Genomic DNA, 56927 nt, shown 5'->3' on the forward strand with positions numbered 1-56927 from the left:
GATCCGACTTCCTCGGTGCTTTCCAGGTTCCCGCTCTCGCGTTGCCCTTTCCGGCGATTCCCACTTTATCAGAAGTTTCAGGGCGGATTTACCGGCCTTCGTTTTCCGATTTATCGGGAGGTGCTTCCGCGGAAGCTGCGTTCCGTCGCGAAGCGGCTAGACGCTCACTGTCGCCCTACGGGGTGAGACCCCGTCTCCAGGCAACTGTTTGAATCTACCTCCCCACACGCGCCGTGTCAACGGTTCCTGCGGGGCGAAGAGGAGACTAGCAGCTCGGCGGCCCGCTGCGCACATCAGGCGGCCGTGGGCACGGTGGCGCTGCGCTCGGCCTTCTCCAGGTCCCCCGTTTCGCCGGCTCGTGCCGCCCGTCCGCCCACGACATAGACGTACGCCAGGAAGGCCAGCTCGGCGACGACGCCGATGGTGATGCGCGCCCACGTGGGCAGGCCCGACGGGGTGACGAAACCTTCGATGGCTCCCGAGACGAAGAGGACGAGGGCGAGGCCGATGGCCATGGCCAGGGCTGCCCTGCCTTCCTCGGCGAGGGCCGTGCGCCGGGTGCGGGGGCCCGGGTCGATGACGGTCCAGCCGAGGCGGAGGCCGGTCCCGGCGGCGACGAAGACGGCGGTGAGTTCCAGGAGGCCGTGCGGCAGGACGAGGCCCAGGAAGGTGTCGAGGCGGCCGGCGGAGGACATCAGCCCGAACCCGATACCGAGGTTGAGCATGTTCTGGAAGAGGATCCACAGGACCGGCAGCCCCAGGAAGACGCCCAGGATGAGGCAGAGGGCGGCGGCCCAGGCGTTGTTCGTCCACACCTGTGCGGCGAAGGACGTCGCCGGGTTGCTCGAGTAGTACGTCTCGTACTGACCGCCGGGACGGGTGAGCTCGCGCAGTTCGCTGGGGGCGGCGATGGACGCCTGCACGTCGGGGTGGGTGCCTATCCACCAGCCGAGCAGGGCCGCCACGGCCGTGGAGAGCAGTGCCGTGGGCACCCACCAGTGGCGCGACCGGTAGACGGCGGCCGGGAAGCTGTGGGCGAGGAAGTGCGTGACGTCCCGCCACGACGCTCGGCGCGTGCCGGTCACGGCGCTGCGCGCGCGTCCCACGAGTTGGCTGAGCCGGCCGGTCAGCTGCGGATCGGGAGCGGCCGACTGGATGAGGGAGAGATGGGTGGCGGTGCGCTGATAGAGGACGACGAGTTCGTCGGCCTCGGCGCCGGTGAGGCGGCGCCGGCGCCTGAGGAGGGCGTCGAGCCGGTCCCACTCCGCACGGTGGGCGGAGACGAAGACGTCGAGGTCCATCGGTGTGCCTGCTCCTCGGGTGTCCGTCGGCGGTCGGGTCATCAGCTTGGCAGACTGGCGGTGTTCGGGGCAGGCCAGGGAAGGGCGGCGGGCGTGAGTGAGCTGGTGACGGGCGAGGCGGTGGCGCTGGAAGTGCGCCCCGCGAGGCTGCCCAGCAGGGCGCTGGCCGTGTTGCTCGACCTGGCCGCCGCCGTGGCCGTGTACATCGGGGTGACGATCGGCCTCGTGGCGGCCACGGCCTCCTTGGACGAGGCGGCGCAGACGGCGATATCGATCGCCGTGTTCGTCCTGGTGCTGGTGGGCGGGCCGATCGTGGTCGAGACCCTGAGCCACGGGCGGTCGCTCGGCAAGATGGCGTGCGGGCTGCGGGTGGTGCGGGACGACGGGGGGCCGATCCGGTTCCGGCACGCCCTGGTGCGGGGCCTGATCGGGGTGATCGAGATTCTGATGACGCTCGGGGTCGTGGCCTGCATCGCCTCGCTGGTGTCGGCGCGTGGCAGGCGGCTCGGGGACGTGTTCGCGGGGACGCTGGTCGTGCGGGAGCGGGTGCCGGCCGGGCAGGCGGGCTTCGTGCCGCCGCCCCCGCCGTGGCTCGTCGGGCGTTTCACGGCCCTCGACCTGTCGGCGGTGCCCGACGGTCTGTGGCTCGCCGTGCGCCAGTACCTGACGCGGATGCGGCAGCTGGATCCCGCGGTCGGCTGGTCGATGGCGGAGCGGCTGGCCGGGGACCTGGCGGAACGCACCGGGACGCCGGTGCCGCCGGGGGTGCCGCCCGCGGCGTATCTGGCGGCGGTGCTCCAGGAGCGGCAGGCGCGCGAGGCACGTCGGGCGTTCGGGGACGGCGCTGCCGTGGGGGGCGGGCAGGTCGGTGCGGCCGGTCCGGCGGGTGCGGCGGCATTCCCCGCGCCGCCGGCGCAGCAGCCCGCCGCTCCTTCCGCGGTCGTGCCGCCGGAGCAACGGCCGTCCGTGCCGCCCTCAGCCCCGCCGCGGGCTCCGGGAGCCGCGCCCGCGGCGGACGGTCCCGCCGACCGGCCGTCGACGGGGTTCGTCCCGCCGGCGTAGGCGGCCGGGCGGCCGGGGGAGGGGGCGGTCAGCCGAAGGCCGACGGGGGTGACTCGAGGTCCTCCAGCTCGATGCCGGGGGCCGCGAGGACCACGTCGCCGGCGAGGTGCACGGCGTACTGCTCGCCCGTGTCCAGGGCCGTGACCTGGTATTCGTCGACGGTCAGGGGGCCGTTGTCAGTGGCGTGTGCTTCTCTCTTCACCAGTGCCCAGGACTGGTCCACGGTGCGCGGTGCGAGGACCGGGTCGGTGAGGGCGACCAGGCGTACGCGGGTGGCCGCGGAGGAGGGGGTGAGGCGGAGGAGGCGGGCGGTGGCGACGAGGAACGCGGGGGACGAGCCGGTGAAGGCGTGGGCGCGCGCGTTGCCTTCGGTGGCGTGGGCTCCGGTGGGGTCGGTGCGTACCCAGGTGACGCCGTCGAGGGCGGCGCCGCGGACCTGCCAGCTCGCGGCGTGCAGTTCGAGGCGGATGGGGCGGCCCAGTTCGTCGAGGGCGAGGTCGACCGAGCCCAGGTGATCGCCCGAGGGGGCGGTGAGCTGGGAGACGTAACGCCAGCCGGAGGGGCCGGGGGCGCAGTGGAAGTGTTCTTCCGCGAGGGGGGTGTGATCGTGCGGATCGTGGAGCGAATAACGGCCGCGGGGCATGGGGGTCCTGGGTCGTGACGGGCTGGGCCGGGTTGCCGGTCCGTCCATGGGGCAGGCCCCCGGCACGGGGGTGCGGGGGCCTGCCTCGATGGACCTGCTGCCGGGGAGCGCGTCCGTGCGCGGACGTGCTCCCCGCGCCGGGAGCGTCGGCTCAGTAGCGGTAGTGGTCCGACTTGTACGGACCCTCGACCTGGACGCCGATGTACTGCGCCTGCTCCGGGCGGAGCGTGGTCAGCTTGACGCCGAGCGCGTCGAGGTGGAGGCGGGCGACCTTCTCGTCGAGGTGCTTGGGCAGCACGTAGACGCCGGTCGGGTACTCGTCGGGCTTGGTGAACAGCTCGATCTGGGCCAGGGTCTGGTCCGCGAAGGAGTTGGACATCACGAACGACGGGTGGCCGGTCGCGTTGCCCAGGTTCAGCAGGCGGCCCTCGGAGAGGACGATGATCTTCTTGCCGTCGGGGAAGGTCCAGGTGTGGACCTGCGGCTTGATCTCGTCCTTGACGATGCCGGGGACCTTGGCGAGGCCGGCCATGTCGATCTCGTTGTCGAAGTGGCCGATGTTGCCCACGATGGCCTGGTGCTTCATCTTGGCCATGTCCGAGGCCATGATGATGTCCTTGTTGCCCGTCGTGGTGACGAAGATGTCGGCCTTGTCGACGACCTCGTCGAGGGTCGTGACCTGGTATCCGTCCATCGCCGCCTGCAGGGCGCAGATCGGGTCGATCTCGGTGATGATCACGCGGGCGCCCTGGCCGCGCAGGGACTCCGCGCAGCCCTTGCCCACGTCGCCGTAGCCGAACACGACGGCGGTCTTGCCGCCGATGAGGGTGTCGGTGGCGCGGTTGATGCCGTCGACGAGCGAGTGGCGGCAGCCGTACTTGTTGTCGAACTTCGACTTGGTGACCGCGTCGTTGACGTTGATCGCCGGGAACAGGAGGGTGCCGTCGCGCTGCATCTCGTACAGGCGGTGGACGCCGGTCGTGGTCTCCTCGGTGACCCCGCGGATCTCGGAGGAGAGCTGGGTCCACTTCTGCGGGTCCTCGCTCAGGGTGCGGTTGAGCAGTTCGAGGATGACCCGGTGCTCGTCGGACTCGGCGGTGTCGGGCGAGGGGGCCTTGCCGTCCTTCTCGTACTCGACGCCCTTGTGGACGAGGAGGGTGGCGTCACCACCGTCGTCGAGGATCATGTTGGGGCCGCCGGTGGGGCTGTCCGGCCAGGTCAGCGCCTGCTCGGTGCACCACCAGTACTCCTCGAGGGTCTCGCCCTTCCAGGCGAAGACCGGGACGCCCTGCGGGTTGTCGGGCGTGCCGTCGGGGCCGACGGCGATGGCGGCCGCGGCGTGGTCCTGGGTGGAGAAGATGTTGCAGGACGCCCAGCGGACGCGGGCGCCGAGGGCGACCAGGGTCTCGATGAGGACGGCGGTCTGCACGGTCATGTGCAGGGATCCCGTGACGCGGGCGCCGGCCAGCGGCTGGGCCTCCGCGTACTCCTTGCGGATCGCCATCAGGCCGGGCATCTCGTGCTCGGCGAGGGTGATCTCCTTGCGGCCGAACTCGGCCAGGGAGAGGTCGGCGACCTTGAAGTCCTGTCGGTTGTCGACAGTCGTCATTGCGAGCTGCTCCTCGGTGTGTGGGTCGAGGTGGGTACGGCTGGTCTGCGCGGCGGCGGACACAGGGGTGCCCGAAGAGGACACAGGCATGCCCGGTGCGCGCAGCGCAGTCCGTCGGAGGCCCTCTCTCCCTCGGCCGGTCCCCGGGGGACCGCCCGACCGCCATCAGCAGCGACGTCTGGCTCCGTCCCAAGCTACACCGCCCGGCCGGGCGGCCCCCAGTCCGGCCGCGTACACATCAGGCCGATCTGGGGGCCGCAGGGCCGGGCGCTCGGTGCGGGGACGGCCGGTGCGGCGCGTCCCCGTCCGCCTAGTGCGCGGTGTCCGGCTGGGCGGGACCGCCGGGGGTGGCCTGGGGGTCGGGGCCCTTGGCGGCTTCCGCCTCGCTGTAGATGTCGGGCTCCAGGTAGATCACGCGGGCGATCGGGACGGCCTCGCGGATGCGGGACTCGGCGGCGTCGATGGCGGTGGCGATCTGGGTGGCCGTGTCGTCGTGACGGACGGCGATCTTCGCCGCGACCAGCAGTTCCTCGGGGCCGATGTGCAGGGTGCGCATGTGGATGATGCGGGTGACGGTGTCGCCGTCGACGGCGGCGGCCTCGATCTTGCGGGTCTCCTCGGGGCCCGCGGCCTCACCGAGCAGCAGGGACTTGGTCTCCACGGCGAGGACCAGGGCGATCAGGATGAGCAGGACGCCGATGCAGAGGGTGCCGATGCCGTCCCAGACGCTCTCTCCGGTGGCCAGGGCCATGCCCACACCGCCGAGGGCGAGGATCAGACCGACGAGCGCGCCGAGGTCCTCCAGGAGGACGACCGGCAGCTCCGGGGCCTTGGAGTGGCGGACGAACTCCTTCCAGGAGCGGTTGCCGCGCAGGACGTTGGACTCCTTGATGGCGGTGCGGAAGGAGAAGCACTCCGCGATGATCGCGAAGACGAGGACGCCGACCGGCCAGTACCAGTGCGTCAGCTCGTGCGGGTGCTTGATCTTCTCGTAGCCCTCGTAGAGGGCGAACATGCCGCCGACCGAGAAGAGCACGATGGAGACGAGGAAGGCGTAGATGTAGCGCTCGCGGCCGTAGCCGAAGGGGTGTTGCGGGGTCGCCTGGCGCTGGGCCCGCTTGCCGCCGACGAGCAGCAGGCCCTGGTTGCCGGAGTCGGCGAGCGAGTGCACGGACTCGGCGAGCATCGACGACGAGCCGCTGAAGAGGAACGCCACGAACTTCGCTACCGCGATCGCGAGGTTGGCGGCGAGTGCCGCCACGATCGCCTTGGTGCCGCCTGACGCGCTCATGTGTTCGCGTTGTCCCTTCGTACGCCGTGTGGGGCGCCCGGGCGGGCGCGTTCCTACGCCGACCGGGGCTGGTCCGTCCTGTGACGGTGGGACATTGTTGCAGCCCGTCCCGGAGTCGGCGTGTCCGATCGTCGACAGGGACAGGTCAGGCGATGACCGTGGCCCTGAACAGCGTTCCGGTACCCGCCACTTCCGCCTTCTCACCCGCGGGGACGAACACGGACGTGCCGGGGGTCAGTTCGTGCTCGCCCGCCCGTACGGAGCCGGCGGTGCAGAGCAGGATCTGCGGGGTGGGGAGGGTGAGGTCGTGGACGGCGCCGGATGCGGGGAGGACGTAGCGGGAGAGGCGGAACTCGTCGATGGGGGTCTCGTAGACCTCCTCGCCGTCGGGGCCGGCCTCGGGGCGCAGGACTCCGGGGTCGCGGGACTCGAAGCGGACGATGCGCAGGAGTTCGGGGACGTCGACGTGCTTGGGGGTGAGGCCGCAGCGCAGGACGTTGTCGGAGTTGGCCATGATCTCGACGGCGAGGCCGTCGAGGTAGGCGTGCGGGACTCCGGCGCCGAGGAAGAGGGCCTCGCCGGGCTGGAGCCGGACGTGGTTGAGGAGCATCGCGGCGATGACGCCCGGGTCGCCCGGGTAGTGGTGGGCGATGCCGGCGTACGGGGCGTAGTCGCCGCCGAGGCGGTCGCAGGCGGCGGCGGTCTCGGCGACCGTGCGGGCCATCTCCTCGGGGTCGGCGGTGAGGACCGCGGTGAGGACCTCGCGCAGGGCCGCCTCCTCGGGCTGGGCGTGCAGCAGGTCCACGTACGGCTTGAGGGAGTCCACGCCGAGGCCGTCGAGGAGCGCGGCGGCGCGCAGCGGGTCGCGGAAGCCGCACAGGCCGTCGAACTCGGTGAGCGCGCAGACCAGTTCCGGCTTGTGGTTGGCGTCCCGGTAGTTGCGGTGCGGGGCGGTGACGGGGACTCCCCGGCGTTCCTCGTCCGCGTAGCCCGCCTGCGCCTGGGCCAGGTCGGGATGGACCTGGAGGGAGAGCGGCGATCCGGCGGCGAGCAGTTTGAGGAGGAAGGGCAGCCTGGGACCGAACCTGGCGACCGACTCCGGGCCGAGTTCCTTCTCCGGGGCGGCGTCGATGAGTTCGACGAGGGTGCCCCGGCCGGTGCGCGAGGGCGCGCCCGCGTGGGCGCCCATCCACATCTCCGCCTGCGGCTCGCCGGTGGGCTCGGTACCGAGCAGCCGCGGGATGGCGGTGGTGGAACCCCAGGCGTAGGGGCGGATGGTGTTGTCCAGGCGGTCCATGGCGTTCTCTGCGTTCCTTCTGCCGGTTCCGGTGCGTGACGTCAGGGTGTCCCGGGCATGATCAGGCCCGGGAGGCGAGCGCCAGGTAAACGGCGGCGAAATCCGTGACGGCGATCAGTTCCGCAAGGGTCTCCAGTTCACCGCCCGCATCCGGTTCCAGCTCGCTGATCGGCGTGTCGTGACTGAGGGCCAGTTCGCGGGCGGCGGGGGCGGCGGTGAGGCCGCCGGTGGGGCGGTCACGGAGCAGCACCACGCGGGCGTGCAGGGCGGGCGTCTCCTCGACTCGGTCGCGGAAGAAGTCGTCCGGGTCGGCGCTGGCGGCGAGCGGGCCGGCGAGCAGGGCGCTGTGCGCGGCGAGCGCCTCGGGCAGCTCGGCCACGACGGCGGGCGTGCCGGACAGTTCGGCGAGTGCGGCGGCGAAGCGGCGGCCGGCCGGGCCGGCCGAGACGCCCTCGGTCCAGACGACGGGCAGGCTGTCGGCGAGTTCCGCGGCCAGCGTCTTGGCGGGGTTGCTGTACGTCACGATGGCGGGGCCGCAGCGCTCGGCGATGCCGTCGAGACGGTCGGCGACCTTGGCCAGGGCCTCGGGCGGGGCCGAGAGCAGCCCGGTGCGGTCCAGGAGCGCGAGCAGGGGGGTCAGCAGCGCCCACAGGACGCCGGGGGCGACGGCCGCGAGGGGTTCGTCCTGGTCGTAGGGCGCGGTGGCCATGGGGACGAACAGGCCGTGGGACCCGGCCACCGCTTCGGCGAGGGGGGTACGGGCGGGGGCGACGGCGACGACGGTGCAGCCGCGGCGGTACGCCTGCTCGGAGAGCGCGGACAGGCCGGGTTCGGTGCCGTCCGGGGTGGCGATGAGGAGCAGGTCCACGGAGCCGGCCCAGCCGGGCAGTTCCCAGCGCAGGGCGCCCGCCGCGGGGGCGACGCCGGTGGGGGCGAGCCGGGTGACGGGGCTGCCGGCGCCGGCCAGGGTGCCGAGGAGGTCGGCGGCCTGGGTGGCGGCGGCGCCGGGGCCGGCGATGAGGACGGCGCGCGGGCGGCCGTCGGGTTTGAGGTCGTTGACGCCGGCCTCGGCGGCGTGCCGCGCGGCGGTGCGGACGCGGGCGCCGGCTTCGGCGGCGCCGCGGAGCAGGGCGCGGCGGTCGGCCTCGGCGAGGCCCTGCGGGGAGTCGAGCAGCGATTCGTCGAGCATGGGCGGCAGGCTCCGATCTCCGATCTGCGATCGGCGGGGCGGCGTCGGTGCGCGGTGTACCCGGTGCGCGGTGTGTGATTCGCGGGCGGTGGTGCGCGGGGCGCTCCGCGCGGTGTGGTGGTGCGCGGGGCGCTGTGGCGCGGGCGGGCTACGCGGGGCGGCGGGCCTCGTCGACGAGGAGGACGGGGATGCCGTCGCGGACCGGGTAGGCGAGGCCGCAGTCCTGGCCTGTGCAGGTCAGCTCGGTGTCCTGCTCCTTGAGGGGGGAGTGGCAGGCCGGGCAGGCGAGGATGTCCAGGAGGCCGGCTTCGAGGGGCATGGGGGTTCCTTCGTCGGGTGGATGTGCTGGTCAGGGTACCGCCGGTGGGGGGTGGGGCGGGCGGGGTCGGGGCTGGGCGGGGGGTGTGCGCGCAGCCCGGCGCGGGGGTGGGGTCAGGTTCTGATGAGGTGGAGGGCCTGGTCGCGGACGGTGGTGAGGGTGGCCTCGTCGCGGGCCTCGGCGTTGAGGCGGAGGAGCGGCTCGGTGTTGGAGGGGCGCACGTTGAACCACCAGTCGGCGGCGGTGACGGTGAGGCCGTCCAGGTCGTCCAGGGTGATGCCCTCGCGGCCCTCGTAGGCGGCCCTGATCGCGGCGAGGCGGGCGGCCTGGTCGTCGACGGTGGAGTTGATCTCGCCGGAGCCGACGTAGCGGTCGTACTGGGCGACCAGGGCGGACAGGGTGCCCTGCTGGCCCCCGAGGGCGGCGAGGACGTGCAGGGCGGCGAGCATGCCGGTGTCGGCGTTCCAGAAGTCGCGGAAGTAGTAGTGCGCGGAGTGCTCGCCGCCGAAGATGGCGCCGGTCCTGGCCATCTCGGCCTTGATGAAGGAGTGGCCCACGCGGGTGCGTTCGGGGGTGCCGCCGTTCTCCCGCACGACCTCGGGGACCGACCAGGACGTGATCAGGTTGTGGATGATCGTGCCCTTGCCGCCGTTGCGGGCCAGCTCGCGGGAGGCGACCAGGGCGGTGATCGCGGACGGGGAGACCGGTTCGCCCCGCTCGTCGACGACGAAGCAGCGGTCGGCGTCGCCGTCGAAGGCGAGGCCGAGGTCGGCGTCCTCCTCGCGGACGCGCTTGCGCAGGTCGACGAGGTTGGCCGGGTCGAGGGGGTTGGCCTCGTGGTTGGGGAAGGTGCCGTCGAGTTCGAAGTACATCGGGACGACGGTCAGGGGCAGGCCGGCGAGGACCGTCGGCACGGTGTGTCCGCCCATGCCGTTGCCCGCGTCGACGACGACCTTCAGGGGGCGGATCGTGGTCAGGTCGACGAGCGAGCGCAGGTGTGCGGCGTAGTCGTCGAGGGTGTCGCGCCGGGTGACCGTGCCCGGGGTGCCGGCGGTGGGCTCGGGGGCGCCGGAGTCGGTCCAGCGCTCGACGAGTGCGCGGATCTCCGCGAGGCCGGTGTCCTGGCCGACGGGGGCGGCTCCCGCGCGGCACAGCTTGATGCCGTTGTACCGGGCCGGGTTGTGCGAGGCGGTGAACATCGCGCCCGGCAGGTCCAGGGCGCCCGAGGCGTAGTAGAGCTGGTCGGTCGAGCACAGGCCGATCTCGGTCACGTCGACGCCGTGCGCGGCCGCCCCGCGCGCGAACGCGCCCGACAGTGCGGGGGACGAGGGCCGCATGTCGTGGCCGGTGACGATGGCCCGTGCGCCGGTCACCCGGGCGAAGGCGGCGCCGAAGAGTTCGGCGAGCGTCTCGTCCCACTGGTCGGGGACGACCCCGCGCACGTCGTACGCCTTCACGATCTGCGAGAGATCAGCAGCCACGGCCAGCCCTTCCGGAGGTCCTGTCGGTCACCACAAACTACCCGTACGGGCTTGGTGGCTCCGTCGCGGCCGTCGTGCCGGGGACGCCGCCGAAGCCGTCGGCGACGGCGAGGAGGCCGGGACGCGCCGGCGTGAGGGGTGCGGTGCCCCGTGCGGTCGCCGGTGCAGTCGGGCGCGGACGCGCTCCGGCCGGGTCAGTTGTCCGGCGAGCGCAGGACGCGCAGGTGGCCGCGGCGCGCGACCTCCATGGGGTCCGCCGTGCGGGAACCGCCGCCACCGCCCGCCGCGCGCTCCTGGGGGCGGGCCGCCTCGCGCACCGCGTTCGCCAGCGCCTCCAGGTCGTCGCCGCTGGGCTGGGCCGGGGCCGAACCGTCGAGCAGGCGGACGACCTCCCAGCCGCGCGGGGCGGTGAGGCGCTCGGAGTGCTCGGCGCACAGGTCGTAGCAGTGGGGTTCGGCGTAGGTGGCGAGCGGGCCGAGGACCGCGGTCGAGTCGGCGTAGACGTACGTCAGCGTCGCGACGGCGGGACGGCCGCAGGCGGTGCGCGAACAGCGACGTACAGGGCTCACGATGTTGGACGGTACCGCACTCTTGAGCGGGCCGCGACGACTCCCCACCGGGTCACTCCCCCGTGTCGCGGTGTGAAACGCCCCACATACCCCTTTGGCCACACCTTGCTGACCTGGGTGGACGCGGCGCCCCCCGCGGGTGGTCGGTTCTGGTTCCGGTCACCACTTGGCACAAATACCGTCAAACGGCTTGAGGTCATCGGTCTCGGAGAGATACGGAATCGAGCCCAACCTTGGCTGGAATGGTCATGTGGTGACATGGCGCGCGGCTCGGCCGGAAGGCGTGCGGGGGTCGGGCGGGGTGGCGACGCGACGACTACCCTTCGCTGTGATGGACAGCCCTGTGACCCCTCGTCCCACCGGCCCGGGGCCCCGACGCCGTGATCGCCACGGCCGGGGCATGCGCGGACCGGTCGCACCGCCCCAGGTGCCCCTCGCCGCCAGCCGCGCGGAGACGTTCGCGGATCTGGTGCAGGACTCGGTGGAGCGGCTCGAGCGGCGGTGGCCGCAGCTCGCCGACATCGATTTCCTGGTCCTCGACGTCCCCCGGGCGGCCGACTCGGGGACGGACGGCTGGAGCGACGAGGCGGTGCCGCTGGGCGGGTCCGTGACCGCGCGCGACGGTCGTCCGGCACGCGTGGTGGTCTACCGGCGGCCCGTGGAGATCCGCTCCAAGGGGCGCGACGAGCGGGCGGCCCTCGTCCACGAGGTCGTGGTCGAGCAGGTGGCTGACCTGCTGGGGCTGACGCCGGAGACGGTCGACCCCCGGTACGGGGAGGACTGACCGGTCCTCCCCGCCGCCGGCGCGCCGGTTACCGCTGAAGCACCGACAGGTCCTCGCCCGCCTCCGGGACGGCCACCGTCCCCCGGTCGTCCGGGAGCGGCTGGACGGTGAAGAACGCGCCGCTCTCCGCCGAGACGAGGGTGCGGGACGCGTAGACGGGCGTGTCCGACTCGGGTTCGAGCGTGAGGGCGTACGTGCCCTTCGCCCCGGCCGGTGCGGGCGCCTCGATCTTCTGCGTCGTGCCGGACTTGATCGTGTACGTCCTGGAGGCAGGCGTGCCGCCCTCGGTGCCCGCGGAGGCGGTCACCTTGACCTTGGCGGTGCCCCGGGGCGCGGTCACCGAGAGGGTGGTGCCCTTGGCGGTGTTGTCCACGGCCGTCGCGCGCGTGCCGACCGGTCGCGCGGCCGGGATGAACGCCGACTCCTGCTGGTCGCCCTTGCCGCGCAGCACCCGCACGGCCGCCACGACCGGCACCGAGCCGTCCGGCGCCGTCAGCACCAGGGAGCCCGCCTCGCCGCGGGTGATGTCGCCGAGGTCGACGGCCGTCGTCATGCCGCCCTTCACGTGCAGCGTCTCGTGGCCGGCCGGGGTGATCAGCCCGGAGGGGGAGGCCAGGCGCACCGTCAGGTCGGCGTCGGCGTCGCGCGGGGTGAAGGCGATCAGACGCACGGCGGTGGCGTCCTCGGGGATGCCGGGCAGGACCAGGCTGCCCGAGGGGTCGGCCGACGCGGGCAGCCAGTCGCCGCCCAGCTTGTCGTCCAGGGCCTGGACGGCGGCACCGACCCGGCCGCTGCGCACGACCACGTGCACGGTCACGTCGGTCTGCTTGTCCTCGGTGAGCGTGGACAGCAGCACCGGCTCGGCGGAGTGCGGCTTGACGGTGATGCCCTCCCCCACCGTGGTCTTCAGGGCGCCGTCCTTGCCGTAGAGCTCGATGTCCACCACCGCGGCAGAGTCGTCGGGGTTGGTCAGGTGGACGTAGTCGGTGCGGTCCTCGTCGGTGCTCGCGCCCGGGAACCAGAACTCGGTGTCGGCGGGCGTGCAGGTGACGCCCTGGAGTCCCCGGCCGGTGCCCGCGGCCACCTCGGTCGTCTGCTGCACGGTCCAGCCGGGCGCGAAGCGGCCCTCGGCCGTGCCGACGAGGGCGGGGGCCTCGCCCCCGGAGACACTCCCGGTGGCCGGTTCGCCGGGTTTCCCGGGCTTCAGCACGGGCTTGGCGCCGGCCTTCGGCTTCTCACCGGCCTCACCGTCGGTCTGCGACTCCTCGTCGGCCTCGGACCCCTCGTCCTTCGACTCCTGGTCCTTCGACTCCTCGTCGGCCTGCGGGTCGTCGTCGGCCCCGGCGCCGGTGGCCGGCTGGAGCTCGGCCCCGCCCTCCTTCTTCGCGCCCTCCGTGACCGGAGTGAACGACGTGTAGGTCGTCTCGGCCAGGTCGGAGGTGCTGGGCCGGGGGCACAGCAGACCGGTGCGTTCCACGGGGAGCCGGGCCGCCGCTCGGGCCGGCTCGTTCGCGGCCCCGGCGTCGGGCGAGGACAGCGCGGCGAAGCCGGTGACGGCGACGAGCGCGCTCGCGCCCGCGATCAGGGACAGGGTGGTGCGGTTCACTGCTGGCTCCCGTCGGGACGCTCACTGCCCGTGCCGTGCGGGTCGTACGGAGTGTCGTAGCCCTGTGGGTAGGTCTGGTCGTAGCCGTCCTGCTGGTACGCCTGGTCGTACTGCTGCTGGGTGCCGTACGCGTACGGGTCGTACGGCGCGGACTGCTGCTGGTACGGGTCCGGCTGGTACGGCCGGCCGTAGGCGTCGGTCCCGTACTGCTGCTGGTACGGGTCGGCCGGGTAGGCGCCGGTGTCGTGGCCCGCGTTCGGTTCCTGCGCCGCGTACCGGTCGTCGTAGTCGGGCTGCCGGGGTACGGGAGCCGGTGCCGGGGGCTGCTCCGGCGGGGCGGGGAATCCGTCGTCGGCCACCGCGCCCTCCGGAGCGGACTCCGCCTCCGCCTCCGCCTGGGCGCGCAGGCGCCGGGCCCGGCGGCCCTCGCCCGCCATGGCCTCGGCGGGCACCGGCTCCTCCTCGGGCAGATCGTCGTCGACGTCGCGACGCCGGCCCGGCAGGGCCATGACGACGAGGACGACGGCGAGCAGGCCCTGCGCCCACAGCCAGGCGGTGTGGGTGAACGGATCGTCGTAGGTGACGTCCAGCGTGCCGCCGGAGGCGGGGAGTTCAAAGCCCTGGGCCCAGCCGTCGACCGTGGTACGGGACAGCGGCTTGCCGTCGAGGGTGGCGGTCCAGCCGTCGGCGGCGGCGTCGGCCAGGCGCAGGACGCGGCCCTCCGCACCGCCCGGGATCCTGGTGTGGATCTCGACGGGACCGGCGGCGACGGGCACGGGCTCGCCGTCGCCGTCCTCGCCGGGGACGATGCTCGCGCGGGCGACCTGCCGGTCCACCCGCCACAGCGCGCCGCCCGCCTGCTGGCTGAGCCGGCTCAGCCCGGGCGTGGCGTCCAGGACGCGGGTGACCTCGCGCGGGGCTCCGGGGTGGACCAGGACGTAGCGGACGGCGAACGCGCCGAGCTCGTCGGCCTGGTCGGCGCCGGAGCCGGCGACGAGGTTGGCGACGACCTGGTCGAGGCGGGTGTTCTCGCCGTCCACGGCGGCGGTCTCGGCGTCGCCCATGCGGGCGCCGGAGCCGCGGACCAGGACGTAGCGGACCCGGTCGGCGGAGTCGCTGTCGAGGACGAGGGTGCGGGCCTGGTCGCGGGTGCCGCTCTCCTCGGCGACGAAGGCGGGCACCTGGACCGGGTCGCGCCGCTCCACGGGCCCGTCGGCGCCGCGGATCATCCACCCGGCGGCCAGGACCAGCGGACCGGCCGCGCAGGCGAGCGCGATCAGGGCGGCGACCGGCTGGCGCCAGCCGAAGCTCTGCTCGGCGACGCGCGCCCGCGCCCCGTCGGCGCCGAGCGTGGCGGCGGCCAGTACGGCGATGCCGTAGACGAGGGTCGCGGGGCCCGCCCAGGCGGAGTTGTTGGAGAGCACCGCGAAGACGAGACCCACCAGGGCGGCGGCCCACGCGGTGAGGATCGCCGTGCGGCGTTCGGTGCGCAGCAGTGCGGCGAGCGCGGCGAGCACCAGACCGGTCAGCAGCAGGCCGCCGGCGGTGCCGGGGCCGCCCGGGCTCGCGCCGAGCAGGTCGAGCGCGGAGGCCGACGAGGGCCCGTACTCCAGACCGGCCTCCTGGAAGAAGCCGAAGGGCAGCAGGGACAGCGACCAGGGGGCGAGGACCAGCAGGGGGGTGCCCAGCTGGGCCAGGAAGCGCGGTCCGTACGCCGGGAGGTCGGTCCTGCGCAGCGCCAGGACGCCGACGCCGAGAACCAGGGCGACGGGCCACACGATCGGGGTGAACGCGGTGGTGATCGTGAGCAGCAGCGCGTACGCCCAGGTGGCGCGCCAGCTTCCGCGCACGTCCGGCGGGTTGGTGAGGCCGCTCGCGGCGATGCCCGCGCGGGCGAGGAGCGGCAGCAGCACGGCGAGTACGGCGGTGCCGATGCGGCCGCCGGCCAGGGCGCCGGTCGCGGCGGGCAGGAAGGCGTAGGCGACGGCCGCCCAGGCGCGCAGCAGCCGGGACGGGACGAGCGGGCGGGAGGCGAAGTACGCGGTGACGCCGGCCAGCGGGACCGAGCAGACCAGCAGGACCGTGACGGCGAGGCCGGTGGAGCCGAACAGGAGGGAGGCGAGGGCCGCCACGAGGGCGAGGTAGGGCGGTGCGGCTCCGGTGCCGCCGGCGCCCACGGGGTGCCAGGCGTCGGTGTAACGCGCCCACAGGTCACCCGCGTCGGCGGGCGCGGGGAGCAGGGCGCCGCCCGCGAGCGCGCCGCCGCCGAGGAGCCCGCGGCAGGCGGCGAGGGAGACGAGCAGCAGTACCAGGAAGAGGACCGGGCCGGGCCGGTGGGCGATGCGCTTGAGCCGGGCGAACTGCTCGACCTCGAGGAAGTCGGCGTCGTCGCCGCCGGGTCCGGACTCGATGGCGCTGCCGTGCCGTCCCGCGCCGGAGGTGGCTTCGGGGTCGGAGCGGCCGACGAGGTTGCCCGCGACCTGCTCCACGGTGACGCGGACGGTCGCGCCGGGCGGCGGGAACAGCGGCCGCATCTCGCCCTTGTCGGTCTGCGGGGTGCCGCGCCGGCGCCGTCCGGCGAGGATCCGTTCGGGGCGCAGCAGGGTGCCCACGAGGCCGCGGATCTCGTCGACGGCCTGTCCGGGGACCTTGCCGACGAGGTAGGCGAGGGTGCGCAGCAGGGTGCCGAGGAGTACCCGGAACAGCACCCAGGGCAGCGCGGCGGTACGGGTGTTGACGAGCAGCGTGTAGACGGCGCCGGCCTTGTCCACCTTGTGCGGGGAGGCGGCGGTGCGGCCCACGCAGTCGACGGCGCGGCGCTCGCGGGAGGCGGCCTCGGCGTGCCGCACGACCGCGTCGGGGGCGACGAGCACCCGGTGGCCGGCCGAGTGGGCGCGCCAGCACAGGTCGACGTCGTCGCGCATGAGGGGCAGGTGCCGGTCGAATCCGCCGAGCCGGTCGAAGACGTCACGGCGGACCAGCATGCCGGCGGTGGACACCGACAGTACGGGCCGGACGTGGTCGTGCTGGCCCTGGTCCTGTTCGCGGCGGTCGAGGCCGGTCCAGCGGCGGCCGGAGTCGGCGATGGAGACGCCGACCTCGAGGAGTTGCCTGCGGTCGTACCAGCCGCGGAGTTTGGGGCCGACGACGGCGACGTCGTCCCGGCCGAGTTCGTACTCGTTCTCCACGACGCGCAGCAGCTGGGCCAGCGCGTCGGGTTCGGGGGCGCAGTCGTCGTGCAGCAGCCACAGCCACTGGACCGGTTCGCCGTGCGGCAGGTCCGGCAGGTCGTAGGCGTCGTCGCGCCAGCTGCGGGTGACCGGGTCCCAGCCGCTCGGCCGCTTCAGGTACGGCAGGTCGTCCGGCGTGAGGTGGGGGGCGCTGCGGTTGCACTCCTCGACGGCCTGGCCGAAGCCGGTGCGCCGGGCGAGGTGCAGCACGTGGTCGTCGCCGAGGGCTTCGGAGACCAGCCGGGCGGAGTCGTCCGCGCTGCCGGTGTCGGCTCCCACGGCGAACTGGACGGGGCGCTCCTGGCCGAGCAGCCCGGCGAGCGCGTCGGGCAGCCAGCGGGCGCCGTCGTGGGAGACGAGGACCGCGGTCACCACGTGACGCGGGAACTCGGGCGGGCGGGCAGGGTCGACGCCTGCCGGGCGGGCAGGGTCGACGCCTGCCGGGCGGGCAGGGTCGAAGCCTGCGGCGGCAGCGGGGTCTTGCCGGGCTGCCGGGTGGCTGTGCGCGGACATCGAGGTACGGGCCCCGGTTCGGTGGACTGTGGGGGACGCCCGTGCCCGGTGGGGGCGGCGGGGCGTCTCGGACGAGCGACCACACTATCGGCAGACGGAACGGGTCGGCGCGGAGCGTCTTTTGGAGGGGGCCGGGGGCGGGCGCCCGGGACGCACGGAGGCCCGCCGCTGTGGACAACCCACCCGCGACGGGCCCGGAGTGACAGGGGTGCGCGGTGACGCGCACGGCGGTGACGCCTCGCGCGTCAGATGGCGGCCTTCTTCAGCCGGCGCCGCTCCCGCTCGGACAGGCCGCCCCAGATGCCGAAACGCTCGTCGTTGGCGAGGGCGTACTCGAGGCACTCGGAGCGGACCTCGCAGGCGAGGCAGACCTTCTTGGCCTCCCGGGTCGAGCCGCCCTTCTCGGGGAAGAACGACTCGGGGTCGGTCTGTGCGCACAGCGCGCGCTCCTGCCAGCCGAGCTCCTCGTCCGCGTCGTCGACCAGCAGTTGCTGCACCGTCTCGGTCATGTGCGCCCCTCGTCCGTCTTCCACGTCCCCGTGATCCAGCCGTTACCGATCCCGGCTGAACGACACGAGTGAAATTACAAGTGTGCTGCTCCGGGCGAGTCAAGCCGAGATCTGCTATTGGGCCCCTTATTCACTCTGCGGAACCAAGGCCGAGCGGAAAGTGTTCAAATCACCCTAAACCTTGACACGCACAAGGGACCCGAGAGGGTGACCCGCCCCGCACGGACCCTTTACAGGGAGGACGCCCAGGAGATCGATCTCGTTGCGACACCCGTGCCGCCGCGAGCCGGATCACAGTCGGATCACGGGATCGCAACGGCGCGGACGGCACCCGGCCGTGCGCACCATGTGTCCCGGGAAACGACTGAGCAAACCTTTCAGCCACGAGATGACCCTGATGAGGTGAACCACGTCCCACGAACCGGGCTCCGAGTTGACAGTGGAGGAGTGAACCGGTGTCCTAGTGGGCATGCTCGCGAATCCGGCACTCACCCCGACCCGCTCCGCCGGGTTCCTCGGTGCTGCCCGCGCTCGCTGTAGCTGTCGCTGTTCCGGCTGTTGAGCCCACGCGCTCCCGCCGTCCCCTGAGTCCACGCGACCCAGCCGCGTTTCCTTCGCTCCCACCAGGGCGTCCGTCGCCGCCGCCCGCCCGTGACCCGGGCGCACGCGCCGCGACCCCACCCCCACCGCTTCTCCGCCAAGGAACCCCCGCACCCATGAACAGCGACAGCGACCTCCAGATCGCCGGCGACATCCTCGAAGTCCCGCACCTGCTCCAGCCGCCGCGCGAGCACCCGGCCACCGTCGCCGAGTTCGCCGGCCTGGCCCGCTCCCTCGCCGCGGACCGCTCCCAGTGGGAACACCTCGTCGCCTACGACGCCACCAGCCGGTGGTACCACCGGCTGCGCACCGGGCCCGGCTACGAGGTGTGGCTGCTGTCCTGGGTGCCCGGGCAGGGCAGCGGGCCGCACGACCACGGCCGCTCCTCCGGCGTGCTCACCGTCCTGGACGGCGTGCTCACCGAGCGCACCGAGCGCGGCACCCGCGTGCTGGCGGCCGGCAGCCAGCGCGTGTTCGCGCCCGGCTACGTCCACGACGTCGTCAACGACGCCCTGGAGCCCGCCGTCAGCCTGCACATCTACTACCCGGGCCTGACCGAGATGCCCATGCACACCCCGCGCTGCGAGTCCCGTACCGCACCCGGTCCGGTGACTGCCTGACGCGAAGCCGTAGCGGCCTGCGAGGATGACCCCATGCGCATTGTGGTTCTGGCAGGCGGCATCGGCGGTGCCCGTTTCCTGCGCGGTCTGAAGCGGGCCGTGCCGGACGCGGAGGTCACCGTCATCGGCAACACCGGGGACGACATCCACCTCTTCGGGCTGAAGGTCTGCCCGGACCTCGACACGGTGATGTACACGCTCGGCGGCGGCATCAACGAGGAGCAGGGCTGGGGACGGACCGACGAGACGTTCCACCTCAAGGAGGAACTCGCGGCGTACGGCGTCGGCCCGGAGTGGTTCGGGCTCGGCGACCGGGACTTCGCCACCCATATCGTGCGGACGCAGATGCTGGGCGCGGGATACCCGCTCAGCGCGGTGACCGAGGCGCTGTGCGACCGCTGGAAGCCGGGGGTGCGCCTCATCCCGATGACGGACGACCGCGTGGAGACGCACGTCGCCGTGACCCTGCCCGACGCCGCGGGGGAGGGCGAGCGCAAGGCAATCCACTTCCAGGAGTACTGGGTGCGGCTGCGCGCCTCGGTGCCCGCCGAGGCGGTCGTCCCGGTCGGCGCGGAGCACGCGAAGCCGGCGCCGGGTGTCCTGGAGGCGATCGGCGAAGCCGACGTGATCCTCTTCCCGCCGTCCAACCCCGTGGTCTCCGTCGGCACGATCCTCGCCGTGCCCGGCATCCGGGAGGCGATCGCCGACGCGGGCGTGCCGGTGGTCGGTCTGTCGCCGATCGTCGGGGACGCACCCGTGCGCGGCATGGCCGACAAGGTGCTGGCAGCCGTGGGCGTGGAGTCCTCGGCCGCCGCGGTGGCCGAGCACTACGGCTCGGGCCTGCTGGACGGCTGGCTGGTCGACACGGTCGACGCGGGCTGTGTGGAGCGCGTCGAGGCGGCGGGGATCCGCTGCCGGGCCGTCCCGCTGATGATGACGGACGTCGACGCCGTCGCCCGGATGGCCGGGGAGGCACTGACGCTGGCCGAGGAGGTGCGGGCGGTATGAGCCGTACCGGCTACCGGGTCTGGGCCGTGCCCGGCCTTCCCGAGGTCCGCCCGGGCGACGACCTGGCCAAGCTGATCGCGTCCGCCGAGCCGGACCTGAGCGACGGCGACGTCCTCCTCGTCACCTCGAAGATCGTCTCCAAGGCGGAGGGCAGGATCGTCGAGGCGGCCGACCGGGAGGCGGCGATCGACGCGGAGACGGTGCGCGTGGTGGCCCGGCGCGGCCCCCTGCGCATCGTCGAGAACCGGCAGGGCCTGGTCATGGCCGCGGCCGGCGTCGACGCCTCGAACACTCCCTCCGGCACGGTCCTGCTGCTGCCCGAGGACCCGGACGCCTCCGCGCGGGCGATCCGCGCGGGCCTGCGCGACGCGCTCGGCGTCGAGGTGGGCGTGATCGTCACCGACACCTTCGGACGCCCGTGGCGCGCCGGACTGACCGACGTGGCGATCGGCGCGGCGGGCGTGCGGGTGCTGGACGACCTGCGCGGCGGCACCGACGCGCACGGCAACCCGCTGGGCGCCACCGTGGTCGCGTCCGCCGACGAGCTCGCCGCGGCGGGCGACCTGGTCAAGGGCAAGGCCTCGGGCCTGCCGGTGGCCGTCGTCCGCGGCCTGCCGCACATGGTGGGGGCCGGCGACGGCGAAGGCGCGCGGGCGATGGTGCGCGGCGCCCGGGACGACATGTTCCGCCTGGGCACCTCCGAGGCCGTACGGCAGGCGGTGACACAGCGCCGTACGGTACGGGCCTTCACCGACGAGCCGGTCGACCCGGACGCGGTGCGCCGCGCGGTGGCCGCCGCGGTGACGGCCCCGGCCCCGCACCACACCACGCCGTGGCGCTTCGTCCTGCTGGAGTCCTCCGCGTCGCGCGTGCGGCTGCTGGACGCCATGCGCGACGCGTGGATCGCGGACCTGCGCCGCGACGGCAAGACCGAGGAGTCCATCGCCCGGCGCGTCCGCCGCGGCGACGTACTGCGCAACGCGCCGTACCTGGTCGTGCCGTGCCTGGTCATGGACGGCTCGCACACCTACGGGGACGCCCGGCGGGACGGTGCCGAGCGGGAGATGTTCGTCGTCGCCGCCGGCGCCGGGGTGCAGAACTTCCTGGTGGCGCTGGCCGGGGAGCGGCTGGGCTCGGCGTGGGTGTCCTCGACGATGTTCTGCCGCGACGTGGTGCGCGAGGTGCTGGACCTGCCCGCCGGCTGGGACCCGATGGGCGCGGTCGCGGTGGGCCATCCGGCCGGGGAGCCGCGACCGCGGCCCGAGCGGGAGGCGGGCGCCTTCATCGAGGTGCGGTGAGCGCGGCGCGCGGGCGCCTACCCTCGTAGGGGGCCTCCCCGGCGGCGGCCGCCTCCCGTTCCACCTCCATCGTTGGGATCGCCCGTGGCAGGACGCTTCGCTCCCCGTACGACGCGTACGACGCGTACGACCGTGCGCGGTGGGGATGTCGCCGTGCCCGCGGGAGTGCCCCGCCAGGCCCCGGTGACGGCCCCGGCGACGGTGGCGGCGCGGGTGCGGGCCTGGGTGCCGGAGGGACCGCTGGACCTGGGTCTGGTGCTCGGGCCGCTGCGGCGCGGGCCCGGGGACCCGACGTTCCGGGCCCTGCCGGACGGTTCCGTGTGGCGGGCCAGCCTGACACCGGCGGGTCCGGGGACGCTGCGGGTGACGCAGCGGTCCGGTGAGGTGCGGGGCGAGGCGTGGGGGCCGGGCGCGGAGTGGCTGCTGGAGCAGTTGCCGGAGATGCTCGGGGCGGCCGACGACCCGTCCGCCTTCGTGCCCCGCCACAAGCTGCTGGCGCTGACGCAGCGCCGGCGTGCGGGACTGCGGCTGACACGGACCGGGCTGGTGCTGGAGTCGCTGATCCCCTCGATCCTGGAACAGAAGGTCACCGCCGGTGAGGCGTACCGGGCGTGGCGGCTGCTGGTGCGGAAGTTCGGCGAGCCTGCGCCGGGGCCGGCGCCGGAGCGGATGTCGGTGATGCCGCCGCCGCGCACCTGGGCGCTGATCCCGTCCTGGGAGTGGCACCGGGCCGGAGTCGACAACAAGCGGGCCTCGACGGTGCTGCGGGCGGTGCGGGTCGCCGCGCGGCTGGAGGAGGCGGTGCGGATGCCGGCGGGGGCGGCGCAGGAGCGGCTGGAGCTGGTGTCCGGGATCGGGCCGTGGACGTCCGCGGAGACGGTGCAGCGCAGTCACGGGGCGGTGGACGCGGTGACCGTGGGCGACCTGCACCTGCCGGGGATCGTGGGGTGGGCGCTGGCGGGGGACCGGCACGCGGACGACGCGGTGATGCTGTCGCTGCTGGAGCCGTATGCCGGGCAGCGGCATCGGGCGGCGCGGCTGATCCTGTTGAGCGGGAGGGTGCCGGAGCGGCGGGCGCCGCGGATGCCGTACGGGGACATCGGGCGGTTGTGAGGTCGGGGGGTGCCCTGTGCTGGTGTGGACGTGGGGTGGTGCGATCCGGCGTCGTGCGGGGCCCCCGGTGTTGGTGCCGGCCGGGGGGTGACTGCGCGGCCCGGCGCCGGCGGGGTGCCGTCGCGCCCACCCGTGCCGCCCTGCGGCACGACTGCCCGCGGAGACGGCGGGACGGGAGCCGCGGGCGGTTGCGGGAGCGGCGGGGTGAGACCGAGCGGGACGCGGACGCGGCGGGGTGGGCACGGGTGGGACGCGAACGCGGCGGGTGCGGGCGCGGAAGCCGTGGGGCGGGAGCCGGAGCCGAGCGGGACCCGGGAGCGGCGGGGCGCGGGAGTCGTGGGGCGGGGGGTGGTTACTGGTCTGAGGAGAAGCGGAGGGCTCCTGCGGGGATGGTGGCGTCGCACCAGACCCTGACGCCCTCCCGGAGCTCGTTGCGGGCGCCGATGGTGGCGCCGTCGCCTATGACCGTGCCGGTGAGGACCGACCGCTCGCCCACCCTCGCCCGCGTCCCGATCAGCGAGTCGGTGACGACCGCGCCGGGCTCGATGACCGCCCCCGGCAGGATCGTGCTGCCGAAGACGCGCGCGCCCTCCGCCACGAACGCGCCCTCGCCCACCACCGTCCCGCCCGCGAGCTTCGCGTCCGGCGCCACGGTCGCCGTCGGCAGCACCAGCCGGTCACCGCAGCGCCCGGGCACCGCCGGGGACGGGGCGCGTCCGAGCACCAGGTCCGCCGAGCCCCGAACGAACGCCGCCGGGGTGCCCAGGTCCAGCCAGTACGTCGAGTCGACCATCCCCTGAAGGTGCGCCCCCGCCGCCAGCAGCCCCGGGAACGTCTCCCGCTCCACCGACACCACCCGTCCCGCCGGGATCGTGTCGATCACCGAGCGCCGGAAGACGTACGCCCCCGCGTTGATCTGGTCGGTGACGATCTCCTCCGGCGTCTGCGGCTTCTCCAGGAAGGCCAGCACCCTCCCCGTGTCGTCCGTCGGGACCAGCCCGTACGCGCGGGGGTCCGTCACCTTGGTGAGGTGGAGGGAGACGTCCGCGCCGGTCGTCTCGTGCGTCCGCACCAGCGCCCGGATGTCCAGTCCCGTCAGGATGTCGCCGTTGAAGACGAGCACCGGCTCGTCGGGGCCCGAGCGCAGCCGGGAGGCGACGTTGCGGATCGCGCCGCCCGTGCCGAGCGGCTCCTCCTCCGTCACGTACTCGATGTGCAGCCCCAGCGCCGCCCCGTCGCCGAAGTGCGGTTCGAAGACCTCGGCCAGGTACGACGTGGCCAGCACGATGTGCTCGACGCCGGCCGCTCTCGCTCTCGCCAGCTGGTGCGTGAGGAAGGGCACCCCGGCCGCCGGGACCATGGGCTTGGGCGTGTGCACCGTGAGCGGGCGCAGCCTCGTGCCCTTGCCGCCGACCAGGAGGATCGCTTCTGTCACCTGTCGTCTCTGCTTCCTGCCGGGACCGGCCGAACTGTCTTTCGGCCGGCCAGTTTATGCAGACCCTTCCCCGGCAGGAGGAGACGCCCGTGGCCTCAGCGCCCCTGGTAGCGGGCCGCCGTGGACCGCACGGACTTCAGCTTGCTGTAGAGCTTCCCCCCTGGGCACGAGGTGTTGAACCCGTCCCGGTGACCGGAGATCACGTTCAGCCGTACCTTCTTGCCTTTGCCGTAGAGGTTGCCACCGCCGGACGTCAGGTATGTCTTGGAACCCGGATTCATGCCGTGGAGGCCGAGCTTCCAGGCGGTGAGGCGGGCCACCGCCTTCACGGCCTTGCTCGACGGCTTCTTCGCCCCGTACGAGCCGATGACCGCGATGCCCGTGGTGTTGGTGTTGAAGCCCATGGTGTGGGCGCCCTTCACCGGCTTGGCCACGCCCCCGGCGCGGCCCTCGTAGATCCTCCCGCACTTGTCGACGAGGAAGTTGTAGCCGATGTCGCGCCAGCCGAGGCTCCTGACGTGGTAGCGGTAGAAACCGCGGACAAGCGAAGGCGCCTGCGAGCAGGCGTAGTTGTTGCCGGACGCGGTGTGGTGCACGAAGGCGGCCTTGACCTTGCCGGTGTACGGGAAGCCCTTGTCCCGCAGGCTCTCGTCCGCTCCCCAGCCGCGCCGGGTGACGATGGCGGGGCGCGGGCCGATGTACGCCTTGGCCTGCTGTTCCTCGGTCAGTTCGCCCTTGCGCAGGGTGAGGAGTTCCTGCCGGGTCCGCTCGGCGTCCAGTTCGGGGATCTCGGTGGCGCCGAGCTGGACGAGTCCGGCGTTGGCGGCGGAGGCGGCGGTCGCCTCGGCGGTCATCGGCCCCGCACGCCCGTCCACGGCGTCACCGGGCGGCACGGCGGCGGCATCGTCCGCGTCCTCGGCGTCCGCGGCCGTGTCCGTGTCCGCGTCCCCGGGGTCGATGAGTTCGAGCCGCAGCCCGGACGGCACCGCCGGAACGTCCCCGGGCCCGGGCTCACCGGACTCCGCGCCGTCCACGGGTTCGGGCCGGACCCGCACCTCCACCCCGTCGGACTCCCCCACCCACAACGGCGCGGTGGCGCCCCGCACCCGCTCCGAGGCGGCCTCCGCGGAACCGGGGTCGGCCGCGTGGTCGGTGTAGTGGGTCTCCACGTCCTGCCAGTCGGACCAGCCGCCGGTGGCGGCCGCGCGGGTGCGGACCTGGACGCTGCCGTGCAGGTGGGCGGCCGGGTCGTCCCAGATGACGCCGAGCAGGGAGAAGTGCCGTACGGCACGGGGGGTGAGGCCGAGGACCGCGGCGCCGGAGGCGCGGTCGTGGGTGAGGGGCCGCAGGGGCAGCGACTGGGTGCTGCCGGGCACGTCGGACGGGTTCGTCACCGCTGCGCGCGTGGCCGCTTCTGCCGTCGGGGCCGGTCTCGCGGCCGCGGTGGCGGGCGGAGCGAGCGGAAGGGCGAGGGCGGCGGCGCAGGTGACACCGATTGAGGAAGCAAGAATTCCACGCATGCTCCTGAGCTTGGACATAGTCAGACAAATCTGTCCATCGCGGAGTTGACGGGCTGTCGGAGCCGGTTCCCCCGAACCGGTGTCCCGCGCGGAGGGTGGGCGTGGCGGGGGCCGCGTACCCTTGCGCGGGTGAACGCCACCGACCGCACCCCTGCCGACCTGCTGAGTTCCGCGCTCGCCGCGGACCCGGGACGCCCCCTGGTGACCTTCTACGACGACGCCACGGGCGAACGCGTCGAATTGTCCGTGGCCACCTTCGCCAATTGGGTGGCCAAGACGGCGAACCTCCTCCAGGACGAGCTGTCCGTCGAACCCGGCGACCGGGTGGCCCTGCTGCTGCCCGCGCACTGGCAGACGGCGGTCTGGCTGCTGGCGTGCGCGTCGGTGGGCGTGGTCGCGGACGTGGCCGGGGACCCGGCGGCGGCGGACGTGGTCGTGAGCGGTCCCGGGCCGGAGTCGCTGGACGCCGCGCGCGCCTGCCCGGGCCCGCGGATCGCGCTGGCGCTGAGGCCGCTCGGCGGACGTTTCCCGCAGCCGCCGGAAGGCTTCGCGGACTACGCGGTGGAGGTGCCCGGGCAGGGGGACCGGTTCGTGCCGTACGCGCCCGTCGATCCGGAGGAGCCGGCGCTGATCGTGGCGGGGCGGGAGTTCACCGGGGCGGAGGTGGTCGAGCGGGCGGCGGCGGAGGCGCCGGAGCTCGGTCTGACCGGTCCCGGCTCCCGGATCCTGTCGGGGCTGCCGTTCGACACCTGGGAGGGCCTGCGCACCGGCCTGTACGGCCCGCTGGCGACCGGCGGCTCGGTGGTCCTGTGCCGGAACCTGGACCGCCTCGCGGACGACGCGCTCGACCGGCGGGTGGAGAGCGAGCGGGTGACGGTCATCGCCCGCTAGGAGCCCACTGGAACCCGCCGGGAGTCCAATGGGTGCCCCCTGGAACCCGCCGGGAGTCCGCTGGGAGCCCCCTGGCAACCCGCCGGGAGCCCGCCGGGACCGGCACCCCGCACCGGGCCCCGTCCCTCCCCCGTTCGGCCCATCACCACCCGCCACGCCCCCCGCCCCGGGGCCATCGTCGTAGGCAGCGGCACGCACCACACACCCCATGCCGTCGTGGTCCCGAACGCAGGGAGGGGTGGACCGGCCATGAGCGACACCGCGGGCACGCCCTCCGGACAGCCGGCGGCGCGGGGCGCACCTGAACCCGGGCGCGCCCTGGGTCCGGGGTCGGGTTCCTCACCCACCGGGCGGGGCCGCGTCCGCCGCCGCCGGCGCTGGGCCCGCGGTACGGGACTCACGGCAGCCGCCGTCCTGGTGGCCGCTTCGGCCGCCGGGTGGGCCGTGTACATGAAACTGGACGGGAACATCACCCCGGACGAGGCGGCGGCGGCCGAACTCGAGCGGTTCGAGAAGGACCGGCCCACCGCGCTCGTCAAGGGCGCCCGGAACATCCTGCTGATCGGCTCCGACTCGCGCGCCGGGGAGGAGAACGGCCGCTACGGACGGGACCCGGGGACCGAGCGGTCGGACACCGCGATCCTGCTGCACCTGTCGGCGGGCCGGCGCAGCGCCACCGCGGTGTCGATACCCCGGGACCTGATGGTGGAGGTGCCGGGCTGCCGGCGCCCGGACGGGTCACGTTCCGAACCGGTGTTCGCCTTGTTCAACTCCGCCTTCGAGGTGGGCGGTTCCGCCTGCACGATCCGCACCGTGGAGAAGCTCACGGACATCCGCGTCGACCATCACGTGGTGGTGGACTTCGCCGGCTTCAAGGACATGGTGGACGCGGTCGACGGGGTCGAGGTGTGCCTGCGCGAGCCCATAGACGACAAGGACGCGGAACTGAGGCTCCCGGCGGGCCGGGTGACACTGACCGGGGAGCAGGCGCTCGGCTACGTACGGGCCCGCAAGACCCTGGGCGACGGCAGCGACACCAGCCGGATGGAGCGGCAGCAGCGGTTCCTCGGCGCGCTCGTCAGCAAGGTCCGCAGCAACGGCGTCCTGCTGAACCCGGTGAAGCTGTACCCCGTCCTCGACGCGGCCACGTCGTCGCTCACCACCGACCCGGAGCTGGCCAGTTTGCGCGGTTTGTACGAACTCGCGCGCGGGTTGCGCGAGATCCCCACGGAGGACGTGCAATTCCTCACCGTGCCCCGGGAGTCGTACGCGCGGGACGTGAATCGCGACCAGCTGGCGCAGCCCGCCGCGGCGGAACTGTTCGAGCGGTTGCGCACCGACTCACCCGTCGCGGTCCGTACGGAACGTGACGGAAAGGCCACGGAAAGGGAATCCGGGGAGCCGTCGGAAAACCCCTCCCCCGCCCCCACGTTCTCGGGTAACACCGCAGCCGAGGACAGCTGCGCGTAAAGGCCGCACCAAGTCAACTCGCGGACTACGAACTCGTGTCCAGGGAAATGGGCGGATTGCCCCCTTGTGAGGACGTGGAATTCGTCACCGACGTCGCCCGACAGCGATCAGGACCGTTAGTGTGAGCGCTCCGGTGCGTCCGTTCCTTCAGGTCCCTCCTGAGTTCCCGCACTGTGTGACCGAGACCCGAGCGCCTGGGAGGGGAAAGGCGCCGCGTGGCCCCGACGGAGGATTCGAGCGACCGTGGACGCGCACAGCCGTGGGCGGGGAGAGAACGTCGATCCCGCAGACCAGTGGGTACTCAATCCGGAGACCGGTGAATACGAACTGCGACTGGGTCCTTCCGCACCGCAGTCGTCGATTCCCGGCCCCCGTGGACCCCGCCCCCCGGGACCGGGGAAACCCGGCGCCGGAAATCCGCGCGGCCGTTCGGCGGCCCCGGGACGTTCGCCCGGCCGGCCCGGCCGCGGAACTCCCGAGCGGGAGACACCCGACCGTGAGGTGCCGCCGCAGCGCAGGCGCCGGACCACGCCGGAGGAGCCGCCCGGACGGCGCGGCCGCCGACCGGCGAAACAGAAGAGCAGGGCCAAGAAGGTGCTGCTGTGGGGCAGCGGCACCCTGGCCTTCCTGGTGCTCGCCACCGGCGTGGGCGGCTACCTGTACCTGGAGCACCTGAACGACAACATCACCTCCGTCTCCGACGACGGCGCGAGCACCGGTGGCTTCAGCAAGGACAAGGCGATCAACATCCTGCTGATCGGCACCGACAAGCGCACCGGCTCGGGGAACGAGGGCTACGGCGACAAGGGCAGCGCCGGGCACGCGGACACCACGATCCTGCTGCACGTCTCCAAGGACCGCTCCAACGCCACCGCGTTGAGCATCCCGCGCGACCTGATAGTCGACGTCCCCGACTGCCCCACGGAGCAGGAGGACGGCAGCCAGAAGGTGATCCCGGGCTCCCCCGGCGTCCGCTTCAACACCAGCCTCGGGCAGAGCGGCCGTACGCCCAGCTGCACCATGCGGACGGTGACGGAACTGACCGGGATCAAGCCGGACAACTTCATGGTGGCCGACTTCAACGCCGTCAAGACGCTGACCTCCGCGGTCGGTGGCGTCGAGGTGTGCCTGGCGAAGGACATCGACGACCCGGACTCGCACCTGAAGCTGCCCAAGGGCACGCACACCATCGAGGGCGAGGACGCGCTGGCGTTCGTGCGCACCCGGCACTCGGTGGGCCTCGGCGGCGACCTGAGCCGGATCGGGCTCCAGCAGCAGTTCCTGAGCGCGCTGATGCGCAAGCTCAAGTCGAACGACACGCTCACCAGCCCCTCGAAGATGGTCAAGCTGGCCGAGGCGGGCACCGAGGCGCTCACCGTCGACTCCCAGCTGGACAACATCAACAAGCTCAAGGACCTCGGCCTGGAGCTGGGCAAGCTCAACGTCAAGAACCTCACCTTCACGACCGTCCCCGTGGTGGACAACCCGGCGGAGCAGGTGAAGGCGACCGTCGTGCTCAACGACGCGAAGGCCCCCGAGGTCTTCGACCTGATCCGCAACGACGTGTCGTTCACCGAGGTCAAGCAGCAGAAGAAGAAGGAGGCGGCCGCGGTCGCCGCCCGGCTCAAGGGCGAGAAGGCGCCGGCCTCCGAGGTCCGCGTGCGGATCCTCAACGGCGGTGCCGTCGGGGGCAGCGCCCAGGCGACCCTCAGCTGGCTCCAGGTGCAGCAGGGCGTCACCAAGTCGGAGAACGCCGGCAACGCCCCCGCGCCGCTGGCCAGGACGACCCTCGAGTACGCCCCCGACCAGGCCGGCCAGGCTCGCCGGCTGGCCGAGATCATGGGGCTGTCGGGGTCGGCGCTGAAGCCCGGCGAGAGCGTCACCAACGCGCAGGGCGTGCCCGCGATGACCCTGACCCTCGGCAAGGACTTCAAGGGCGCCGGGGTGTCGCTCACGCCCCCGGACAAGGCGCCGGACAGCATCGAGAAGTCCACGGCGGACAAGGTGGAGTGCGCCAAGTAGGAGTCCGGACGGGCCCGTCACGCGTCCCGCGGGGCGCGGGCGGGCCCGTTCTCGCGCAGGGTGGGGAGAGGCGACGATGACGCGGAGCGGTGTGCAGGAGGAGGGGACCCGGCCGGGCGACGCCCCGGGCCGGCCCGGCGCCGGCGACGAGGGCCGGCCCGGCGGAGGGCCCTCCGCGGACGGTGACGACGGCTCCGGAAGACCCGGCGGCCGGGGCAGGCGCGCGCTGCGCTGGTCGGCGACGACCCTGGCGGTGCTGATACTCGGGACGGCCGGCGCCGGTTACCTGTACTACGAGCACCTCAACGGCAACATCGAGAAGGGCGAGCGCAGCAGCGGCGACTCCAAGGCGCGCAGGACCGGACCGAACGCGGCCGGGCAGACGCCCCTGAACATCCTGCTCATCGGTTCCGACAGCCGGGCCTCCGACGCCAACGTCGCGCTCGGCGGGAGCCGGGACAACCGCGGCAACCCGCCGCTGGGCGACGTGCAGATGCTGATCCACCTCGCCGCCGACCGGGAGAGCGCGGCGGTGGTGAGCGTTCCGCGCGACACCCGGGTCGACATCCCCCGGTGCACCGACCCGGTAAGCGGCGAGACCCACCCGGCGACCAACGACATCATCAACACCTCGCTGTCCCGCGGCGGCGCCGGCTGCACGCTCGCCACCTGGGAGAACCTCACCGGTGTCTACGTCGACCACTGGATGACGATCGACTTCGCCGGCGTGGTGACCATGGCCGACGCGGTCGGCGGTGTGGAGGTCTGCGTCAACCAGAACGTGTGGGACCGTCCACTGCCCGGCGTACCGGGCGGCTCGGGCCTGAAACTGGAGGCCGGGACCACCAAGGTCGAGGGCGAGCAGGCGCTGCAGTGGCTGCGCACCCGGCACGCCTGGGGCAGCGACATCCTGCGCACCCGGGCGCAGCGCATGTACATGAACTCGATGATCCGCACCCTGCGCGACCAGAACGTCTTCACCGACACCGGCCGTCTGACGGACCTGGCCGAGGCGGCGACCGAGTCGCTGAAGGTCTCCGAGGAGATCGGCTCGGTGAAGGACCTGTACGACCTGGGGATGCAGCTGAGGACGGTGCCCCCGGACCGCATCACGATGACGACGCTGCCCACGGTCGAGGACCCGCAGAACCGCAACCACCTGCTCCCGGCCGGTGCCGACGCCGAACGGCTGTGGGCCCTCCTGCGCGACGACGTGCCCTTCGACGACAAGGGCGGCAAGGCCGGCGCGGGCGACAGGACCGGCAAGGGCGGCGGCCCGTCCGCGGCGGAGGGCGGGGCGTCCTCGAAGGCGCCGGCGGCGAAGGACCCGTCCGCGCCGGACGCCGAGATCGGTGTCCTGGTGCGCAACGCCACCCGCTCCGCGACGCTGGGCCCGGTCGGCGGCCGGGCGGGCGCCGTCGCGCGGGTGCTGGCCGGCAAGGGCTTCACGCGGGCGGCACCGGACACCGCCGCCGCCTCCGCCTCCGCCGAGGAGCGGACCGTCGTGCGCTATCCCGGCGCCGCGCTGCGCGGTGACGCCGAGCGCGTCGCGACGTCACTGGGCATCCCGGCGGGTTCCGTCCGGCAGTCCGCGGACGTCACGGGCGTCACGGTGGTCGTCGGCGCGGACTGGCGCGAGGGCACCACCTACCCGAAACAGGCACCGCCCAGGGCCGGGGACCTGCCGGAGGACGCCGACGCGCTGAACGGCGCCGAGACGGGCACCTGCATGGACGTGTACAAGCCCTACCGCTGGTGACGGACCCCGCCGGCCGGACGACGGCCCGTCCGCACCGGAACGCGCACACGCCGCTCCGGTATTCGCCGAAGTCGCGGCCCGTCCCGGGGCAACTGACGGGCCCTTCGTGCGTCTAACAGGACGCAGGACGGGCCCGACGGCCGAAACGAGAGGTTCCAGGGGTGGGAAGGACGGGGGACGTGACGCAGAACGCCGCACCGGAGACGCTCCGTGACGAGGAGCGCGGACCGGGACCGGACGAGGGCCCGGCCGACGGTGACGGGGGCCCGGCCGGCGGTGACGACGGACCGCCCGGCGGTGACGACGGTCCCCGCCCGCGGCGCGCACGCCGACTGCTGCAGTGGTCCGCCGCGGTCCTCGCCCTGCTGTTGATCGGCGCCGCCGGGGCGGGATACCTCTACTACCGCCAGCTGAACGGCAACATCAAGAAGGAAGCCCTGAACCTGGGCGACAACAAGGTCGCCGAGCCGACGCCGAACGCGGCCGGCCAGACCCCGCTGAACATCCTGCTCATCGGCAGCGACGCGCGGGACAGCGAGGAGAACCAGCAACTGGGCGGCGCCCGGGAGACGTTCGGCTCCACCCCGCTCGCCGACGTGCAGATGCTGGTGCACCTGTCCGCCGACCGCACCAACATGTCCGTGATCAGCATGCCGCGCGACACCCTCGTCGAGATCCCCAAGTGCACCGACCCGGACGACGGGACGGTGTACCCGGCGAGCCGGGGGCGCGCGATGACCAACCAGAGCCTCGGTCACGGCGGTCCGGGCTGCACCGTGGCCACCTGGCAGGAGCTCACCGGCATCCACATCGACCATTTCGTCATGGTCGACTTCGCGGGCGTGGTGGCCATGGCGGACGCGGTCGGCGGCGTCCCGGTGTGCGTCGACGCCAACATCCACTCGCGCGACGGCCAGGGACACGGCTCCGGGCTGAAACTGGAGAAGGGCACGCACCCCGTCAAGGGCGAGCAGGCCCTGCAGTGGCTGCGCACCCGCTACGGCTTCGAGGACGGCAGCGACCTCGCCCGCGCCCGGGCCCAGCACATGTACATGAACTCGATGGTCCGCCAGCTGCGGGAGAACGCCACCCTGAGCAACCCGGGCAAGCTGCGCGGACTGGCCGAGAAGGCCACCGAGGCGCTCACCGTCGACCCCGGGCTCGACACCGTGAAGAAGCTGTACGACCTGAGCAACGAGCTGCGCAAGGTGGAGCCGGAGCGCATCACCATGACCACGATGCCCAACCGGTACGTGGGCGCCCGGGTGGAGCCCACCGAGGACGCCGAGAAGCTGTTCCGTCTGGTGCGCGAGGACATCGCCCTGGACGGCAGGGACGCGGCACCGCCGAAGGCCGTGGAGAAGCCCCCGGCCGACCCGTCCGCCGCCGACGCCGACATCGCCGTCCAGGTCGTCAACGGCACCCGCACCGACGCCCTGGCGCCCGCCCGCGGGCGGGCCGGCACGGTCAGCGGGCTGCTGAAGGAGAAGGGCTTCACCGGCGCGACCGCGGACACCGGCGGCGCCCTCAGCGAGAAGCGGACGTCCGTGCGCTATCCGAGCGCCGACCTGGAGGGCGACGCGCGGCGCGTGGCCGGGGCCCTCGGCATCCCGGCGGACCAGGTGAAGCGGTCCACCGAGGTGTCGGGCGTCACCCTGGTGGTGGGGGCCGACTGGCGGGAGGGCACCCGGTACGAGGCACCCGAGCGGGACGACACCACCCCCGAGTCGGCGAAGGCCCTCAACGGCGCCGACGACGGGGCGTGCATGCACGTCGACCCCGCCTTCACCTGGTGAACGCGCGGGACCCCTTCCCGGCCGGGAAGGGGCCCCGCGCGTCGCGGTGGCGTCAGGCGGCCGGCGCGTCCGCGTGGACGGCGGGACGCCGGGAGGCGATGACCTTCTTCGCCAGGGAGCGCGGGCTGGTCAGGAAGCCCCAGCCCCACGACATGTGCATGGTGGCCAGCGCCACCGGGATCTGCAGCCGCGCCTTCAGCGGCAGTCCCTTGCCGGCCGGTATGGAGCCCGCCGCGATCGCCGCGAGGTAACCGCCGGGCACGACCAGGCCCCACGGCGTGAGCAGTCCGCCGACCAGGATCCCCGCCGCGATCGCGCACACCGCGGCCGGCGGGGCGAGGTAGCGCAGGTTGATCGAACCGGAGTGGTAACGGGCCACCACGTGCCGCCAACGGCCGTAGTCCTTGTACTGCTTGGCCAGCGCCCGCACGCTCGGCCGGGGCCGGTAGGAGACCTTCAGCTCCGGCGAGAACCAGATCAGCCCGCCGGCCTCGCGGATGCGGAAGTTCAGCTCCCAGTCCTGGGCGCGGATGAACTCCACGTTGTATCCGCCCTGCTGCTCCAGCGCCTCGCGCCGGAACACCCCGAGGTACACGGTGTCGGCGGGGCCCGCCTGTCCACCGGTGTGGAAGGCGGCGTTGCCCACGCCGATCCGCGAGGTCATCGCGGCGGCGACGGCGTGCTCCCAGTCGTTCTCGCCCTCGGCGTGCATGATGCCGCCGACGTTCTGCGCACCGGTCTCCTCCAGGAGGCGCACGGCGGTGGTGATGTAGTTCGGGGAGAGCATCCCGTGCCCGTCGACGCGGACCACGACCGGATGGCGCGAGGCCTTGATCGCCGCGTTGAGGGCGGCCGGGGTGCGGCCGGTCGGATTGGGCACGGTGTGCACCCGCGGGTCCTCGGCGACGAGCTCGGCGGCGATCTCGTCCGTGCGGTCCGTGGACGGACCGAGGGCGATCACGACCTCCATCTCGCCGGCGTACTCCTGGGCGAGGATCGCGCGGACGGCGCCGCGCAGATGCCGCTCCTCGTTGAGGACGGGCATGATCACGGAAACGGCGGGGAGCCGCACGTCGGGATTGGCGTTCATAGGGGGCTCACGTTACCGCGAACGGGGGACACCGGGCGCGCGCCGGGGGGCCGTGCGCCGGGCCGCGGATCACAGCGGCCTACGGTGCTCGGGATCCCACGCACGGCCGTCGTCCGGAGGTGCCCCTTGCCCACGCCGTCACGGTCCCCCCGGCCCCGCACCGCAGCCCAGCACCCCCCGCGTCCGCCCCGCCGGGGACCGCGGCCGCCCGTGCCCCCGCGCAGGAAGCCGCGCTGGGCGCTGCGCACGGCCACCACCCTGTCGGTCGTGGTGCTCGCCTCCGCCGGGATCGGCCACGCGGTGCTCAGCGGCCTCGACGAGGACATCGCCCGGGTCGACCCGTTCCGCGACATGAAGAACCGGCCCGAGGCGGGCCACGGCATGAACATCCTGCTCGTCGGCACCGACGGCCGCGAGAAGGTCGGCCGGGCGGAACGGGAGGAGTACCGGCTCGGCGGGACGCCCTGCCACTGCACCGACACGATCATGATCGTGCACATCTCGGAGGACCGGGACCGCGCCAGCATCGTCAGCCTCCCCCGCGACTCCTACGCCGAGACTCCCCCGCACACCGACCGGGTGAGCGGCGAACAGCACCGGGGACACCCCGTCAAACTGAACGCCGCGTACGCCGAGGGCGGGCCGCAGCTGACCGTGCGCACGGTGGAGAAGATGACCCGGGTGAAGATCGACCACTACCTGGAGGTCGACTTCACCAGCTTCATGAAGACCGTCGACGTGGTCGGCGGCGTGGAGATCTGCACCGACCAGCGGCTGAAGGACGGTCACACGGGCCTCGACCTGCCGGCCGGCCGGCACACCCTCCGGGGCGGCCAGGCCCTGAGCTACGTCCGCGCCCGGCACGTCGACGGCGCCTCCGACCTCGGCCGGATGAGGCGGCAGCAGCAGTTCATGGCCGCGCTGGTGCACCGCGCCACCTCCTCCGGGATCCTGCTGAACCCGATGAAGTTCCGGGACGTCACCCGCGCGGTGCTCGGCTCGGTCCGCGCCGACGAGGGCTTCGGCACCGGTGAACTGCTGGACCTCGGCCGGGCGATGCGGGACTTCTCGCCCTCCTCCTCCGAGTTCACGACGGTGCCGATCGCGAAGATGGGGCACCTCGTGAAGGGCGTCGGCTCGACGCTGAAGTGGGACACCGCGAAGGCGGAGCACATCTTCGACGCGATCCGCCGGGACCAGCCGCTGGCCGCGCACCCCACCCGCGAGGCGGCGCGGCGGGTGCCGGTCGACCCGCAGCAGATCCGCGTGCAGGTCGAGAACGGCACCCGGACCGCGGGGCTCGGCCGGCGTGTGGACGCGGCGCTGGCGGCGACCGGCTTCGCCACCACCCGCACCCCGGCCAACGCGGCCGAACAGAACGTGGAACGCACCGTCGTCGCCTACGACCCCCGCTGGGACCGCTCCGCGAAGTCCCTCGCGGCGGCCCTGCCCGGCAGCGAACTGCGCGCGGTGAAGGGGCAGGGCCCCACGCTGAAGGTGATCGCGGGCGCCGACTTCGTCAAGGTCCACAAGGTGCGCGCCCAGGATCCGGGCCAGGGCGAGCTGGGCGTGGTACGGGGCGACGAGGTGAGCTGCTCCTGAAGCAGGGCCTGCCCTAGTCGTCGAAGCCCTCGGCGGCCCGCTTGGCGCGGAGCTCCATGATCGCCCGGCGGCGGGCCAGCCGGTGCGTGCGGCGGATCTGCGCCTCCTGGTAGCGGCGCCTGTCCTGCTCGGTCTCGGGTATCACCTGCGGCACCTGCCGCGGTTTGCCGTCGGCGTCGACGGCCGCGAACACCAGGTAGGCCGATCCGACCTGGGTGGCGGGCGTGGACTCGTTCCACCGCTCCGCCAGCACCCGCACGCCGACCTCCATCGAGGTCCGGCCGGTCCAGTTGACCTGCGCCTTCACATGGACCAGGTCACCGACCCTGACCGGCTCCAGGAAGGCCATCTCGTCCATGGAGGCGGTGACGGCCGGGCCGCCGGAGTGCCGTCCCGCGACGGCGCCCGCCGCGTCGTCCACCAATTTCATGATCACCCCGCCGTGCACCGTGCCGAGGAGGTTGGTGTCACTGTGGGTCATGATGTGGCTGAGGGTCGTACGGGATGCCGCGATGGACTTGCCCGGGATGTCCGGACGCTCCGTTGCTGCGGCTGGAGCCTGGTCTGTCATGGCCTCTACCTTATGCCGCCGTGGAGTCCGCCCTGTTTTGTGTCGGGTTCGCAACAGCGCCGCTCTGATTTTCCGACGGCCCTGTCTGGCCCGCCGTCCGGCCTGCACACTGTCTGCCATGAATGATTGGCCCGAGGCATGGTCCGACGAGAACCGCGGCAGCCGTTACGGACGCGGGAGCGCGAGCGCGCAGCCCGAGAGCGCCCGTGTCATGCGGCAGGTCCGCCGCGGCCCGGCGGCCCCTGCCGGGCAGGGCGGGTACGGCGGGGTCCCGCAGCAGCCCGCGTACGTCGACGGCCGCGGGCACGGCGGTGCGGACGGCTACGACAGCGGCTACAACACCGGCCAGGTCTACGGCACCCCCGGCGGTGGCGGCCCGGGCGGCGACGGCTACGGTCCGCAGCGCCCCGCGCCCGACTGGCGCCGCCGCATCAAGGTGACCGCCATCACGGTCGCCGCGGTGCTGGTCGTCACCACCGTCGGCACGTACTTCTGGGCCGACTCCAAGCTCAACCGCGAGGTCGACCTGTCGAAGGTGATCGAGCGGCCGGAGAAGGGCGAGGGCACCAACTACCTGATCGTCGGCTCCGACAGCCGCGCGGGCATGTCCGCCGAGGACAAGAAGAGGCTGCGCACCGGTTCCGCCGAGGGCAAGCGCACGGACTCGGTGATGATCCTGCACACCGGGGACAACGGCCCGACCCTCATCTCGCTGCCCCGTGACTCGAACGTGGAGATCCCGTCCTTCAAGGGGTCGGAGTCGGGCAAGACCTACCCCGGCACCGGCCGGCAGGTGAAGCTGAACGCCGCCTACGCCGAGGACGGACCCGAACTGCTGGTCCGCACGGTCGAGTTCAACACCGGGCTGCACATCGACCACTACGTGGAGATCGGCTTCGCCGGCTTCGCGAGCATCGTGGACGCGGTCGGCGGGGTCGAGATGGACATCCCGCAGGACATCAAGGACACCAAGTCCGGCGCCGACCTCAAGAAGGGCAGGCAGACCCTGAACGGCGAGGAGGCCCTCGCCTTCGTCCGCACCCGGTACGCGCTGGCGGGCTCGGACCTGGACCGGACGAAGAACCAGCAGAAGTTCCTCTCCGCGCTCGCCAACCAGGTGGCCACCCCGGGCACGGTCCTCAACCCGTTCAAGCTCTACCCGACGATGGGCGCGGGCCTGGACTCCCTGATCGTCGACAAGGAGATGGGCCTGTTCGACCTGGCCGACATGTTCTGGTCGATGAAGGGCGTCAGCGGCGGTGAGGGCACGTCCATGAACATGCCCATCGCGGGTTCCAGCGGCGGCAACCTGCTCTGGGACAAGGCGAAGGTGAAGCAGCTGGTGAACCAGCTCAACAACGACGAGAAGGTCACCGTCAAGGGCAACTGACGCCCGTGACGCGGTCGGGGGCTCCCCCGGCCGCGTACGGGCCGGTGCGTCACATCGTGCTGCCGGCCATGGCCCGGCACATCTCGGAGCAGCGGCGACAGGACTCCGCGCAGCGCGTCATCCGGTCGTCGTCGGGCATGGACATGCACGCCTCGGCGCACATGTCGCAGGCCTGCGCGCACATCATGCACATCTCGTTGGCCAGCGGCGAGCGGCGCATCATCATGTCCGCGCACATGCGGGTCATCTCGGAGCAGTCGATGAGCGCCCGCATGACCGGCAGCCGGGCCTCGCCGCCGGTCTGCAGGCAGGAGCTCATGGTCTCCTCGCACACGCCGTGGCAGGACATGCAGGCGGCGATGCAGTCCTGCGTCTCCTTGCTCATCGGTTCCATGGTGGGCTGCTGCTGGGTCATGGTTCCTCCCGGGGGGAAGGCGGGGGCCGGCGCTCGCCCCCCGCCCCTCCGTCCTACGCCCCTCACCCCATGACCACCACAGGAGCGGCGGGGCCTCCCCTCTCTCCCCCGGCGGGCGCCCGGTGCAGATCGTCTGCTTGGAACGACCGGCAACGGCAACAAGACGTGAGGCGCCACGGTCGGACCGACCACGCCAGGAGGACTCGACGACCGGCACAGGGAGAGAACGAGCATGACGGTACAGACCGAGAGGAAGCGGCTGCGCAGACGGCTGGAGCGGCTCATCGGCATCACCGCCACCGAGGGGAACGAACTGATCCCGCTGCGCAACGGCGACCAGATCTTCCCCGAGATGCTGGCCGCCGTCCGCGCCGCGGAGCACACGGTCGACATGATGACCTTCGTGTACTGGCGCGGCGACATCGCGCGGGAGTTCGCCGAGGCGCTGTCCGAGCGGGCCCGCGCGGGCGTGCGCGTACGGCTGCTGCTGGACGGCTTCGGCGCCAGCAAGATCGAGCGGGACCTGCTGGACGGCATGGAGCGGGCGGGCGTGCAGGTGGCCTGGTTCCGCAAGCCCACGCGGCTGTCGCCGATGCGGCAGAACCACCGCTGCCACCGCAAGGTCCTGGTCACCGACGAGCACACCGCGTTCACCGGGGGCGTCGGCATCGCCGAGGAGTGGTGCGGTGACGCCCGCAACCCGGGCGAGTGGCGCGACACGCACGTGAAGGTCAGGGGACCCGCCGTGGACGGTATAGCCGCGGCCTTCGCGCAGAACTGGGCCGAGTGCCACGACGACCTGTACGACGAGCACGACCGCTTCACCTCGCAGGAGCAGCCGGGCAACGCCACGGTGCAGGTGGTGCGGGGGTCGGCGAGCTTCGGCTGGCAGGACATGCAGACCCTGCTGCGCGTGGTGATCACCTCGGCGCAGGAGCGCTTCCGGCTGTCCACCGCCTACTTCGCGCCGGACGCGTACTTCATCGACCTGCTGGCCGCCGCCGCCCGCCGGGGGGTGCGGGTGGAGATCCTGCTGCCGGGCCCGCACACCGACCAGCGGGCCTGTCTGCTGGCCGGGCGGCAGCACTACCAGACCCTGGTCGACGCGGGCGTGGAGGTACGCGAGTACCAGCCGACCATGCTCCACACGAAGATCATCACGGTGGACGGGGTCTGTTCCCTCATCGGGTCCAGCAACTTCAACCGCCGCTCCATGGAGCACGACGAGGAGGTCATGCTGGCCGTCCTCGACGAGGACTTCACCGCGGCGCTCGACGCCGACTTCGACGCCGACCGCAAGCTGAGCGAGCCGATCGACCCGTCCCGCTGGAAGCGCCGCCCGCTGTCCGAGCGCCTCGCCGAGGCGTCGGTCGCCCCGATCCGGCGTTTCCTGTGACGGCTTGTCGTGTGACGGCGTGTTCTGTGACGGCTCGTTCCGTGACGGCGTGTCCCGTGACGGCGCGCCGATGAGTACGGCGGGCCGGTGGAGTCTTCTCCCTGTGACCGACGTTTCAGGAGGGAATCGTGCCCCAGCTGCTGAGAGTGCAGAACTTCGCCGTCTCGAGCGACGGGATCGGCGCCGGTGAGGAACAGAGCCTCGAGCGTCCGTTCGGCCATGTCGATCCCGGCCGGCTGATGGGCTGGGCCGGCGCCACCGCGAGCTGGCCCAACCGCACCGACCCCGGGGGGACGCGGGGTCTCGACGACTACTTCACCCGGGACTTCTCCCACAACATCGGCGCCGAGATCATGGGGCGCAACAAGTTCGGGCCGCAGCGCGGACCCTGGCAGGACCACGAGTGGCGCGGCTGGTGGGGCGACGAACCGCCCTTCCGCACCCCGGTGTTCGTGCTGACCCACCACCCGCGTCCGTCCTTCACGCTCTCCGACACCACGTTCCACTTCGTCGACGGCGAACCGGCCGCCGTGCTGGAACGGGCGCGGGAGGCGGCCGGGGGCAAGGACGTCCGGCTCGGCGGCGGGGTCACCACCGTCCGGGAGTTCCTCGACGCCGGTCTGGTGGACACCCTGCACGTGGCGGTGGCGCCAGTGGAGCTCGGTTCCGGACTGCGCCTGTGGGAGTCCCCCGAGGAGCTGCTCGACCGGTTCCACCTGGAGGTGGTGCCCAGCCCGAGCGGCGTCACCCACCACCTCTTCTGGAGAAGGTGAGCCGGCCGGCCGTCGGGGGGCGCGCCCGGGGACGGCAGGGGGGCGCCCGGTGACCGGGCGCCCCCTGCCGCGTCCGCCGTTACGGCAGGTTGCGGGCCATCACGATCCGCTGGACCTGGTTCGTGCCCTCGTAGATCTGCGTGATCTTCGCGTCGCGCATCATCCGCTCGACGGGGTAGTCGCGGGTGTAGCCGTAGCCGCCGAGGAGCTGGACGGCGTCGGTGGTGACCTCCATGGCGACGTCGGAGGCGAAGCACTTGGCGGCGGCGCCCTGGAAGGTCAGGTCGCTGTCGCCGCGCTCGGACTTGGCCGCGGCGGCGTAGGTCAGCTGGCGGGCGGCCTCGATCTTCATGGCCATGTCGGCGAGCATGAACTGGACGCCCTGGAAGTCGGCGATCGGCTTGCCGAACTGCTTGCGCTCCCGGACGTAGCCCTTGGCGTAGTCGAGGGCGCCCTGGGCGATGCCGAGGGCCTGCGCGGCGATGGTGATGCGGGTGTGGTCCAGCGTCTTCATCGCGGTGGCGAAGCCGGTGCCCTCCTCGCCGATCATCCGGTCCGCGGGGATGCGGACGTTGTCCAGGTAGACCTCGCGGGTCGGCGAGCCCTTGATGCCGAGCTTCTTCTCCGGGGCGCCGAAGGAGACGCCCTCGTCGGACTTCTCGACGACGAAGGCGGAGATGCCCTTGGAGCGCTTGGTGGGGTCGGTGACGGCCATCACCGTGTAGAACTCGGACTCGCCCGCGTTGGTGATCCAGCGCTTCACGCCGTTGAGGACGTAGGAGTCGCCGTCGCGGACCGCCCTGGTCTTCATGCCGGCCGCGTCCGAGCCGGCGTCCGGCTCGGAGAGGCAGTACGAGAACATGCCGTCGCCCTTGGCGAGCGGGGTCATGTACTTCTTCTTCAGCGCCTCGGAGCCGGAGAGGATGACCGGCAGCGAGCCCAGCTTGTTCACGGCGGGGATGAGGGAGGAGGACGCGCAGACGCGGGCCACCTCCTCGATCACGATCACCGTGGCGAGGGCGTCCGCGCCGGCGCCGCCGAACTCCTCGGGTACGTGCACGGCGTGCAGGTCGCCCGCGACGAGCGCGTCGAGCGCCTCCTGCGGGAAGCGTGCCTCCTCGTCCACCGCGGCGGCGTACGGCGCGATCTTCGCCTCGGCCAGCGCGCGGACGGCGTCGCGGAGCATGTCGTGCTCCTCGGACGGGCGGTACAGGTCGAAGTCAGCCGATCCGGCCAAGGTCTCTCACGCTCCAAAACGCTGCGATGCTGGGCACGCTAACTACCGTTAAGTAACTCAAATTTTATGCCTTCCTCCGCGTTCGTGGATAGGTGAGCTTGACGACAGCCGGAAGGTGCTCTTCCCCCTCCCCCGGCTATGCTCGGGCGCGCACTGCATGCCGTTTACCCCTGGAGCACCCATGGCCCTCAAGATCACCGTGATCGGCACCGGTTATCTCGGAGCGACGCACGCGGCGGCCATGGCGGAGCTGGGGTTCGAGGTGCTGGGCCTCGACGTCGTACCGGACAAGATCGACAAGCTCCGGCGCGGTGAGGTCCCGATGTACGAACCGGGGCTGGAGGAGCTGCTGCGCCGGCACGTCGCCGGGATCGAGGGGTCCACCGGGCGGCTGCGGTTCACCATGGACTGGGCCGAGGTGGGCGAGTTCGGCGACGTCCACTTCGTGTGCGTGAACACCCCGCAGCGGCACGGCGAGTACGCCTGCGACATGTCGTACGTGGACTCCGCGATCGCCTCGCTCGCGCCGCACCTGAAGGGGCCCGCGCTGGTCGTCGGCAAGTCGACGGTGCCCGTGGGCTCGGCCGACCGGCTGGCCGCCTACCTGGCGGAGCACGCCCCGGCCGGCGAGGACGCGGAGCTGGCGTGGAACCCGGAGTTCCTGCGCGAGGGCTTCGCCGTGCAGGACACTCTGCACCCGGACCGGATCGTGGTGGGCGTGCGCGGCGAGCGGGCGGAGAAGCTGCTGCGCGAGGTGTACGCCACGCCCGTCGGGGAGGGATCGCCGTTCGTGGTGACGGACTTCCCGACGGCGGAGCTGGTGAAGACCTCCGCGAACTCCTTCCTGGCCACCAAGATCTCCTTCATCAACGCGATGGCGGAACTGTGCGAGGCGACCGGCGGCGACGTCGCCCGGCTGGCGGAGGCCATCGGTCACGACGACCGGATCGGGAAGAAGTTCCTGCGGGCCGGGATCGGCTTCGGCGGCGGCTGTCTGCCCAAGGACATCCGGGCCTTCATGGCCCGCGCCGGCGAGCTGGGCGCGGACCAGGCGCTGACGTTCCTGCGGGAGATCGACTCGATCAACATGCGTCAGCGCGGCCGGATGGTGGAGCTGACGCGGCAGGCCCTGGGCGGCGGCCCGTTCCTGGGCAAGCGGGTGGCGGTGCTCGGGGCCACCTTCAAGCCGGACTCGGACGACGTCCGGGACTCGCCCGCGCTGAACGTGGCGGGACAGATCCACCTCCAGGGCGGCCAGGTCACGGTCTACGACCCCAAGGGCATGGACAACGCCCGCAGCCTCTTCCCGACGCTGGGGTACGCGGACTCGGCGCTGGAGGCGGTGCGCGGCGCCGATGTCGTCCTGCACCTGACGGAGTGGCAGGAGTTCCGGGAGGTGGACCCGGCGGAGCTGGGTGAGGTGGCGGCCGAGCGGCTGATCCTCGACGGACGCAACGCGCTCGACGCCGAGGTGTGGCGGCGGGCCGGCTGGCGCTTCCGCGCGATGGGCCGCCCGACGGCCTAGGCAGGCCCTGCCCGGGCCCCGCGCCCCGCGCCCCGACACGACGCGCGGGGGCGGGACCGGGCGGGTGGAGACGAAGGCGGTGACGCCGGTTCGGCCGAGGCTCAGTCGGCCGAACCGGCGTCCCGCTGCATTCTGCCAAACCGGGCGCGGGCGCGGCGGGGCTATGCCTCCTTCGCCCGGTACCGGCGCATCTTGGCCCGGGCGCCGCACACCTGCATGGAGCACCAGCGCCCGCGCCCGGCGGGGCTGCGGTCGTAGTACGCCCAGTGGCAGGTGGGGGCCTCGCAGGCCTTCAGCCGGCCCCAGGTGCCCGCCGTGACGCCTTCGGCGACGGCGGCGGCGACGCGGGAGAGCAGGGGCCCGTCGTCGACCGGCGCGAGGGCGGCCGAGCCGTCGGCGGGGTCGACCGTGACCACCAGGGGCGCCCGGGCCAGCAGCTCGCCCAGCGGGGTGACGGCGCGGTGCGGGGAGTGGCCGGCGTGGGCGAGGAGGGCCGCGCGCAGCGACTCGCGCAGTTCGCGGGCGGGACCGGCGGTGTCCTCGGTGAGACCGAAGGGCGCGCGGCCCTGAGGAGTGTCCAGCGCGTCGCCGCCCGTCTCCAGGTCGAGGGTGTTGACCAGGGCCTGGACCAGGGCCAGCCTCCCGGGCGGGTCCGCTCTCTCGCTCATGTCTGGACGGTACCTCCCAGGTCCCCCTTATCCGCTTGCGGCGTTACCCCCTATGGTGCAGCATGCAGTAACGGTTACCGGTTACCCCTCTTTATGGGTAACTCCCGAAACTCCGAGGAGGAGTCATGTCCGTCGCCTCAGTGGGCGCCGTCGTCCTGGACTGTCCCGACCCGCGTGCGCTGGCCGGGTTCTACGCCGCGGTCGTGGGCGGCACGGTGGAGGGTGAGGGCCGCTGGGTGGACCTGAAGGTGCCCGGTGGTCCGGTCCTGTCCTTCCAGGAGGCACCCGGGTACGTACCGCCGCGGTGGCCGGAGGCGGACCGCTCGCAGCAGTTCCACCTGGACCTGACCGTGCAGGACCTGGACGCGGCGGAGAAGGAGGTGCTGGCGCTCGGCGCGAAGCCGCTGGACACCGCGGACGGCTCACGGGACTTCCGGGTTTACGCGGACCCGGCCGGGCACCCGTTCTGCCTGTGCGCCTGCTGACTCCTGGAGGGATGCATGACCGCCGTGGCACGTCTGCGCAGTGTCGTCCTCGACTGCCCCGATCCGCGCGAGCTGGCCGTCTTCTACGCGGCCGTCGGCGGCGGCACGCCGGTGGAGGAGGACCCGGACTGGGTGGTGCTGGAGCTGCCGGCGGGCCCGCGGCTGGCCTTCCAGCGGGCACCCGGCCACACCCCGCCCGCCTGGCCGCGCGCCGACCACGGCTCCCAGCAGTTCCACCTCGACTTCGACGCCGGGGGCACCTGGGAGGAGCTGGACGCGGCCGAGGAGAAGGTGCTGGCGCTCGGGGCACGGGTGCTGGACCGGGAGGACTACGAGACCAAGGACTTCCGGGTGTACGCCGATCCCGCGGGCCATCCGTTCTGCCTCTGCCGGATCGAACAGCCCTGACGGGCCCGGCCGTCCCGGCGGCCCGGCCCGCCCGGCGGCTCAGCCGTCCAGTGCGGTGATCGTCGCCGTGGACGGCGGGCGGCGCTGCTGGGCGGTGTGGGCCGCGAAGTCCGCACCGCGCAGCACCCGCTGGACGTTGCCCCAGGTCAACAGGGCCACGTCGGACTCCTCCCAGCCGCGCCGCAACAGCTCGGCGATCAGCCTGGGGTAGCAGGAGGTGTCGTGCAGCTCCTGCGGGTGGGCGCTGCCGGTGTCGTAGGTGCCGGACAGGCCCACGCACTCCGGCCCGGCGAGGCTGCGGACGTGGTCGAGGTGGTCGGCGACGTCCCGGACGCCCGGGCCGGCCTGCTCGGCGGTCAGCGGCACCAGGCACAGCCCCTTGGCCCGGCCCACCTCGGCGAGCAGGTCGTCGGGGAGGTTGGCCGGGTGGGGGCGCAGGGCGCGGGCGGCCGAGCGGGTGAACAGCACGGGCGCCTTGGAGAGGGTGAGGACCCGGCGGATCGTCGGGGTCGAGGCGTGGGAGAGGTCGGGCACTATCCCGACCCGGTTCATCTCCCGCACGACCTCCTCGCCGAACCGGGTGAGCCCCGCGGCGCCGGCCCAGGAGGTGCCGGCCAGGGTGAGGACGCGCAGCCCGAGGGTGTGCAGCGAGCGCAGGACGCTCAGGGAGTCGCCGAGGGCGGCGGCGCCAGCGGGGCCGAACAGGACGGCGACCCGGCCGCAGTTGCGCGCGTCGGCCACCTCCCCGGCGGTCCGGGCGGGCCGCAGGCCCTGCTCGTGGGCGGCGACCACCGCCTTCGCCAGGTCCAGCTGCTCCAGGGTGGCGCCGACGGCCCCGTCGCCGCCCGGCCCCCCGGGCAGGTGCAGCGACCAGAACACGGCCCCGACCTGGCCCTTGCGCAGCCGGGGCACGTCCGCGTCGACGGCGCTCTCCCCGAGGTCGAGGTCGTACCAGGGCAGCCGGCGCAGCGCCGCGGGCAGGCCGCTGTAGCCGTCGGCGACGGGGTGGGCGGCGAGGACGGCACGGGCGCGGGTCAGCGGGGTGTCGTCCGGGTCGGAGACGGGCTCGTAGTCCTCCGGCCCGACCACCACCGCCTCCTCGGGCAGCGGATCGTCGACACGGCCGACCTCGGCGGCGGAATGCAGGTCGTCCTGGAGATCGGCCATCACGGGCTCCGTACGTCGTGACCTCGGCAGTACGGCCACCGTCGCATGGAGCACCGGGCGGGTTCCTGGTGAACGCGCCGTTCGGGGGTACGGGGCGCCCGGGGACCCCCGGGACCCCAGGACCCCCGGGTCAGCCGTCCAGCGACGCGAGGGTGGCGTGGGACGGGGCCCGGCTCGCGCGGAGGTCACGGGAGACGTCCTCCGCGGCACCCAGCACCCGTACCGCGTTCTGCCAGGTCAGCTTGGCCAGGTCGGGCCGGGACCAGCCGCGGTCGAGGAGCTCGGCGATCAGGTTCGGGTAGGCGGAGACGTCACCGAGGCCGTCGGGGGTGAAGGCCGTGCCGTCGTAGTCGCCGCCGATGCCGAGGTGGTCGATGCCGGCGACCTCACGCATGTGGTCGAGGTGGTCGGCCACCGTGGACACCGTCGCCACCGGGCGCGGGTGGGTCTCCTCGAAGGCGCGGTGCACCTTCATCCCCTCGGCCGTGGTGTCGAGGTGGTGGAAGCCGTGCGCGCGCATGTTCTCGTCGGCCGCGGCCGTCCAGTCGACGGCCGCCTGGAGCACGAACTTCGGCACGAACGTCACCATGGCGACGCCGCCGTTGGCGGGCAGCCGCTCCAGGACGTCGTCCGGGATGTTGCGCGGGTGGTCGCAGACCGCGCGGGCGGAGGAGTGGGAGAAGATCACCGGCGCGGACGTGGCGTCCAGCGCGTCCCGCATGGTCGTCGCGGCGACGTGGGAGAGGTCGACCAGCATGCCGAGCCGGTTCATCTCCCGCACCACCTCGCGGCCGAACGCCGACAGGCCGCCCACCCCGGGCTCGTCCGTCGCCGAGTCCGCCCACGCCACGTTGTGGTTGTGGGTGAGCGTCAGGTAGCGCACGCCGAGGTCGTACAACCCCCGCAGCACGCCCAGGGAGTCGCCGATGGAGTGGCCGCCCTCCGCGCCCATCAGGGAGGCGATGCGGCCCTCGGCGCGTGCCGCCTCCATGTCGGCGGCGGTCAGCGCGGGCGCCAGGTCCCGCGGGTGACGCTCCAGCAGCCGCCGTACGCAGTCGATCTGTTCCAGGGTGGCCGGCACCGGGTCGGGCTGGTCCGCGCGGACGTACACCGACCAGAACTGCGCCCCGACCCCGCCCGCGCGCAGCCGGGGGATGTCGGTGTGCAGGTGGGCGGACTGGTCGCCGGCGATGTCGCGGGCCGCGAGGTCGTAGCGGACCTGTTCGCGCAGCGCCCACGGCAGGTCGTTGTGCCCGTCGACGACGGGGAACTCGGCCAGCAGCGCGCGGGCGTCGTCGAGGGACGTCATGGCAGCCACCCCGCTCACTTGCCGAAGCCGAAGCCACCGCCGGAGCCCTCGGCCCTGGCGCGCAGCCGCTTGCCCTTCTCGGTGGCCTGGTCGTTCAGCTCCTGCTGGAACTCCCGCATGCGGCCGAGCAGTTCCTCGTCGTGGGCGGCGAGGATGCGGGCCGCGAGCAGGCCCGCGTTGCGCGCGCCGGCCACGGAGACGGTGGCGACCGGGACACCGGCCGGCATCTGCACGATGGACAGCAGCGAGTCCATGCCGTCCAGGTACTTCAGCGGCACGGGCACGCCGATGACGGGCAGCGGGGTGACGGAGGCGAGCATGCCGGGCAGGTGGGCGGCGCCGCCCGCACCCGCGATGATCACCTTGAGCCCGCGGTCCGCGGCCTGCTCGCCGTACGCGATCATCTCGCGGGGCATGCGGTGCGCGGAGACGACGTCGACCTCGTAGTCCACCTCGAACTCGTCGAGGGCCTTCGCCGCCGCCTCCATGACGGGCCAGTCGGAGTCCGACCCCATGACGATGCCCACCGAGGGGACGGCGCTCGTGGCGGGGCGGGGGTCGGGAGACGGGTGGGCCGGGCTCATTCGGTGATCGTGCCTCTCAGGTAACCGGCTGCGTGACGGGCGCGCTCCAGCACGTCGTCCAGGTCGTCGCCGTAGGTGTTGACGTGGCCCACCTTGCGTCCGGGCTTCACGTCCTTGCCGTACATGTGGATCTTCAGCTGGGGGTCGCGGGCCATGCAGTGCAGGTACGCGGAGTACATGTCCGGGTAGTCGCCGCCGAGCACGTTGACCATGACCGTCCACTTCGCGCGCGGGCGCGGGTCGCCGAGCGGGAGGTCGAGCACGGCGCGGACGTGGTTGGCGAACTGCGAGGTGATCGCGCCGTCCATGGACCAGTGGCCGGAGTTGTGCGGGCGCATCGCGAGTTCGTTGACCAGGATGCGGCCGTCGCGGGTCTGGAACAGCTCGACCGCGAGGTGCCCGACGACGCCGAGTTCCTTGGCGATGTTCAGCGCCATCTCCTCGGCGCGCAGCGCGAGCTCCTCGTCGAGGTCCGGCGCGGGCGCGATCACCGTGTCGCAGACGCCGCCCACCTGCTGCGACTCCACGACCGGGTAGGCCACGGCCTGGCCGTGCGGGGAGCGGACCACGTTGGCGGCCAGCTCGCGCACGAAGTCGACCTTCTCCTCGGCGAGGACGGCGACCCCCGCCCTGAACGGCTCGGCGGCCTCCTCGGCGGAGTCGACGACCCACACGCCCTTGCCGTCGTAGCCGCCGCGGACCGTCTTGAGGACGACGGGGAAGCCCTCCCCCTCGGCCGCGAACGCCGCCACGTCCTCGGGGTCGGCGACGATGCGGTGCCGTGGGCACGGCACGCCGATCGCGTCGAGCTTCGCGCGCATCACGCCCTTGTCCTGGGCGTGCACCAGCGCGTCGGGGCCGGGGCGGACGGGGATGCCGTCCGCCTCCAGGGCCCTGAGGTGCTCGGTGGGCACGTGCTCGTGGTCGAACGTGATCACGTCGCAGCCGCGTGCGAAGGCGCGCAGCGTCTCCAGGTCGCGGTAGTCGCCGACGACGACATCGCCGACGACCTGCGCCGCGGAATCCTGCGGAGTGTCACTGAGGAGCTTGAACCTGATGCCGAGCGGGATGCCCGCCTCGTGTGTCATACGAGCGAGCTGGCCACCGCCGACCATGCCGACTACCGGGAACGTCACGAGCCCAGGGTATCGGCACGCGCCACGGTGGCCGATTTCGCGCCCGTCGGGCGGCACGGAGCGGCGATCACGGCCCGCGTCCGCAGGAAGATCGCGCGGGTGGGTGGTTAGCATGGCGGGGTTGACGCATTCGACGGACGGGAGCCGGCAGGCGATGGAACGCGGTTCCTCGGGGCTTCGACGATTCTTCCCGGAAGTGGCCAAGTTCGGCGCGGTGGGGGGAGCCGGCGTCCTGGTCAACCTGGGCGTGTTCAACCTGGTCAGGCAGGTGACCGACCTCCAGGTGGTCCGGGCGGGCGTCATCGCCACGATCGTGGCGATCGTCTTCAACTACGTCGGTTTCCGGTACTTCACCTACCGGGACCGGGACAAGTCCGGGCGCACCCGGGAGATGTCCCTGTTCCTGCTGTTCAGCGCCATCGGCCTGGTGATCGAGAACGGCGTCCTGTACGCGGCGACGTACGGCTTCGGCTGGGACAGCCCGCTGCAGAGCAACATCTTCAAGTTCCTCGGCATCGGTGTCGCGACGCTCTTCCGCTTCTGGTCCTACCGCACGTGGGTGTTCCGCGCGCTCCCGGCCCGCGGGCCGGTCGCGGGGTCCCGGCCGGTCGCCACGGGCCGCGAGCCTAAGCAGCGGGTGCCGTAGCGCCTGCCGGCCGGGCGGGGTCCGCCGCCTCGGCGGACGCCGTCAGCGGACCGTCCGGCGGTTGTCGTCGTCCGCGGACCGCTGCGGGGGCGTGCGGGAGAGGAACAGACCGAAGACGGCCGGGCTGGCCTGGAGCATCTCCAGCCGGCCGCCGTCCGCCTCCGCCAGGTCCCGGGCGACGGCGAGCCCGATGCCGGTGGAGTTGCGGCCGCTGATGGCCCGCTCGAAGATCCGCGCGCCGAGGTCGGCGGGGATGCCGGGACCCTCGTCGGTGACCTCCACGACGACCTGGTTGCCGGTGACCCGGGTGCGCAGCGCGACCGTGCCGCCCCCGTGCATCAGGGAGTTCTCGATCAGCGCGGCCAGCACCTGGGCGACCGCGCCCGGCGTGCCCACCGCCCGCAGCTCCCGCTTCCCCGAGGTGACGATCGCCCGGCCCGCGCTGCGGTAGGCGGGGCGCCACTCGGCGAGCTGCTGCTTGATCACCTCGTCGAGGTCGAAGGTGACCGCGGAGCCGGTGCGCGGGTCGCGGGAGTTGGTGAGCAGCCGCTCCACCACGTCCGTGAGCCGCTCCACCTGCGTCAGCGCGATCGTCGCCTCCTCCTTCACCGTCTCCGGGTCGTCGGTGAGGGTGATCTCCTCCAGGCGCATGGACAGTGCGGTCAGGGGCGTGCGCAGCTGATGGGAGGCGTCGGCGGCCAGCCGCCGCTCGGCGGTCAGCATGCGGCCGATCCGCTCGGCCGAGGAGTCCAGCACGTCCGCGACCCGGTCCAGCTCGGGGACGCCGTAGCGGCGGTGGCGGGGGCGCGGGTCGCCGGAACCGAGGCGTTCGGCGGTCTCCGCGAGGTCGGTCAGCGGGGAGGCGAGCCGGTTGGCCTGGCGGACCGCCAGCAGCACCGCCGCGATCACCGCGAGCAGCGCCACCAGGGCGATGATCAGCAGCGTGCGGCCGACCTCCCGGGTCACCGAGGAGCGCGGCTCCTGGACGGTGACCGTCTCGCCCTCCTCGCCCGGCGCGGTGGCGCTGATGACGTCGCCCTCCGGCTCGGCGCCGACCTCGATGGGCGGCTTGCCGGGGATGCGGACGACGGCGTAGCGGTCCTCGGTAATCTGGTCGTCGAGGACCTCGGCGGTGACCTTGTCCTCGACGAGCAGCCGGCTGTCGACGATGCTGGCCAGCCGGACCGCCTCGGACTCCACCCGCTCCCTGGCGGTCTCACTGATCGTGCGGGTCTCGACGATCACCAGGGAGACGCCGAAGACGGCGATCACCACGAGGACCACGGCCAGCGTGGACTGGATCAGACGGCGGCGCATGTTCTCTTACCCACTGCTCCTGCCCACTGCGAACCCGGGCGGGGTTCAGCTCTTCTCGAAGCGGAAGCCCACTCCGCGCACGGTCGCGATGTAACGGGGGTTGGCGGCGTCGTCGCCGAGCTTCTTGCGCAGCCAGGAGATGTGCATGTCGAGGGTCTTGGTGGAGGACCACCAGGTGGTGTCCCAGACCTCGCGCATCAGCTGGTCGCGGGTGACGACCCGGCCCGCGTCGCGCACCAGGACCCGCAGCAGGTCGAACTCCTTGGCGGTCAGCTGCAGCTCCTCCTCGCCCATCCACGCCCGGTGCGACTCGACGTCGATGCGCACCCCGTGGGTGGCGGGCGGCTGCTGGGGTTCGGCGGAGCCGCGCCGCAGCAGGGCCCGCACCCGGGCGAGCAGTTCGGCGAGGCGGAACGGCTTGGTGACGTAGTCGTCGGCGCCCGCGTCCAGGCCCACGACCGTGTCCACCTCGTCGGCGCGGGCGGTCAGGATCAGCAGCGGAACCGTGTGCCCCTCGGAGCGGAGCCGGCGGGCGACCTCCAGACCGTCCATGCCGGGCAGCCCGAGGTCCAGCACCACCAGGTCGATGCCGCCCCGCATCCCGGCCTCCAGGGCGCCGGGTCCGTCCTCACGCACCTCGACTTCGTAGCCCTCCCGGCGCAGGGCGCGGGCCAGCGGCTCCGAGATGGACGCGTCGTCCTCGGCGAGCAGTACACGGGTCATGGCAGTGATGGTAGTCCCGTCGCGGTGGGCCGAGGGGTGTGATCGCCGGGCCCGGTTCTTACCTCCCCCTCACCCGGCTCTCACCCTCCGGGAGCCCTGGTACGGACCAGTGGGTGTGGGGTGCGATCCTGAGGAAGACCTTCGAATGGGTGAGCGCGGTTCCGGTTGAACCTGTGATCCGTGTCTCAAGTCCTTCCATATCCGGCACTGTCCTGCCGTATGGTGAATCCACGCCTGTTGCACCACGGGGACCTTTGGCGCAGTCGACGCCGAGGGTCTCTTTTGTGTGCGGGCCGGTTTTCCGCCGGCCCCGGAAGGAATGACCTGTGGCCGGGCCTCCCCGCGCGTAGACGCACGGCGGAGGCGTGGATCCCGGTGGTCGCCGTCCGCCGCCCCGTGACCCGGGGCGGCCTCCCCCGGGCGTGGGGTGGACGGTTCGCACCCGCCGGTGCCGGCCTGCCCCCCACCGGGCGCGTCCACGCATCCGCGACGCGTCCCGACAGCAAGGAACGACCATGGCGTCCAGCCTGACGAAGGACTCGGTCTCACCGGGCACCCCCGGTTCCGAGAAGACCTTCTTCGGCCACCCCCGCGGACTGGCCACTCTCTTCATGACCGAGATGTGGGAGCGTTTCTCCTACTACGGCATGAGGGCCCTGCTCCCGCTGTACCTCGTCGCGCCCGGCGGACTGGGTCTGAGCGCGGGCACCGCTACCGCGATCTACTCGGTCTACCTGTCGCTGGTGTACCTGCTCACGATGCCGGGCGGCTGGTTCGGCGACCGTGTCTGGGGTCCCCGCAAGACCGTCGCCGTCGCCGGCGGCATCATCATGCTGGGTCACCTCACGCTGGCCCTGCCGTCCTCCGGGACGTTCTACGCGGGCCTCGGCCTGGTCGCCATCGGCTCCGGTCTGCTGAAGGCCAACATCTCCACGATGGTCGGCCAGCTGTACCAGGGTCCGGACGACCCGCGCCGGGACGGTGGCTTCACCGTCTTCTACATGGGCATCAACCTGGGTGCCTTCGCCGCGCCGCTGATCATCGGCACCATCGGTGAGAGCGTCAACTGGCACCTGGGCTTCGCGCTCGCCGCGGTCGGCATGGGTCTCGGTGTGACGCAGTTCCTGCTGGGCAGCCGCCACCTGGACCCCGCGTCGAGCGTCGTCCCGAAGCCGCTCACCCACCAGGAGCGGGCCTCCACGCTGCGCAAGGCCGCGCTGTGGGCCGGCATCGCCGTCGTCGCGTACGCCGCCCTCGGCCTCAGCGGCAACTACACCCTGAACTGGGTGCTGGTCCCGCTGACGCTGCTCGGTGTGATCGTGCCGGTGATGGTGATCGCCCGCATCAAGCGCGACAAGGACCTGGACCGCGCCGAGCAGTCGAAGATGTCCGCGTACATCTGGTTCTTCGTCGCCGCCGCGATCTTCTGGATGATCTACGACCAGGGCGGCTCGACCCTGTCGATCTTCGCCGACTCGTCGGCCGAGAACAGCGTCTTCGGCTGGGAGTTCCCGGTCTCCTGGTACCAGTCGGTCAACCCGGTTCTGATCATGGCGCTGGCCCCGGTCTTCGCCTGGATCTGGCTGGCGCTGAACCGGCGCGGCAAGGAGCCCAGCACGATCGTGAAGTTCGCTTCCGGTCTGGTGCTGGTCGGTGTCTCGTTCTTCCTCTTCCTGGCCCCGCTGTCGATCGCCGAGGGCGGTCACAAGGCGGCCGCGCTGTGGCTGGTGGCGATCTACTTCACGCAGACCGTCGGTGAACTGCTGCTCTCCCCGGTGGGTCTGTCGGTCACCACGAAGATGGCGCCGGCGAAGTACGCCTCGCAGATGATGGGCGTCTGGTTCCTGGCCGTCACCGCGGGCGACGCCACGACCGGGCTGCTGTCCATCGCGGGCGTCGACCTGAACAAGACGGGCGTGGTCGCAATGGAGGCGACGCTCGCGGTGCTCGCCGGTGTCGCGGTGTGGATGTACCGCAAGAAGGTCAAGGCCCTCATGGGGGACGTCCGCTGAGCGGACCCCCCGGGGTCGGTCGCACACACGGAGGGGCCCGCATCCGAACCGGATGCGGGCCCCTCCGGGCTCTCCGCCCCCGCCGGGGCGGGGACAGGCTGCGGCGTCGACGCCGGGGTACCGAAGCGCGCGGCGCTATGCCGGGGTGCCGAGTTCCGCCCAGACGGTCTTGCCCGGCGTTTCCGGGGAGCGCACGACGCCCCAGTCCAGGCACAGTCGCTGCACGATGAACATGCCGTGGCCACCGGGCCGCCCCGCCTGATGCGGCGTGCGCGGGGCCGGCTGCCCCGTCCCCCGGTCGGTGACCTCCAGCCTGATCACCTTCCGGTCGCACGTGATGGCGAGGTGATCGGGCCCGTCGGCGTGCAGGCAGGCGTTGGTGACCAGCTCGGACACCACCAGCAGGACGTCCTCCGCGGCAGCCCGCCGGTCCGCGCCGGAGGCGGGCAGCCAGCCCCACTCGTACAGCGCCTGGCGGGTGAAATCACGGGCGAGCGGGACGACGCCGCTCTGGTCGTCGAAGCTCAGCCGGCGGACCATGCCACCGGCCGATGCGTCCGACGGAGCGGGCGGCGCGGTCGGCGCGGTCGGCGCGGCCACGCCGCCCTCGGGTGCGCCCCCGGCCGCCGGCACCGCGCCCCCGGGCGTCCCGGAAGCGCCGCTGGGCTCCGGACCGCGGTCGCCCGGCGAATAGGGCCGGGTGGTGCTCATCAGCGCTTCACCTCACCGTGTCACCAGTTCACGATTCAAAAAGTTCCGTACCCGGATGGTCACGCCGGTACGGCCCGGCCGGTTCCCGGCGCTCTCCCGACCGCCGTGTCCAGCCCGTTCTGGAAGTCTCCTGCCCGGGCGGACCGACGGGACACCCACGTTTTCGCGTGAAAGGGCGCGGCAAATGTGAGCGTCCGGTGACGGAGGTGGCGGGAGCGCCCCGCCGGGCGTGCCCGCCCGGGTCACGCCGAATCGTCGGCCAGCGCCGCCTCGAGAGTGTCATGCACGGTGAACACCGCGTCCGCTCCCGTGATTTCAAACACGCGCGCGACCACGGACTGCATTCCCGCGAGATGAACGCCGCCACCCGCCGCCTCGGCCTTCAGCCGGGCACCGAGCAGTACGTTCAGTCCCGTGGAGTCACAGAACTCCAGCCGGGAGCAGTCGATGACAAGACGCTTGAATCCCTTGGCGAGGCAGCCCTCCAGTGGCTCACGCAACAACTCGGCGGTGTGGTGATCCAACTCACCCGCCGGAGTCACGACGGCACTGGGGCCCTCTTCTCGCACCTCGACCAGAAGCCGGCCCGACTGTGCGCTGCCGACCGTCCCGCGGTCCATGCCGTCTCTCTCTCCCGACGTCGTGGCTGCTTGCTGACGCCCTTGAACATTACGCCTTCCGGCCACGCTCCGACACTCTAACAATCACGCACAAACAGACATATACGAACAGAACGCACTTGCGATGTGCTCGCGGAAGCCGATAGGGCTAGTAAAAGACACGCAACCGACCACGGCCGGCTTTGGAGGCGCCGCACACCGCAGTGCACGTATCGGCTTCGGCAGCCATATGCCGAGAACGATGGAGGACATCATGTCACCCCGGCTCGACGCATCGCCTACCCCTGAAGCGACGTCGACACCCCTTCCGGAACAGCTGGATCCCATCGAGCAGGACGACCCGGGGGTCGTCCCCGACGACCTGCTCGCCGGACTGCCGGAGATCCCCCCGTACGACGAGGTGGGCGCGGTCGACGCGCGGGCTCTGTCCAAGACCCTCTTCGAGCGCCTGGACGCGCTGGACGAAGGCACCCGCGAGTACTCGTACGTACGCAACACGCTCGTCGAACTGAACCTCGCTCTGGTCAAGTTCGCCGCCTCCCGCTTCCGCACGCGCAGCGAGCCGATGGAGGACATCATCCAGGTCGGCACGATCGGCCTGATCAAGGCGATCGACCGCTTCGAGCTGGCGCGCGGTGTGGAATTCCCCACGTTCGCGATGCCGACCATCATCGGTGAGATCAAGCGCTTCTTCCGCGACACCTCGTGGTCCGTGCGCGTCCCGCGCCGGCTGCAGGAGCTCCGGCTGGACCTGGCCAAGGCCGGTGACGAACTGGCGCAGCAGCTCGACCGGTCGCCGACGGTGGCCGAGCTGGCGGAGCGCCTGGGCATCACCGAGGACGAGGTCCTCGAGGGCATGGCGGCGTCGAACGCGTACACGGCCTCCTCGCTGGACGCCCAGCCGGAGGAGGACGACGCCGAGGGCGCGCTGGCGGACCGGATCGGTTACGAGGACCACGGGCTCGAAGGCATCGAGTACGTCGAGTCGCTGAAGCCGCTGATCGCCGAACTGCCCTCGCGCGACCGGAAGATCCTCTCGCTGCGGTTCGTCGCCGGCATGACCCAGTCGGAGATCGGCGAGGAACTGGGCATCTCCCAGATGCACGTCTCGCGTCTGCTGTCGCGGACGCTGGTGAAACTGCGCAAGGGGCTCACGGTCGAGGAGTAGTCCTCACCGGGTGACGTTCGTCCTCCGGGGGCGGTCCGGTGACCGGGCCGCCCCCACCCGGGCGCCACCCCGCCCCTCCGCGGTCCCCGGTCACACCACGCGGACGCCCCGGCGCCACACCCCGGCGACCAGCGGGACGCCCGGCCGGTAGGCGAGGTGGACGTGGCTCGGGGCGTCGAGCAGGACCAGGTCGGCGTACGCGCCCGGGGTCAGGCGGCCGACGTCGTCCCGGCGCAGGGCCGCGGCGCCGCCCGCGGTGGCCGACCACACCGCCTCGTCCGGTGTCATCCCCATGTCCCGCACCGCGAGCGCGATACAGAAGGGGACGGAGGACGTGAAGGACGAGCCCGGGTTGCAGTCGGTGGACAGGGCGACCGTCACCCCCGCGTCCAGCAGCCGGCGGGCGTCCGGCCACTCGGCGCGGGTGGAGAACTCGGCGCCGGGCAGCAGGGTGGCGACGGTGTTCCCCCCGGCGAGGGCGTCCACGTCGGCGTCGGTGAGGTGGGTGCAGTGGTCGGCGCTGGCCGCGTCCAGCTCGACGGCGAGCCGGACGCCGGGGCCGTACGAGAGCTGGTTGGCGTGGACGCGGGGTCGCAGGCCCTTCGCCCTGCCCGCGGTGAGGATCGCGCGGGCCTGGTCGCCGTCGAAGGCGCCCTGCTCGCAGAACACGTCGATCCAGCGGGCGTGCGGCGCGCAGGCGTCCAGCATCTCGCCGGTGACCAGCTCCACGTAGGCGGCCGGGTCGTCCGCGTACTCCGGGGCGACGATGTGGGCGCCGAGGAAGGTGACCTCGTCGGTGTGACGGGCCGCCAGGCGCAGCGCGCGGGCCTCCTCCCCGGTGCTCAGGCCGTAGCCGGACTTGGTCTCCAGCGTGGTGGTGCCCTGGCGTAGCGCCTCGGTGACGAAACGGGTGAGGTTCGCCTCCAGTTCCGCGTCGCTCGCGGCCCGGGTGGCGGCCACGGTCGTGCGGATGCCGCCCGCGCCGTAGGGGCGGCCGGACATGCGGGCGTTGAACTCCTCGGTGCGGTCGCCCGCGAAG

The 56927-nt window shown here is 72.7% G+C and carries 49 protein-coding genes (1 of these 49 running past the window's edge); 21 read left to right on the forward strand and 28 right to left on the reverse strand.

Annotation, left to right across the window (positions count from 1 at the left end; genetic code table 11):
* Nucleotides 1–293: 293 nt before the first annotated feature.
* A complete protein-coding gene (locus IE118_RS26520; protein WP_189560577.1) occupies nt 294–1301 on the reverse strand; it encodes a stage II sporulation protein M in 1008 nt (335 codons plus the stop codon).
* Nucleotides 1302–1394: 93 nt separating this feature from the next.
* On the opposite strand from IE118_RS26520, the gene IE118_RS26525 reads away from it, so the two are divergent.
* Complete coding sequence (locus IE118_RS26525) at nt 1395–2363, forward strand: RDD family protein (protein WP_189560578.1); 969 nt, start codon at nt 1395–1397, stop codon at nt 2361–2363.
* 28 nt (nt 2364–2391) lie between these two features.
* Here IE118_RS26525 and IE118_RS26530 read toward each other — a convergent pair whose 3' ends face one another.
* From IE118_RS26530 to IE118_RS26565, 8 genes are all read right to left on the reverse strand, one after another.
* Entirely contained in the window at nt 2392–3006 is a 615-nt protein-coding gene (locus IE118_RS26530; RefSeq protein WP_189560579.1) for a hypothetical protein, read from the reverse strand.
* Nucleotides 3007–3157: 151 nt separating this feature from the next.
* Complete coding sequence (gene ahcY, locus IE118_RS26535) at nt 3158–4615, reverse strand: adenosylhomocysteinase (RefSeq protein WP_189560580.1); 1458 nt, start codon at nt 4613–4615, stop codon at nt 3158–3160.
* A gap of 310 nt (nt 4616–4925) precedes the next feature.
* Nucleotides 4926–5906: a cation diffusion facilitator family transporter gene (locus IE118_RS26540; RefSeq protein ID WP_189560581.1), complete on the reverse strand. Its 981-nt coding sequence runs from the start codon at nt 5904–5906 to the stop codon at nt 4926–4928.
* A gap of 145 nt (nt 5907–6051) precedes the next feature.
* A complete protein-coding gene (gene manA, locus IE118_RS26545) occupies nt 6052–7203 on the reverse strand; it encodes a mannose-6-phosphate isomerase, class I (RefSeq protein ID WP_189560582.1) in 1152 nt (383 codons plus the stop codon).
* A 61-nt stretch (nt 7204–7264) separates the two neighbouring features.
* The gene (locus IE118_RS26550) at nt 7265–8392 is read right to left on the reverse strand and encodes an SIS domain-containing protein (protein WP_189560583.1); all 1128 of its coding nucleotides are present in this window, start codon (nt 8390–8392) and stop codon (nt 7265–7267) included.
* A 148-nt stretch (nt 8393–8540) separates the two neighbouring features.
* A complete protein-coding gene (locus IE118_RS26555; protein ID WP_189560584.1) occupies nt 8541–8711 on the reverse strand; it encodes a Trm112 family protein in 171 nt (56 codons plus the stop codon).
* A 113-nt stretch (nt 8712–8824) separates the two neighbouring features.
* Nucleotides 8825–10192 carry a phosphomannomutase/phosphoglucomutase gene (locus tag IE118_RS26560; RefSeq protein ID WP_189560585.1) on the reverse strand — a complete coding sequence of 456 codons (1368 nt, stop codon included), beginning with the start codon at nt 10190–10192 and terminating at the stop codon, nt 8825–8827.
* Nucleotides 10193–10386: 194 nt separating this feature from the next.
* Nucleotides 10387–10809, reverse strand: coding sequence for a DUF3499 domain-containing protein (locus tag IE118_RS26565; RefSeq protein WP_189560586.1), 423 nt, complete (start codon nt 10807–10809; stop codon nt 10387–10389).
* A 283-nt stretch (nt 10810–11092) separates the two neighbouring features.
* Between IE118_RS26565 and IE118_RS26570 the strand changes: the two genes are divergently transcribed.
* A complete protein-coding gene (locus tag IE118_RS26570; RefSeq protein ID WP_189560587.1) occupies nt 11093–11545 on the forward strand; it encodes a metallopeptidase family protein in 453 nt (150 codons plus the stop codon).
* 28 nt (nt 11546–11573) lie between these two features.
* Here the strand turns inward: IE118_RS26570 and IE118_RS26575 are convergent, their stop codons facing one another.
* The 3 genes from IE118_RS26575 to IE118_RS26585 all read right to left on the reverse strand — a co-directional run bounded on the left by IE118_RS26575 (nt 11574) and on the right by IE118_RS26585 (nt 17403).
* A complete protein-coding gene (locus IE118_RS26575) occupies nt 11574–13151 on the reverse strand; it encodes a DUF5719 family protein (RefSeq protein WP_189560588.1) in 1578 nt (525 codons plus the stop codon).
* The gene (locus IE118_RS26580) at nt 13148–16756 is read right to left on the reverse strand and encodes a glycosyltransferase family 2 protein (RefSeq protein WP_229846946.1); all 3609 of its coding nucleotides are present in this window, start codon (nt 16754–16756) and stop codon (nt 13148–13150) included. Before IE118_RS26580 ends, IE118_RS26575 begins: the two co-directional genes overlap by 4 nt.
* Nucleotides 16757–17139: 383 nt before the next feature.
* The gene (locus IE118_RS26585; protein ID WP_055531891.1) at nt 17140–17403 is read right to left on the reverse strand and encodes a WhiB family transcriptional regulator; all 264 of its coding nucleotides are present in this window, start codon (nt 17401–17403) and stop codon (nt 17140–17142) included.
* Between the two features lie 716 nt (nt 17404–18119).
* Between IE118_RS26585 and IE118_RS26590 the strand changes: the two genes are divergently transcribed.
* From IE118_RS26590 to IE118_RS26605, 4 genes are all read left to right on the forward strand, one after another.
* Nucleotides 18120–18623 carry a cysteine dioxygenase gene (locus IE118_RS26590; protein ID WP_189560590.1) on the forward strand — a complete coding sequence of 168 codons (504 nt, stop codon included), beginning with the start codon at nt 18120–18122 and terminating at the stop codon, nt 18621–18623.
* Nucleotides 18624–18656: 33 nt separating this feature from the next.
* On the forward strand, nt 18657–19631 hold the full coding sequence (gene cofD / locus IE118_RS26595; protein WP_189560591.1) for a 2-phospho-L-lactate transferase: 975 nt from the start codon (nt 18657–18659) through the stop codon (nt 19629–19631).
* Nucleotides 19628–20929: a coenzyme F420-0:L-glutamate ligase gene (locus tag IE118_RS26600; protein WP_189560592.1), complete on the forward strand. Its 1302-nt coding sequence runs from the start codon at nt 19628–19630 to the stop codon at nt 20927–20929. The genes cofD and IE118_RS26600 overlap by 4 nt, the downstream gene beginning before the upstream one ends.
* Before the next feature lie 84 nt (nt 20930–21013).
* Nucleotides 21014–22042: a DNA-3-methyladenine glycosylase family protein gene (locus IE118_RS26605; RefSeq protein WP_189560593.1), complete on the forward strand. Its 1029-nt coding sequence runs from the start codon at nt 21014–21016 to the stop codon at nt 22040–22042.
* A gap of 352 nt (nt 22043–22394) precedes the next feature.
* On the opposite strand, the gene manB is transcribed toward IE118_RS26605, so the two are convergent.
* Both manB and IE118_RS26615 read right to left on the reverse strand, forming a co-directional pair.
* Nucleotides 22395–23477, reverse strand: coding sequence for a mannose-1-phosphate guanylyltransferase (gene manB / locus IE118_RS26610; protein WP_189560594.1), 1083 nt, complete (start codon nt 23475–23477; stop codon nt 22395–22397).
* A 95-nt stretch (nt 23478–23572) separates the two neighbouring features.
* Entirely contained in the window at nt 23573–24997 is a 1425-nt protein-coding gene (locus tag IE118_RS26615) for a peptidoglycan recognition protein family protein (protein WP_189560595.1), read from the reverse strand.
* A 129-nt stretch (nt 24998–25126) separates the two neighbouring features.
* Between IE118_RS26615 and IE118_RS26620 the strand changes: the two genes are divergently transcribed.
* The 5 genes from IE118_RS26620 to IE118_RS26640 all read left to right on the forward strand — a co-directional run bounded on the left by IE118_RS26620 (nt 25127) and on the right by IE118_RS26640 (nt 32935).
* Nucleotides 25127–25888 (forward strand): TIGR03089 family protein, encoded by a 762-nt coding sequence (locus IE118_RS26620; protein WP_189560596.1) that lies wholly within the window; start codon nt 25127–25129, stop codon nt 25886–25888.
* Nucleotides 25889–26137: 249 nt separating this feature from the next.
* A complete protein-coding gene (locus IE118_RS26625; protein WP_189560597.1) occupies nt 26138–27358 on the forward strand; it encodes an LCP family protein in 1221 nt (406 codons plus the stop codon).
* Between the two features lie 243 nt (nt 27359–27601).
* Complete coding sequence (locus IE118_RS26630; RefSeq protein WP_189560598.1) at nt 27602–29380, forward strand: LCP family protein; 1779 nt, start codon at nt 27602–27604, stop codon at nt 29378–29380.
* 76 nt (nt 29381–29456) lie between these two features.
* Nucleotides 29457–31139, forward strand: coding sequence for an LCP family protein (locus IE118_RS26635; protein WP_189560599.1), 1683 nt, complete (start codon nt 29457–29459; stop codon nt 31137–31139).
* Between the two features lie 179 nt (nt 31140–31318).
* Nucleotides 31319–32935 (forward strand): LCP family protein, encoded by a 1617-nt coding sequence (locus tag IE118_RS26640; protein WP_189560600.1) that lies wholly within the window; start codon nt 31319–31321, stop codon nt 32933–32935.
* A 52-nt stretch (nt 32936–32987) separates the two neighbouring features.
* Here the strand turns inward: IE118_RS26640 and IE118_RS26645 are convergent, their stop codons facing one another.
* Complete coding sequence (locus tag IE118_RS26645) at nt 32988–34025, reverse strand: glycosyltransferase family 2 protein (RefSeq protein ID WP_189560601.1); 1038 nt, start codon at nt 34023–34025, stop codon at nt 32988–32990.
* Nucleotides 34026–34151: 126 nt separating this feature from the next.
* Between IE118_RS26645 and IE118_RS26650 the strand changes: the two genes are divergently transcribed.
* A complete protein-coding gene (locus tag IE118_RS26650) occupies nt 34152–35627 on the forward strand; it encodes an LCP family protein (protein ID WP_189560602.1) in 1476 nt (491 codons plus the stop codon).
* Nucleotides 35628–35640: 13 nt separating this feature from the next.
* On the opposite strand, the gene IE118_RS26655 is transcribed toward IE118_RS26650, so the two are convergent.
* Nucleotides 35641–36198, reverse strand: a complete 558-nt coding sequence (locus IE118_RS26655; RefSeq protein WP_189560603.1) for an acyl-CoA thioesterase — start codon at nt 36196–36198, stop codon at nt 35641–35643.
* A 118-nt stretch (nt 36199–36316) separates the two neighbouring features.
* Here IE118_RS26655 and IE118_RS26660 point away from each other — a divergent pair, with 118 nt between their 5' ends.
* The gene (locus IE118_RS26660) at nt 36317–37588 is read left to right on the forward strand and encodes an LCP family protein (protein WP_189560604.1); all 1272 of its coding nucleotides are present in this window, start codon (nt 36317–36319) and stop codon (nt 37586–37588) included.
* A gap of 49 nt (nt 37589–37637) precedes the next feature.
* Here the strand turns inward: IE118_RS26660 and IE118_RS26665 are convergent, their stop codons facing one another.
* Complete coding sequence (locus IE118_RS26665; protein ID WP_189560605.1) at nt 37638–38003, reverse strand: four-helix bundle copper-binding protein; 366 nt, start codon at nt 38001–38003, stop codon at nt 37638–37640.
* Nucleotides 38004–38235: 232 nt separating this feature from the next.
* On the opposite strand from IE118_RS26665, the gene IE118_RS26670 reads away from it, so the two are divergent.
* Complete coding sequence (locus IE118_RS26670) at nt 38236–39399, forward strand: phospholipase D-like domain-containing protein (RefSeq protein WP_189560606.1); 1164 nt, start codon at nt 38236–38238, stop codon at nt 39397–39399.
* Between the two features lie 128 nt (nt 39400–39527).
* A complete protein-coding gene (locus IE118_RS26675; RefSeq protein WP_189560607.1) occupies nt 39528–40172 on the forward strand; it encodes a dihydrofolate reductase family protein in 645 nt (214 codons plus the stop codon).
* A gap of 79 nt (nt 40173–40251) precedes the next feature.
* Here the strand turns inward: IE118_RS26675 and IE118_RS26680 are convergent, their stop codons facing one another.
* The gene (locus IE118_RS26680) at nt 40252–41409 is read right to left on the reverse strand and encodes an acyl-CoA dehydrogenase (protein ID WP_189560608.1); all 1158 of its coding nucleotides are present in this window, start codon (nt 41407–41409) and stop codon (nt 40252–40254) included.
* 181 nt (nt 41410–41590) lie between these two features.
* On the opposite strand from IE118_RS26680, the gene IE118_RS26685 reads away from it, so the two are divergent.
* Entirely contained in the window at nt 41591–42934 is a 1344-nt protein-coding gene (locus tag IE118_RS26685) for a UDP-glucose dehydrogenase family protein (protein WP_189560609.1), read from the forward strand.
* A gap of 161 nt (nt 42935–43095) precedes the next feature.
* On the opposite strand, the gene IE118_RS26690 is transcribed toward IE118_RS26685, so the two are convergent.
* Nucleotides 43096–43602, reverse strand: a complete 507-nt coding sequence (locus tag IE118_RS26690) for a CGNR zinc finger domain-containing protein (RefSeq protein WP_189560610.1) — start codon at nt 43600–43602, stop codon at nt 43096–43098.
* Nucleotides 43603–43727: 125 nt separating this feature from the next.
* On the opposite strand from IE118_RS26690, the gene IE118_RS26695 reads away from it, so the two are divergent.
* Together IE118_RS26695 and IE118_RS26700 are read left to right on the forward strand one after the other, a co-directional pair.
* Complete coding sequence (locus IE118_RS26695; RefSeq protein ID WP_189560611.1) at nt 43728–44087, forward strand: VOC family protein; 360 nt, start codon at nt 43728–43730, stop codon at nt 44085–44087.
* A 15-nt stretch (nt 44088–44102) separates the two neighbouring features.
* Nucleotides 44103–44495 carry a VOC family protein gene (locus tag IE118_RS26700; RefSeq protein ID WP_189560612.1) on the forward strand — a complete coding sequence of 131 codons (393 nt, stop codon included), beginning with the start codon at nt 44103–44105 and terminating at the stop codon, nt 44493–44495.
* Nucleotides 44496–44534: 39 nt separating this feature from the next.
* Here IE118_RS26700 and IE118_RS26705 read toward each other — a convergent pair whose 3' ends face one another.
* The 4 genes from IE118_RS26705 to IE118_RS26720 form a co-directional block, all read right to left on the reverse strand.
* Nucleotides 44535–45662, reverse strand: a complete 1128-nt coding sequence (locus IE118_RS26705; RefSeq protein WP_189560613.1) for a dipeptidase — start codon at nt 45660–45662, stop codon at nt 44535–44537.
* 130 nt (nt 45663–45792) lie between these two features.
* The gene (locus IE118_RS26710; RefSeq protein WP_189560614.1) at nt 45793–46971 is read right to left on the reverse strand and encodes a dipeptidase; all 1179 of its coding nucleotides are present in this window, start codon (nt 46969–46971) and stop codon (nt 45793–45795) included.
* Nucleotides 46972–46985: 14 nt separating this feature from the next.
* Entirely contained in the window at nt 46986–47555 is a 570-nt protein-coding gene (gene purE / locus IE118_RS26715; protein ID WP_189560615.1) for a 5-(carboxyamino)imidazole ribonucleotide mutase, read from the reverse strand.
* Nucleotides 47552–48691, reverse strand: a complete 1140-nt coding sequence (locus IE118_RS26720) for a 5-(carboxyamino)imidazole ribonucleotide synthase (RefSeq protein WP_189560616.1) — start codon at nt 48689–48691, stop codon at nt 47552–47554. The genes purE and IE118_RS26720 overlap by 4 nt, the downstream gene beginning before the upstream one ends.
* 154 nt (nt 48692–48845) lie before the next feature.
* Between IE118_RS26720 and IE118_RS26725 the strand changes: the two genes are divergently transcribed.
* Nucleotides 48846–49337 (forward strand): GtrA family protein, encoded by a 492-nt coding sequence (locus tag IE118_RS26725; protein ID WP_189560752.1) that lies wholly within the window; start codon nt 48846–48848, stop codon nt 49335–49337.
* Between the two features lie 42 nt (nt 49338–49379).
* On the opposite strand, the gene IE118_RS26730 is transcribed toward IE118_RS26725, so the two are convergent.
* A complete protein-coding gene (locus tag IE118_RS26730; RefSeq protein WP_189560617.1) occupies nt 49380–50654 on the reverse strand; it encodes a sensor histidine kinase in 1275 nt (424 codons plus the stop codon).
* Between the two features lie 45 nt (nt 50655–50699).
* Nucleotides 50700–51377, reverse strand: coding sequence for a response regulator transcription factor (locus tag IE118_RS26735; protein ID WP_189560618.1), 678 nt, complete (start codon nt 51375–51377; stop codon nt 50700–50702).
* A 515-nt stretch (nt 51378–51892) separates the two neighbouring features.
* Between IE118_RS26735 and IE118_RS26740 the strand changes: the two genes are divergently transcribed.
* On the forward strand, nt 51893–53389 hold the full coding sequence (locus tag IE118_RS26740) for an oligopeptide:H+ symporter (protein ID WP_189560619.1): 1497 nt from the start codon (nt 51893–51895) through the stop codon (nt 53387–53389).
* Between the two features lie 135 nt (nt 53390–53524).
* Here IE118_RS26740 and IE118_RS26745 read toward each other — a convergent pair whose 3' ends face one another.
* Together IE118_RS26745 and IE118_RS26750 are read right to left on the reverse strand one after the other, a co-directional pair.
* Nucleotides 53525–54100 carry an ATP-binding protein gene (locus IE118_RS26745; RefSeq protein WP_189560620.1) on the reverse strand — a complete coding sequence of 192 codons (576 nt, stop codon included), beginning with the start codon at nt 54098–54100 and terminating at the stop codon, nt 53525–53527.
* Nucleotides 54101–54342: 242 nt separating this feature from the next.
* A complete protein-coding gene (locus IE118_RS26750) occupies nt 54343–54720 on the reverse strand; it encodes an STAS domain-containing protein (protein ID WP_189560621.1) in 378 nt (125 codons plus the stop codon).
* A gap of 253 nt (nt 54721–54973) precedes the next feature.
* Between IE118_RS26750 and IE118_RS26755 the strand changes: the two genes are divergently transcribed.
* Entirely contained in the window at nt 54974–55888 is a 915-nt protein-coding gene (locus tag IE118_RS26755) for an RNA polymerase sigma factor SigF (RefSeq protein WP_189560622.1), read from the forward strand.
* Nucleotides 55889–55978: 90 nt separating this feature from the next.
* Here IE118_RS26755 and hutI read toward each other — a convergent pair whose 3' ends face one another.
* Nucleotides 55979–56927 carry the 3' portion of an imidazolonepropionase gene (gene hutI / locus IE118_RS26760; RefSeq protein ID WP_189560623.1) on the reverse strand. Its footprint extends 227 nt past the window's final position, so 949 of the gene's 1176 nt are visible here — the last part of the coding sequence; its start codon lies beyond the right edge, outside the window; its stop codon occupies nt 55979–55981.

The sequence above is a fragment of the Streptomyces pilosus genome (assembly GCF_014649835.1).
Taxonomy (GTDB): Bacteria; Actinomycetota; Actinomycetes; order Streptomycetales; family Streptomycetaceae; genus Streptomyces; species Streptomyces pilosus.

What these genes read in the sequence shown, in the direction of transcription:
- IE118_RS26520 (WP_189560577.1), bottom strand. Translation starts at nt 1,301, where the DNA reads ATGGACCTCGACGTCTTCGTCTCCGCCCACCGTGCGGAGTGGGACCGG.
- IE118_RS26530 (WP_189560579.1), bottom strand. Translation starts at nt 3,006, where the DNA reads ATGCCCCGCGGCCGTTATTCGCTCCACGATCCGCACGATCACACCCCC.
- ahcY (WP_189560580.1), bottom strand. Translation starts at nt 4,615, where the DNA reads ATGACGACTGTCGACAACCGACAGGACTTCAAGGTCGCCGACCTCTCC.
- IE118_RS26540 (WP_189560581.1), bottom strand. Translation starts at nt 5,906, where the DNA reads ATGAGCGCGTCAGGCGGCACCAAGGCGATCGTGGCGGCACTCGCCGCC.
- manA (WP_189560582.1), bottom strand. Translation starts at nt 7,203, where the DNA reads ATGGACCGCCTGGACAACACCATCCGCCCCTACGCCTGGGGTTCCACC.
- IE118_RS26550 (WP_189560583.1), bottom strand. Translation starts at nt 8,392, where the DNA reads ATGCTCGACGAATCGCTGCTCGACTCCCCGCAGGGCCTCGCCGAGGCC.
- IE118_RS26555 (WP_189560584.1), bottom strand. Translation starts at nt 8,711, where the DNA reads ATGCCCCTCGAAGCCGGCCTCCTGGACATCCTCGCCTGCCCGGCCTGC.
- IE118_RS26570 (WP_189560587.1), top strand. Translation starts at nt 11,093, where the DNA reads ATGGACAGCCCTGTGACCCCTCGTCCCACCGGCCCGGGGCCCCGACGC.
- IE118_RS26585 (WP_055531891.1), bottom strand. Translation starts at nt 17,403, where the DNA reads ATGACCGAGACGGTGCAGCAACTGCTGGTCGACGACGCGGACGAGGAG.
- IE118_RS26590 (WP_189560590.1), top strand. Translation starts at nt 18,120, where the DNA reads ATGAACAGCGACAGCGACCTCCAGATCGCCGGCGACATCCTCGAAGTC.
- cofD (WP_189560591.1), top strand. Translation starts at nt 18,657, where the DNA reads ATGCGCATTGTGGTTCTGGCAGGCGGCATCGGCGGTGCCCGTTTCCTG.
- IE118_RS26600 (WP_189560592.1), top strand. Translation starts at nt 19,628, where the DNA reads ATGAGCCGTACCGGCTACCGGGTCTGGGCCGTGCCCGGCCTTCCCGAG.
- IE118_RS26615 (WP_189560595.1), bottom strand. Translation starts at nt 24,997, where the DNA reads ATGCGTGGAATTCTTGCTTCCTCAATCGGTGTCACCTGCGCCGCCGCC.
- IE118_RS26625 (WP_189560597.1), top strand. Translation starts at nt 26,138, where the DNA reads ATGAGCGACACCGCGGGCACGCCCTCCGGACAGCCGGCGGCGCGGGGC.
- IE118_RS26635 (WP_189560599.1), top strand. Translation starts at nt 29,457, where the DNA reads ATGACGCGGAGCGGTGTGCAGGAGGAGGGGACCCGGCCGGGCGACGCC.
- IE118_RS26645 (WP_189560601.1), bottom strand. Translation starts at nt 34,025, where the DNA reads ATGAACGCCAATCCCGACGTGCGGCTCCCCGCCGTTTCCGTGATCATG.
- IE118_RS26655 (WP_189560603.1), bottom strand. Translation starts at nt 36,198, where the DNA reads ATGACAGACCAGGCTCCAGCCGCAGCAACGGAGCGTCCGGACATCCCG.
- IE118_RS26660 (WP_189560604.1), top strand. Translation starts at nt 36,317, where the DNA reads ATGAATGATTGGCCCGAGGCATGGTCCGACGAGAACCGCGGCAGCCGT.
- IE118_RS26665 (WP_189560605.1), bottom strand. Translation starts at nt 38,003, where the DNA reads ATGACCCAGCAGCAGCCCACCATGGAACCGATGAGCAAGGAGACGCAG.
- IE118_RS26670 (WP_189560606.1), top strand. Translation starts at nt 38,236, where the DNA reads ATGACGGTACAGACCGAGAGGAAGCGGCTGCGCAGACGGCTGGAGCGG.
- IE118_RS26685 (WP_189560609.1), top strand. Translation starts at nt 41,591, where the DNA reads ATGGCCCTCAAGATCACCGTGATCGGCACCGGTTATCTCGGAGCGACG.
- IE118_RS26690 (WP_189560610.1), bottom strand. Translation starts at nt 43,602, where the DNA reads ATGAGCGAGAGAGCGGACCCGCCCGGGAGGCTGGCCCTGGTCCAGGCC.
- IE118_RS26695 (WP_189560611.1), top strand. Translation starts at nt 43,728, where the DNA reads ATGTCCGTCGCCTCAGTGGGCGCCGTCGTCCTGGACTGTCCCGACCCG.
- IE118_RS26700 (WP_189560612.1), top strand. Translation starts at nt 44,103, where the DNA reads ATGACCGCCGTGGCACGTCTGCGCAGTGTCGTCCTCGACTGCCCCGAT.
- IE118_RS26705 (WP_189560613.1), bottom strand. Translation starts at nt 45,662, where the DNA reads ATGGCCGATCTCCAGGACGACCTGCATTCCGCCGCCGAGGTCGGCCGT.
- IE118_RS26710 (WP_189560614.1), bottom strand. Translation starts at nt 46,971, where the DNA reads ATGACGTCCCTCGACGACGCCCGCGCGCTGCTGGCCGAGTTCCCCGTC.
- purE (WP_189560615.1), bottom strand. Translation starts at nt 47,555, where the DNA reads ATGAGCCCGGCCCACCCGTCTCCCGACCCCCGCCCCGCCACGAGCGCC.
- IE118_RS26725 (WP_189560752.1), top strand. Translation starts at nt 48,846, where the DNA reads ATGGAACGCGGTTCCTCGGGGCTTCGACGATTCTTCCCGGAAGTGGCC.
- IE118_RS26730 (WP_189560617.1), bottom strand. Translation starts at nt 50,654, where the DNA reads ATGCGCCGCCGTCTGATCCAGTCCACGCTGGCCGTGGTCCTCGTGGTG.
- IE118_RS26735 (WP_189560618.1), bottom strand. Translation starts at nt 51,377, where the DNA reads ATGACCCGTGTACTGCTCGCCGAGGACGACGCGTCCATCTCGGAGCCG.
- IE118_RS26740 (WP_189560619.1), top strand. Translation starts at nt 51,893, where the DNA reads ATGGCGTCCAGCCTGACGAAGGACTCGGTCTCACCGGGCACCCCCGGT.
- IE118_RS26745 (WP_189560620.1), bottom strand. Translation starts at nt 54,100, where the DNA reads ATGAGCACCACCCGGCCCTATTCGCCGGGCGACCGCGGTCCGGAGCCC.
- IE118_RS26750 (WP_189560621.1), bottom strand. Translation starts at nt 54,720, where the DNA reads ATGGACCGCGGGACGGTCGGCAGCGCACAGTCGGGCCGGCTTCTGGTC.
- IE118_RS26755 (WP_189560622.1), top strand. Translation starts at nt 54,974, where the DNA reads ATGTCACCCCGGCTCGACGCATCGCCTACCCCTGAAGCGACGTCGACA.